General features: G+C 42.9%; 44 protein-coding genes (2 of these 44 cut by a window edge). 19 read left to right on the top strand and 25 right to left on the bottom strand.

Annotated elements, in window-relative coordinates; translation table 11 throughout:
* Positions 1–277, bottom strand: partial view of a phosphoenolpyruvate--protein phosphotransferase gene (ptsP, locus tag ABFW99_RS08980; RefSeq protein ID WP_349353686.1) — the 5' portion only. Its footprint begins 1433 nt before the window's first position; the window shows 277 of its 1710 coding nt (coding positions 1–277); the start codon lies at positions 275–277; its stop codon lies off the left edge, out of view.
* Positions 278–295: 18 nt separating this feature from the next.
* Complete coding sequence (locus ABFW99_RS08975) at positions 296–568, bottom strand: HPr family phosphocarrier protein (protein WP_349353685.1); 273 nt, start codon at positions 566–568, stop codon at positions 296–298.
* A gap of 171 nt (positions 569–739) precedes the next feature.
* Here ABFW99_RS08975 and gatC point away from each other — a divergent pair, with 171 nt between their 5' ends.
* Genes gatC through ABFW99_RS08960 form a run of 3 tightly spaced genes read left to right on the top strand, consistent with a single transcriptional unit; the run spans position 740 to position 4801 of the window.
* Positions 740–1027, top strand: a complete 288-nt coding sequence (gene gatC / locus ABFW99_RS08970; RefSeq protein WP_349353684.1) for an Asp-tRNA(Asn)/Glu-tRNA(Gln) amidotransferase subunit GatC — start codon at positions 740–742, stop codon at positions 1025–1027.
* Positions 1028–1038: 11 nt separating this feature from the next.
* Positions 1039–3510: a YfhO family protein gene (locus ABFW99_RS08965; protein WP_349353683.1), complete on the top strand. Its 2472-nt coding sequence runs from the start codon at positions 1039–1041 to the stop codon at positions 3508–3510.
* Complete coding sequence (locus ABFW99_RS08960; protein ID WP_349353682.1) at positions 3500–4801, top strand: hypothetical protein; 1302 nt, start codon at positions 3500–3502, stop codon at positions 4799–4801. Before ABFW99_RS08965 ends, ABFW99_RS08960 begins: the two co-directional genes overlap by 11 nt.
* A gap of 9 nt (positions 4802–4810) precedes the next feature.
* Here the strand turns inward: ABFW99_RS08960 and ABFW99_RS08955 are convergent, their stop codons facing one another.
* The 4 genes from ABFW99_RS08955 to ABFW99_RS08940 form a co-directional block, all read right to left on the bottom strand.
* Positions 4811–6265, bottom strand: a complete 1455-nt coding sequence (locus tag ABFW99_RS08955) for a class I adenylate-forming enzyme family protein (protein WP_349353681.1) — start codon at positions 6263–6265, stop codon at positions 4811–4813.
* Positions 6265–6498, bottom strand: coding sequence for an acyl carrier protein (locus ABFW99_RS08950; RefSeq protein WP_349353680.1), 234 nt, complete (start codon positions 6496–6498; stop codon positions 6265–6267). The genes ABFW99_RS08955 and ABFW99_RS08950 overlap by 1 nt, the downstream gene beginning before the upstream one ends.
* A 16-nt stretch (positions 6499–6514) precedes the next feature.
* Positions 6515–7417 carry a UDP-3-O-(3-hydroxymyristoyl)glucosamine N-acyltransferase gene (locus tag ABFW99_RS08945; protein ID WP_349353679.1) on the bottom strand — a complete coding sequence of 301 codons (903 nt, stop codon included), beginning with the start codon at positions 7415–7417 and terminating at the stop codon, positions 6515–6517.
* 124 nt (positions 7418–7541) lie between these two features.
* Positions 7542–8186 (bottom strand): PIG-L deacetylase family protein, encoded by a 645-nt coding sequence (locus ABFW99_RS08940; RefSeq protein ID WP_349353678.1) that lies wholly within the window; start codon positions 8184–8186, stop codon positions 7542–7544.
* Between the two features lie 146 nt (positions 8187–8332).
* On the opposite strand from ABFW99_RS08940, the gene ABFW99_RS08935 reads away from it, so the two are divergent.
* The 4 genes from ABFW99_RS08935 (at position 8333) to ABFW99_RS08920 (ending at position 12711) form a co-directional block, all read left to right on the top strand.
* The gene (locus tag ABFW99_RS08935; RefSeq protein ID WP_349353677.1) at positions 8333–9646 is read left to right on the top strand and encodes a DUF7033 domain-containing protein; all 1314 of its coding nucleotides are present in this window, start codon (positions 8333–8335) and stop codon (positions 9644–9646) included.
* Positions 9647–9689: 43 nt separating this feature from the next.
* Positions 9690–10616: a sulfotransferase gene (locus ABFW99_RS08930; RefSeq protein ID WP_349353676.1), complete on the top strand. Its 927-nt coding sequence runs from the start codon at positions 9690–9692 to the stop codon at positions 10614–10616.
* Between the two features lie 159 nt (positions 10617–10775).
* Positions 10776–11546, top strand: a complete 771-nt coding sequence (locus ABFW99_RS08925; RefSeq protein WP_349353675.1) for a GNAT family N-acetyltransferase — start codon at positions 10776–10778, stop codon at positions 11544–11546.
* Between the two features lie 55 nt (positions 11547–11601).
* Positions 11602–12711, top strand: a complete 1110-nt coding sequence (locus ABFW99_RS08920) for a TDP-N-acetylfucosamine:lipid II N-acetylfucosaminyltransferase (RefSeq protein ID WP_349353674.1) — start codon at positions 11602–11604, stop codon at positions 12709–12711.
* An 11-nt stretch (positions 12712–12722) separates the two neighbouring features.
* On the opposite strand, the gene ABFW99_RS08915 is transcribed toward ABFW99_RS08920, so the two are convergent.
* Genes ABFW99_RS08915 through ABFW99_RS08905 form a run of 3 tightly spaced genes read right to left on the bottom strand, consistent with a single transcriptional unit; the run spans position 12723 to position 16308 of the window.
* Entirely contained in the window at positions 12723–13787 is a 1065-nt protein-coding gene (locus ABFW99_RS08915; protein WP_349353673.1) for a hypothetical protein, read from the bottom strand.
* Positions 13784–14854: a DegT/DnrJ/EryC1/StrS family aminotransferase gene (locus ABFW99_RS08910; protein WP_349353672.1), complete on the bottom strand. Its 1071-nt coding sequence runs from the start codon at positions 14852–14854 to the stop codon at positions 13784–13786. Before ABFW99_RS08910 ends, ABFW99_RS08915 begins: the two co-directional genes overlap by 4 nt.
* Complete coding sequence (locus ABFW99_RS08905; RefSeq protein WP_349353671.1) at positions 14851–16308, bottom strand: lipopolysaccharide biosynthesis protein; 1458 nt, start codon at positions 16306–16308, stop codon at positions 14851–14853. Before ABFW99_RS08905 ends, ABFW99_RS08910 begins: the two co-directional genes overlap by 4 nt.
* Positions 16309–16467: 159 nt before the next feature.
* Between ABFW99_RS08905 and hisS the strand changes: the two genes are divergently transcribed.
* Positions 16468–17736 carry a histidine--tRNA ligase gene (hisS, locus tag ABFW99_RS08900; RefSeq protein ID WP_349353670.1) on the top strand — a complete coding sequence of 423 codons (1269 nt, stop codon included), beginning with the start codon at positions 16468–16470 and terminating at the stop codon, positions 17734–17736.
* A gap of 2 nt (positions 17737–17738) precedes the next feature.
* Here the strand turns inward: hisS and ABFW99_RS08895 are convergent, their stop codons facing one another.
* Complete coding sequence (locus ABFW99_RS08895; protein WP_349353669.1) at positions 17739–19850, bottom strand: amino acid permease; 2112 nt, start codon at positions 19848–19850, stop codon at positions 17739–17741.
* Between the two features lie 475 nt (positions 19851–20325).
* Here ABFW99_RS08895 and lysA point away from each other — a divergent pair, with 475 nt between their 5' ends.
* On the top strand, positions 20326–21492 hold the full coding sequence (lysA, locus tag ABFW99_RS08890; protein ID WP_349353668.1) for a diaminopimelate decarboxylase: 1167 nt from the start codon (positions 20326–20328) through the stop codon (positions 21490–21492).
* A 3-nt stretch (positions 21493–21495) separates the two neighbouring features.
* On the opposite strand, the gene ABFW99_RS08885 is transcribed toward lysA, so the two are convergent.
* The gene (locus tag ABFW99_RS08885) at positions 21496–22719 is read right to left on the bottom strand and encodes an NAD(P)/FAD-dependent oxidoreductase (RefSeq protein ID WP_349353667.1); all 1224 of its coding nucleotides are present in this window, start codon (positions 22717–22719) and stop codon (positions 21496–21498) included.
* A gap of 298 nt (positions 22720–23017) precedes the next feature.
* On the opposite strand from ABFW99_RS08885, the gene ABFW99_RS08880 reads away from it, so the two are divergent.
* Positions 23018–24379, top strand: a complete 1362-nt coding sequence (locus ABFW99_RS08880; protein ID WP_349353666.1) for an aspartate kinase — start codon at positions 23018–23020, stop codon at positions 24377–24379.
* Here ABFW99_RS08880 and ABFW99_RS08875 read toward each other — a convergent pair.
* From ABFW99_RS08875 to ABFW99_RS08865, 3 genes are read right to left on the bottom strand one after another with little or no spacing between them, the layout of a single operon-like run.
* A complete protein-coding gene (locus ABFW99_RS08875; RefSeq protein WP_440707480.1) occupies positions 24376–24861 on the bottom strand; it encodes a CBS domain-containing protein in 486 nt (161 codons plus the stop codon). The genes ABFW99_RS08880 and ABFW99_RS08875 overlap by 4 nt on opposite strands.
* Complete coding sequence (locus ABFW99_RS08870) at positions 24861–25451, bottom strand: CNNM domain-containing protein (protein ID WP_440707479.1); 591 nt, start codon at positions 25449–25451, stop codon at positions 24861–24863. The genes ABFW99_RS08875 and ABFW99_RS08870 overlap by 1 nt, the downstream gene beginning before the upstream one ends.
* 45 nt (positions 25452–25496) lie before the next feature.
* Positions 25497–26513: an RluA family pseudouridine synthase gene (locus tag ABFW99_RS08865; protein ID WP_349353664.1), complete on the bottom strand. Its 1017-nt coding sequence runs from the start codon at positions 26511–26513 to the stop codon at positions 25497–25499.
* Positions 26514–26637: 124 nt separating this feature from the next.
* Here ABFW99_RS08865 and ABFW99_RS08860 point away from each other — a divergent pair, with 124 nt between their 5' ends.
* Positions 26638–26988, top strand: coding sequence for a four helix bundle protein (locus ABFW99_RS08860; protein WP_349353663.1), 351 nt, complete (start codon positions 26638–26640; stop codon positions 26986–26988).
* Positions 26989–27060: 72 nt separating this feature from the next.
* Positions 27061–28767 (top strand): DNA repair protein RecN, encoded by a 1707-nt coding sequence (gene recN / locus ABFW99_RS08855; protein ID WP_349353662.1) that lies wholly within the window; start codon positions 27061–27063, stop codon positions 28765–28767.
* Positions 28768–28847: 80 nt separating this feature from the next.
* Here recN and ABFW99_RS08850 read toward each other — a convergent pair whose 3' ends face one another.
* From ABFW99_RS08850 to ABFW99_RS08810, 9 genes are all read right to left on the bottom strand, one after another.
* On the bottom strand, positions 28848–29516 hold the full coding sequence (locus tag ABFW99_RS08850; RefSeq protein WP_349353661.1) for a T9SS type A sorting domain-containing protein: 669 nt from the start codon (positions 29514–29516) through the stop codon (positions 28848–28850).
* Between the two features lie 119 nt (positions 29517–29635).
* Entirely contained in the window at positions 29636–32482 is a 2847-nt protein-coding gene (locus ABFW99_RS08845; RefSeq protein ID WP_349353660.1) for an FAD-binding and (Fe-S)-binding domain-containing protein, read from the bottom strand.
* A 63-nt stretch (positions 32483–32545) separates the two neighbouring features.
* Positions 32546–33145 (bottom strand): short chain dehydrogenase, encoded by a 600-nt coding sequence (locus ABFW99_RS08840; protein ID WP_349353659.1) that lies wholly within the window; start codon positions 33143–33145, stop codon positions 32546–32548.
* A gap of 160 nt (positions 33146–33305) precedes the next feature.
* Entirely contained in the window at positions 33306–34691 is a 1386-nt protein-coding gene (locus tag ABFW99_RS08835) for an alpha/beta hydrolase family protein (RefSeq protein ID WP_349353658.1), read from the bottom strand.
* The gene (locus ABFW99_RS08830; RefSeq protein ID WP_349353657.1) at positions 34688–35356 is read right to left on the bottom strand and encodes an SdpI family protein; all 669 of its coding nucleotides are present in this window, start codon (positions 35354–35356) and stop codon (positions 34688–34690) included. Before ABFW99_RS08830 ends, ABFW99_RS08835 begins: the two co-directional genes overlap by 4 nt.
* A 2-nt stretch (positions 35357–35358) precedes the next feature.
* Complete coding sequence (locus ABFW99_RS08825) at positions 35359–35625, bottom strand: autorepressor SdpR family transcription factor (RefSeq protein ID WP_349353656.1); 267 nt, start codon at positions 35623–35625, stop codon at positions 35359–35361.
* Positions 35626–35689: 64 nt separating this feature from the next.
* Positions 35690–36901: an L-2-hydroxyglutarate oxidase gene (lhgO, locus tag ABFW99_RS08820; protein WP_349353749.1), complete on the bottom strand. Its 1212-nt coding sequence runs from the start codon at positions 36899–36901 to the stop codon at positions 35690–35692.
* Positions 36902–36989: 88 nt separating this feature from the next.
* Positions 36990–38333, bottom strand: a complete 1344-nt coding sequence (locus ABFW99_RS08815) for a RagB/SusD family nutrient uptake outer membrane protein (protein ID WP_349353655.1) — start codon at positions 38331–38333, stop codon at positions 36990–36992.
* A gap of 18 nt (positions 38334–38351) precedes the next feature.
* Positions 38352–41345, bottom strand: coding sequence for a SusC/RagA family TonB-linked outer membrane protein (locus tag ABFW99_RS08810; RefSeq protein ID WP_349353654.1), 2994 nt, complete (start codon positions 41343–41345; stop codon positions 38352–38354).
* 383 nt (positions 41346–41728) lie between these two features.
* Here ABFW99_RS08810 and ABFW99_RS08805 point away from each other — a divergent pair, with 383 nt between their 5' ends.
* Both ABFW99_RS08805 and ahcY read left to right on the top strand, forming a co-directional pair.
* Positions 41729–42259, top strand: coding sequence for a TlpA family protein disulfide reductase (locus ABFW99_RS08805; RefSeq protein ID WP_349353653.1), 531 nt, complete (start codon positions 41729–41731; stop codon positions 42257–42259).
* A gap of 5 nt (positions 42260–42264) precedes the next feature.
* On the top strand, positions 42265–43581 hold the full coding sequence (ahcY, locus tag ABFW99_RS08800) for an adenosylhomocysteinase (RefSeq protein WP_349353652.1): 1317 nt from the start codon (positions 42265–42267) through the stop codon (positions 43579–43581).
* A gap of 67 nt (positions 43582–43648) precedes the next feature.
* On the opposite strand, the gene ABFW99_RS08795 is transcribed toward ahcY, so the two are convergent.
* Complete coding sequence (locus ABFW99_RS08795; RefSeq protein WP_349353651.1) at positions 43649–44005, bottom strand: STAS domain-containing protein; 357 nt, start codon at positions 44003–44005, stop codon at positions 43649–43651.
* 257 nt (positions 44006–44262) lie between these two features.
* Between ABFW99_RS08795 and ABFW99_RS08790 the strand changes: the two genes are divergently transcribed.
* From ABFW99_RS08790 to ABFW99_RS08770, 5 genes are read left to right on the top strand one after another with little or no spacing between them, the layout of a single operon-like run.
* Positions 44263–48255 (top strand): GAF domain-containing protein, encoded by a 3993-nt coding sequence (locus tag ABFW99_RS08790; RefSeq protein ID WP_349353650.1) that lies wholly within the window; start codon positions 44263–44265, stop codon positions 48253–48255.
* Between the two features lie 29 nt (positions 48256–48284).
* Positions 48285–50456, top strand: coding sequence for a sensor histidine kinase (locus ABFW99_RS08785; RefSeq protein WP_349353649.1), 2172 nt, complete (start codon positions 48285–48287; stop codon positions 50454–50456).
* A 3-nt stretch (positions 50457–50459) separates the two neighbouring features.
* Positions 50460–54443: a sensor histidine kinase gene (locus tag ABFW99_RS08780; RefSeq protein ID WP_349353648.1), complete on the top strand. Its 3984-nt coding sequence runs from the start codon at positions 50460–50462 to the stop codon at positions 54441–54443.
* 16 nt (positions 54444–54459) lie between these two features.
* Positions 54460–54837, top strand: coding sequence for a response regulator (locus tag ABFW99_RS08775; RefSeq protein WP_349353748.1), 378 nt, complete (start codon positions 54460–54462; stop codon positions 54835–54837).
* A 22-nt stretch (positions 54838–54859) separates the two neighbouring features.
* Positions 54860–56026: a PP2C family protein-serine/threonine phosphatase gene (locus tag ABFW99_RS08770; protein ID WP_349353647.1), complete on the top strand. Its 1167-nt coding sequence runs from the start codon at positions 54860–54862 to the stop codon at positions 56024–56026.
* 87 nt (positions 56027–56113) lie between these two features.
* Here ABFW99_RS08770 and ABFW99_RS08765 read toward each other — a convergent pair whose 3' ends face one another.
* On the bottom strand, positions 56114–57671 hold the 3' portion of the coding sequence (locus ABFW99_RS08765) for a zinc-dependent metalloprotease (protein WP_349353646.1). Its footprint extends 1043 nt past the window's final position; 1558 of the gene's 2601 nt are visible here — the last part of the coding sequence; its start codon lies off the right edge, out of view; the stop codon is at positions 56114–56116.

The raw sequence follows: 57671 nt of genomic DNA, 5'->3' as shown, positions 1-57671 counted from the left end.
TCTCAATTTCGGCATCCAGGATAATTTGCTTCTGAGTATCTATAATCTCTACCGAACCGGTATCATTCAGTTCATCGGCCATAAGTTGAAGCTCATCGATCAGGCTTTCTTTTGCTTTTAAAAACCGTTGTTTGTGCTTCTTTACAGTCGATTTCTTAATCGAGGTGGGGGCAACCGTCTTGGATTCAGAGCTCAGAATCACAGCCTTACCAATGGCCACACCGGTGCCGACACTTCGGCCCTTTATCGTAATTTCATCGGTGTTTGTGGCTTCCATAGTATATCTATCAGACTGTTATTCGTCTTCCATTCCGAATTTATTCTCTACCAGGTCAACAATAGCCTCCATGGCCTCACCCTCATCCGGCCCTTCAACCTCCAGCTCTAATTCAGCACCTGATTCAGCGGCCAGTGTCATTACCCCTAATATGCTTTTCCCATTAACCCGATATCCATAGCTATGTATGAAAAAATCGGACTTAAACTTACTGGCAAGCTTAACCAGCTGCGCCGAAGGACGTGCGTGTAAACCCGCTGAATTTATTATGGTTACTTTCTTTTTGATCATGTAGATAAAATAGTTTCTTAAAATGGAAATAAAATCTGCAAGATGCCAAGTTTGAACCTAAAATATAGAACCTTCATTCTCAAAACAGCTACTATTATTAACAAATTTAAAAACCGATTAATCTTTCACCCAATGTTTCTTAAATTCAGCCAAAACAAATAAACCCTATATATGTCTGTAACTGAAAAAGATGTTCGATACATGGCCGGCCTGGCCCGACTGCAGCTGTCCGGAGAAGAAGTAAAATCCTTTGCACAGGATATGAATAAAATTCTGGAATATATGGACCGCCTGGATGAACTGGACACCTCGGATGTGGAACCCCTGGAGCATGTAATTGACCTGGAAAGCCGTCTTCGTAAAGACAAAGCCGAAGCTCCCCTTTCGCATGATGACGCACTTAAAAATGCCCCTGATGCCGATAGCGACTACTTCCGTGTACCTAAAGTGATTGAATAAACCACTCTTATATGACAGACTCTAATAACGCTCCTCAGCAGGATTTCTTTGCCAATCTTTCCGATAGCCGCCAGCACATAATAGCACTGGTTATTCTGTTTCTGATCCCCTTTGTACTTTTTACAGCTACAACTATTGGCGGAAAAGAATTTCAACGACATGATATTACCCAGTGGAGAGCCGGAGCTGAGTCTGTAATTGAATACCGCGAAACCTATGATAAAGAACCGCTTTGGGTGAATAACATGTTTGGCGGTATGCCTTCTTTTGTGGTTTCCACCAAAGATGCCGTACCCTATTTAGATCGTATTGCAAGTTTATTTACGAATATCTACCCGGCTTTTCAGTACTGGGTGCTGCTATCAGGGACCTATTTTCTTTTAGTAATGATGGGCTTCAGGACTTTGACCTCCTTATTTGGGAGCCTGATGTATGGTTTAACAACTTATTTCCCGATTATTATTGTAGCCGGGCATACCTCTAAATTTTCAGCTCTTGCATTCGCTCCCTGGATGATTGCAGGCTATTGGCTGCTAACCCGAAAAGAAAAAAAGCTGGCCGGACTTTTACTTTTTTCAGTGGCTTTAACGCTGGAACTTCGTGCAGGCCACCCTCAAATAACCTATTACTTTTTCTACCTGCTTGGGTTTTTATGGGTGTTTGACAGCTGGAAAGCTTACAAAGAAAATCGAATTAAAGACTGGGGTTTTGTTACCCTGCTACTGGTTGCAGGTGGAGTATTAGGCATTTTAGGACATGCTCAAAAGCTCCTTGCCCTTCAAGAATACGCGGAATACAGTATTCGGGGAGGCTCGGCTCTTGATAATTCTACCGGCCTCACTTCCAGCTATGCTTTTGCCTGGTCGCAGGGGATTCGCGAAACCTGGACCCTGATTATACCCGATATTTTTGGTGGAGCCTCACCGGAATATTGGGGACCCAAGTCAGTTACTTCCGGCCCTCATTATCTCGGAGCGCTTAGTTTGCCATTCGTAATCCTTGCATTAATCAAGCGAAGAAGTAAAACCATGCTTGCCTTTTTTGCTGCCGGAACGCTTGGAATCCTATTCGCCTGGGGAGGCAATTTCAGACTGTTAAACGAGTTTGCCTTCGACTATATCCCCTATTTCGATAAGTTCAGAGCACCCGAAACTTGGTTAACTTTGACTGCATTTTGTTATTCAGTAGTGGCAGTATACGGGCTTGACTGGTTTGCTGATTTTGTGAGCTCCAAGAGCAATGAATTCAAAAAGCTATATGTGCCGCTCGGTTTAACGGGAGGGGTTTTGGTTGTACTTTTCATTATGGTAAGTTCCATGGATTTCACTCGCCCGGGTGAAGTTTCAAACATAGCCAATCAAATTGCACGTCAAAATCAGGTTAGCGTGGACAACCCCCAGGTACAGCGGCGAGCACAAAGTTATGTGAATACGCAGCTTGTTCCCGAACGGGAAGAAAAAGCCAATAGCGACTTATTGCGACTGGCTATTATTTTGGTTTTAGCAACCGGACTAATGTACCTGACAACCTCCGGCAAAATACCGGTAAGCGTCAGCCTGATGGGATTCACCCTCATCCTTGCCATCGACATGATGAGTGTAGATAAACGCTACATTCCCGAAAATGCCATTGTCGCCGGAAATGTCAATCCTGAGAAAACTCTGGAATCCCAACGTCGGGATATTGATACATTTATTGAAGAGCGGATATCAGAAAATACCGAATACCCATATCGGGTTTTACCTATTCTGGATAATCCATACAGTAATGCCACCCCGGCTTATTTCTACCCTATGATAGGTGGGTACACCGGGGCCAAGTTGAGTGTGATCCAGGATGTGATGTATGGCCAGGGGCCGCTGAATCTCCAGAATCAGAACTTTAACCCTCAGCTACTGGATCTTTTCAATGTGAAGTACGTCACTTATGTTCAGGGACTTCCTTTTGACGGTTATCAGCCGGTTTTTGAAAGTCAGAACGGTGTGGTTTATGAAAATCAAAACGTACTGCCCAAAGCATTTTTTGTGGATTCGGTACTAACTGTTCAGGATCCAAATAGCGCCTTCAATTACCTGATGCCGGGACAAACAGATCTCTCTGAAACAGCCATTGTAGAAACTTCGGAAACACTAAATTCTTCACAAGACACAACATCTACGGTAGAAATCACAGACTATACAGGCCCGGAAATGACGCTTGAGATTTCAAGATCACAACCCGGCTTCCTGGTGCTTAGTGAAGTTTACTATCCGGCCGGCTGGACGGCTATGTTAAATGGAGAAGAAATCCCGATTTATAAAACCAATTACTTTCTTCGTGGAATGGATATTCCGGCAGGAAATCACACGCTGGAATTAAACTTCATGCCCCGCTCCTATGAAATCGGAGTAATGCTTGCCTGGATTTCTGTGATCCTCCAGGCACTGATAGCAGCCTTCTGGATATTCACATGGTTCAAAGCCCGCAACTCAAGTGGCTCGTAAAAAAATCCTTATCGTTTCCTACTACTGGTATCCATTTGCCGATGTAGGTACCTACCGGATTTCCCGTTTTGCTAAATATTTGGCAAAATCAGGTTGGGATATTGTTGTTCTAACCGCTAAAGAAGCCGCTGCGGGAATGAAGGGAAAGCCTGATGACCCCGTACTTGAAAATATTAAGGTATATCGGGCTAATATTATAGAACCCGTGAGTCTTCTGAAAAAGAAAGAAAACGGAGGAGCTAAAACCAGCAACCCTTCCATTTTCTACCAAAAGGATGCTAACCTCATTTCCAGATTAGCTGTTTGGGCCCGATTGAACCTGATGATTCCCGATGCCAAGTTCACCTGGAAGTGGTTTGCTGTACCTTTGGGCAAGAAAGTAATTGAACAAGAAAAACCGGATATAATATTATCCACATCTCCCCCTCCTACAACCAGCCTTATTGCCAAGAAACTGGCCGGGTGGAGCGGACTTCCCTGGCATGCCGACTTCCGCGACCCATGGACCAATATCTATTATTACGATGACAACCCACAAAGTAAATGGGCCGGAGAGAGGAATAAAAAGCTGGAAGGCTCTGTACTGGAAAGTGCCGATCGTTTATCGGTGGTAAATCATGGGTTTTTCCCGAGCTACCAGCTTGATGATAAGCTGGAAAAGATTCCGAATGGTTTTGACCCGGATCATATCATTCAGGACGATGATTCTTCAACAAATAAGAAGTTTACGATTCGATATTTTGGCAGCCTGAAGGTTAATCAATATCCCGAAGCCTTCATCAGTGCATTGAAGACACTGACAAAAGAGAACCCGGAAGTAGCAGATAATGTCGCCTTTCAATTTTACGGAAACATCAATGAAGACATAAAGCGAGACATTGAAACAGTCTCTTCACGTATTGAGTGTAACTTTAACGGTTATATTTCTCACGACCGCATGATGGAGCTGGTCAACACTTCAGACCTTTTACTATTGGTAATCGGACGAACCAAAAACAGTAAATTTGCTTTGTCCACTAAAGTGTTTGAATATATGATATCGGGGAACCCGGTATTGGGAATTGGGCCGGTGGATGGCGCAGCCGCTGAACTTGTTGGGGATACAAATATAGGTAAGTTTTTTGCACATGATGACACCTCTGGAGTTCATAATTTTATCCTTCAGGCCTTTAAAGCATACAAAGAAAAGCGCGTATTAGCTGAACCTGACAAAGAGGCCATTGAAGAATATAGCTTCAAGAATCTTACCCAAAAACTTGAGAGCAGCCTGAAATCACTAACAGAAAGCTGAACTGCTGATTTACTTAAGCTGGTCTCTCTTTTTCTTGCCTGAAGATGTATAAGGGATAGCTGCTACGAACTCAAAGTCCTGTGGAATCTTGTAGGGTTCTACTTTTTCCCTGAGGTACTTTGTCAGTTCTTTTGAATCTATTTTCTCGCCTCTTTTAAAGACTACAAAGGCTTTTATTTTTTCACCTGTAAGTTCCTGATCGCCTTTTACAGAAATACATGCTGAATCTTTGACAGCCGGGTGTTCCTCAAGTGCCTGTTCAATTTCAGAAGGTAATACCTTCTTGCCTCCCACATTAATGACATCATCTTTACGACCACTCAAAAATACATACCCTTCCTTATCCTTGTATCCCAGATCTCCCGTTCGGAACCAGCCATCTGTAAATGACTTTTGGGTGAGCTCCTTATTCTCCCAATAACCGGGTGTTTGTATGGTGCCCTTCACTGCAATTTCTCCTACTTCTGTGGCAGCAAGTTCTTTATTATTCTCTCCTAAAATGCTTACCTGTACATTAGGGCTTGGCTGACCTACAGAGCTCAGCTTGTTAATATCTTTGTGAAATTCGGTGAAGATGTTTGCCGCAACTTCGGTAAGTCCGTAGTGCATGCATATTCGAGTAGAGGGCAGGTTCTCGGCCAGTTCTTTTTTCTGTTCAGGGCTCATTGGAGAACTTCCAAACTCTATATACTTCAGCTTTTTGAAATAGTCTATGTAATGACTTTTCATCAGCTTTTTTAGCACGGCAAACCCGGCAGGAACCATACAAATTCCTGTTGCCCCCTTTTCTTCTATGGCATCGAAAAAGAGTTTCGGGAACATAAATCCATCTATCAAAATCACTGTCGCTCCCAAGAACAGGTTAGTGCGCAGTCTCCTTAGCCCAAAGGCATGATGCATGGGAAGCGGGATGATCTCTGTATCGGATTCATCATTCCCAATAAAGATATTTGAGTTTACGGCTCCGGCCAGGATATTTCTATGGGTTAACCGAACCCCTTTTGCTCTTCCTGTAGTACCCGTAGTAAACAAAATATCTGCCAGTTGATCGCCTTCAGGAAAGTCATATTCAGAAATTGCTGACCCCTCCAGGAGTTTCTCATCAAAAGGTAATTGCTGAAACTGATGATCAGCGTTAGTGGGGTGTATAAGAAGTTTTGGGTTTGTAAGATCGAGCAGCCCCAGCATTTTATCCTCAGGAAGCTTTACGTCAAGCGGTACAGCCACTGCTTTTATCAAATGAGTGGCAAGATAGATATAAGCAAAAAGAGGACTCTTATCACCATAAAAAGCAACACGATCTCCCTCGGTAACCCCTTCCCTCTGCAGCAAACCGGCCACTTTTCGAACATTTTCTGATACCTGAGCGAATGAAATCTGCTCGTCTTTCCAAATGATGGCTGTCTTATCCGGATTTGACTCTGCCTGAGCAAAAAATCCTTCAACTATAGAGTTTGACTCCATTACTCTGTACTTATTCCCTTGCGTTGTAATAATTTCTTGATATCCCCGATGCTACTGATCTCTGTAATCTCTTCCGGAGTAATTTCAACGTCATATTCATCCTCAACAGCCGTGATAATATTGACGTGACCGAGAGAGTCCCAGGCATCAATATCATCAGGGCCGGTCACATCCGTAAGCTCGGTTTCTTCTTCAATAAATAGCACTTCTCTGAAAAGGGTCTCTACGTTCATTACTGTCTTTTAAATTTCATGACCTGGGTAATACCTTTCTCCCTAAAGCCTGATAACCGTCTTTAATATCTTGCGTTACAGTGGCACCGACTGAGATAAACACATCATTCCCGATTGTTAGTTTGTTGAGCAAAGTAGCATTCGGACTTATCCAAACGTTATCGCCAATTGTGGTAGAACCCGAGATGGCTACACATCCGGTAATGATACAATTTTTCCCGATTCTCACATTATGGGAAACATGAGCAGACTTAGATATTTTAGTACCTGCACCAATAACGGTATTATCCATTGTGCCACGATCTATGGTAGTTCCTGCTCCGATTTCCACCCGGTCGTGAATTTCCAACCCGCCAATATGAGGCATTCGCTCCCAGCTTCCATCTTCATCTTTAGCCAGACCAAAGCCTTCGGCACCTAAAATGGCGCCGGCTTCAATCACTACATCATTCCCAATTACCGTCCCATCGTAAACAAAGTTATTACCGTGCAAAATGGTGTTATCCCCAATTGTACATTTCCCGATATATGTGTTTGGGCCAATATACACGGAATCAGAAATCTGAGCTTCCTCATGCACAACAGCTGTCTCATGAATACCCGGAGAAAAGTCAGCATAAACAACAGCCCGAAGTAATCTGCTATACACTAATTTTGGGTTATTGACGATAATAAAACACTTGTGGTTCAACAATTCCTGAGTAAGATGAATTGATTTGTCACAGATAACAACACGCGCAGAAGTTTCTTTTACTAATTGCTGTTTATTATCTCCTGAGGGGCTGCACCAAACAATTGAATGCTCATCAGCATCTGTAATGCTTTTGAAATTATCAATATAATCTACTTCTGAATTACCATGAATTTCGTAATCGACAGAAAGTATATCAGTAAGTTCGTTGAAAGTAATTCTATCCATCAGCGCTGACATTAAAGCCGTAAAATTGTCGTTGTGATCATTTTGTTCTTCAAGTGAATTTCAGCCTGCCAAAGATATCGTTTTTTTAAGTCAATAATGTCACAAACCGGAACCGAGAGGCTTATCAAATTTTCAAACGAACCACTTCAAACGATTCAGCAAAGTCTTCTTTTACCTGAACACCCCTGACTCTGGCTAGTCCTTCAATGAAATCTCTTGTGAAGTAATTTCGGTTTTTTATGAGCTGCGATTCATACACCGACATCATCTCCCATTTTTTATCCATCTGCTGCCTGCTTAACGTAACAAAAGCTTGCGTGGAGAAGTCAACGTGATTCCATGGCAGCTCATATCCCCAAATACTGCATTCCTTAAACGCCCGAAGCCCTTCATTAAATACCACCTGATGATCCTGATGCACATCATTGCCAGATGGCAACAACACCAAATCGGGTTGAATATCATTTCTGAGCCGTACCATTTCTTCCAATACTTCCTGCCGGAAATAGGAAAGTTTTCTTACCTCGTATTCGTAAATAAAATACCGATCTTCAGGTACTCCCAGGATATCCATGGAGGCTATAAACTCTTTTCTGAGAATATCAGGATCAGAGCCTTCCGGTACAGAAGCACGGGCTGTCGAAAAAGCGGCTACATAAATTTCAATTCCTTCTTCATGAAATCTGGCAAGCGTACCCCCGCATCCCAGCTCGGCATCATCGGTATGAGGGGCCAAAACCAATACTTTTTTAATTCCGGTAAATGACATTATAAGGTATGAAGTTAAATTTTGAGCAAGTTAATAAAGGGATCAACTAAAAAGAAAAGATTCCACCGGCTTACTCTACATGGGTTATTAATAATCAATTATTTGGTTAACTTAATAATGTTTTAAAATCTACTTTTTTCGATTCGATGAAACAGCCTGATGTAATCAAAGAGTATATTCTTGATGTTTTCTTTTCTATATATAAATGTAAAGATTGTCCTAAAATCTCTTATGGCAATGATGATGGTGACATCATTATATTGACCGGTAAAATAAATTTTTTTGACGGTAAAGACCCAATCCCACAAAAATTTACCTGGAAGCTTTGGCGAGACAAAGAACTACCCTTTTTGTTTGATAATGAAGACTCAAGTGAGCTAATAGAAAACAAAAACGGCAGGATTTACATCAATTATGATATAATAGCTTCCTCATTTTTCTTTTTAAGTTCGTGGCAGGAAATTCATCAATCGGAAAAAGACCTTCACGGCCGGTTTGAATACCGGAACAGTATTCAATACCAGCATGATTTTCCACTTATCCCCGTAGTTAATTATTATTTCGATATTCTTAAAACTGCAATCCGGCAAGCTGAGAAAAATATTTCTAACAGGTTAAAAGAGAAATCAAACTTGAGTGTCTTTCTTTCTCACGATATAGACAGCATTAATCGGGGCTGGGTAAAAGATGCTTTTTCGGAAATTAAGGAAGGCCGCTTTTTAAGTGCTTCCCGAATCATGGTTCAAAGACTAAGAGCAAAAGATGACTGGAATAACATTGAAGAAATTGTGGCCCTTGAAAAAGAACTTGGTGTTTCTTCTACTTTTTTCTTTTTAACCGAATATGGGAATAACAATGCTGACTACAAACTGAAAGATGTGCAAACAGCTTTCAATACAATCCGAAATGCTGGTTCTGAAATAGGTATTCATGGTAGCTTAGGATCCGGATTGATAGAAGGTCAACTTGAGAATGAACTCCAAAAATTTGACATAGATATTACCGGTAATCGGTTCCATTTTCTTAAAATTGATTCCTCTGTAACACCCGCTATTATCGAAAAAGCAGGGTTATCATATAGTTGCTCTAATGGATTTGCAGAACAAATTGGTTTTAGAAATGGTTTTTGCTTTCCCTTCAGACCTTTCAATTTCAAAACCGGCAGAGCATATCAACATTACCAAATACCTCTCACATTGATGGATACGACCTTACGTGATAAAAATTATATGGGGCGCATACCTGGTAATGAGTTGGAACGGCAAATAAATATACTTATAGATGAAACTGAGCGTTTTGGCGGAGTTTTAAGCATTCTGTGGCATAACAGCTATTTTACTGATTACAAATTTAAAGGTTGGCGCGAAAAATATATTCACCTTATAGAATTACTCAAGAAGAGAACGGCTGATTTCAGAACTGGCAGGAAAACGATTCAATTGCTTAAGAATGCAGACTAAATAAATTCCTTCCAGTTCAGTAAGCATGTTAGATTAATAGAAAATGAACCTAAGAAAACTACCTTATAAAGCTTATTTATTCTTTAACAGAAGCTTAAAGTTTCTTGAAAAATTACAAGTAAGAAGCCCCGAGGAAATGTTACCCAGCCGTCCGGTTTTTATCCTTGGAGCTCCAAGATGTGGTTCAACTCTTATTTATCAAAACTTAGTAAGCACGCTCGATTTGGCTTACTTATCTAACCTACACTGCTTTTTATTTGGTGCTCCCTGGCTAATTGAACGTATTACCAACGCACCTGACAAATTCAGAAGTAATCCTGTCTATAATTCACAACTGGGTTTTACCAAAGGCCGATATGCCCCCAGTGAATGTGGTGAATTTTGGTACAGGTTTTTTCGGCGAATGCCTCAATACGTTGACTCGGTCGGAACATCAAAAAAGAAAGAATTACGTATTGCTTTACATGCTTTCCTAAAAGCTTCAGGCAAACCCGTACTCTTTAAAAACCTTGTTTCGGTTTTACGACTAAAACCCTTAATTGAAACTATTCCTGAAGCGGTTTTCATTGTCATTCACCGCGAAGAAAAAGACATGGCGCACTCAATCCTTGAGGCCAGAAAAAAAATGACGGGAAACTACACTTCCTGGTTTTCATTACGGCCGCCAAACATTGAAGAGTTACTGCCGCTTTCACCCGAAAAGCAAGTTGTACACCAAATAAGAAGCACTTATGAACTGATTAGTGACGCTGAAAAGCAATACCCGGACACACCTTTTTTTCATATTCAATATGAGGACTTCTGTAATTCTCCTGAAAAGATCATTGTTGATGTAAAGAACTTTCTACATCAACAACATGTCCAAGTAAGAAAAGTGAGTGCCCCTCAATCCCGGTTTGAAAAAAGATCCGAGATAAAAATAGATAAAGCCTTATACAACTCCCTAATTAACTATATCAAAAAGAATTAATTTATAATGTCGTCAAACTCCATGTCAGAGAATACTTGCATTTTCCATCAACCTTGGTGGTTAGAGGCTGTTGCCCCGGGGCACTGGAATATCGTTAAAGTTGAAAAAGGCGGGCAGGTCTTTGCTTCAATGCCGTATATAATTAAAAAGAAATTCGGCATGAATCTAATAACAATGCCGCCGTTAACTCAAACTCTGGGGCCTTGGATCAAGCCTTTGCCTGGCAAGTATTCAACACAACTATCAAAAGAAAAAGAACTTTTAAATGAGCTCATAGATAAGCTTCCCAAGTTTCATTTCTTTCGGCAACGATTTCACTACTCCCAAAAAAACTGGCTGCCATTTTATTGGAACGGTTTCAAACAAACTACCAGGTACACATATGTACTTGAAGATATCAGCAACCCTGATAAGATTTGGGATAATATGCAGGGTAACATACGGAGAGAGATTAAGAAAGCCAGCGATGTTGTACATTTAGAGGTGACGGATGATCCCAATGTAATGTGGGATCTTTGGAATTTAAACTTTGAACATAAAGGCCAGGAAGTACAGACCAATTACGAAGACTTTATTCGTATCGATAATGCATGTGCAGAACATAATGCCAGGAAAATTTTCCTGGCCAAGGATAAGCATGGCAATTTACATTCAGCAATGTACCTGATTTGGGATGAACAATCTGCATATTATCTGATAGGCGGAGCTAATCCCGAGTACCGAACAAGCGGAGCCGCCAGTTTTTTAATGTATGAGGCCATTAAATTTGCCTCTGATAAAACAAAGAGGTTTGATTTTGAAGGGTCAATGATTGAATCAGTTGAACGATTTTTTCGGGGTTTTGGAGGAGTTCAAACACCTTACTTTGAAATAACAAAATCCAATTTCTTAACACAGTCTCTTATTTCGGCAAAAGAACTAGTAGGTTAAGTCAACCCTTTTCTATTTTATCGTCAATTCGACTCCTTAATTTTTCTAACTGGTTATGCCTCAAAAATGCGTCCATCTTATTATCGACTCTTATGTCAGGTTTTCTCTGCAAAATCTAATTGGCAGCAACACCGGTCATAAAATATTTATAGTCAAAGAGAAACAATACTATGACATTCAAAAGAATGAAGTTTCTGATGAAATTTTGTGGAAACACATTAACGAGGCTGAAGTCATATTTGCCCATTTTTTGAATGAACATATAGCATCCTTTATAAACAATCTGGATGAACCTAAAAAAATTGTTTGGTTTTGCTGGGGGCAGGATTTATATGACCTTGGAAGATTCCGGAACGATTTCCTTCTGCAAAAAACAAGAAAGGCATACTATAAAACAGGGCTAACTAACTTAAATCAGCTTAAGAATATTCTGCAGAAAGCTTTAGGTAGGTTTAACGATTTTCTACCCCCTAATAGAAGCGTGTTAAAGGCCATACAAAAAGCACACGTTATAGTTCCTGTGGTTCAGGGAGATTACGACAACTTGAAAGCCAAGTATCCGATTGATGCTGAAGTTTTTAATGTTAATTACGTTAATAACGTTTTTTTTAAACAACCTGAGGTTGATTCAACCCAGCCTCGAAAAAATATCTTGGTAGGGAACTCAGCTTCATTCACTAATAACCATATTGAAGCTATTGATCTGTTATCAAATTTCAGCTTAAACGACCTTTCCGTTTATATTCCTCTGACTTATGGGAAGGAAAAATATGCTCAACTCATAAAGGAATACGCATTCAAAAAGCTTCATGATCAAGCTCAAATAATAGAAAACCGGCTACCACTTGATGACTATATGAGCATTTTTTCGAATTGCCGGTCTGTTATAATGAATCATTGCAGGCAACAGGCAATGGGAAATATTCTTTTAGCCTTTTGGTTTGAAACCACTCTATTTCTGAACCCGAAAGCAGATCACTACAAAGACCTAAGCCAAAAAGGATTTAAAATCCTGAATGTCTCGGACTTCAATCCTGAGCTTGAACTAAGTAACCAAGAAAAAAAACAAAACAAAGACCTGCTTATTAAATGGTTTGGCCCAAATTACTTACAGAGCCAATTTAATAAGCTACTTCAAAAAATTAAGGATATAGATCCTAACTAAGCCCTGTTGCGTTATAGGCTATGTCCTATATCCGGAATAGTGTAATCATCAACCCAAATCGGGTTGCCATCAATATCTCGTAGAATTTGGTTATTAGCCGGCCAGCGTTTTTCTTTTTCACTTTCAAACCCTTGAAAATCAGGATCCATTAAATCCAGTTGGTACTCTGTTAGATTAAACCCACCTAAAGCAAAAGATGATGTAGCTGCTACATGTCTCAAATTTATTTCAGTAACCAACGGCCTGTTATCTTTAGAGCCTTTTAAGTCTACAGCTACAAGTCCATTCATAGCCTCACCGGTATGCCGGCATATCTCTTCAATAGCTTTTTTTGCTACCTCAACCGCCGTCTCATCGTTTATCAGTTTCCCTTTACAAATATTGCCTGTTATGCCGCTTAATGAAACATCCTTTTTAAAATACTCAAGCCTTTCATAGCATCCCACCTTATGAAGCACTCCTTGTTTATACAGAAGATGAACTGCAATATTTCTTCCCGGTAAATATTCTGCTGCCATTGCTTTATCAGCTTCTTGATTAATGGTTTTCCAGGCTTTCAGATAATCAGGGTTTTCGATAAGCATTGACCCTTTGCCACTGGTTGAACCTTCTGACACTGACCGCATCCAAAAAGGGTAATCTAAGTTCGGTAAATATCTATCGGATTTAATTTCTTCTGCAGTAACAATCTGTGACATTGGGATCAGATTTGTCTCCCCCAACACCTTGTACAGTTTCTCCTTACTTATTGCAATTTCAGAAAACTTCGGCGGTGTTTTCAATAGCTTAGCCGGCAGCTCATTATTTGACCAATAAAGCACTTCCAATTCAGGAATCAGTATTACGCGGTCAATTTTTTCTTCCTCCAAAATCTTTATAAAAGTATCTGAATACTTCGCATCCCGCACATGTGGTACTCTCCAAATTCTTTCATACAACCCTTCATAAAGACCATATGTATTCTCACAAATATCAGTACCTATTATGGTTGCCTCTCTATATTTTTCACTTACTTTAATAGATCTGGCAATAGCTCTCGAAGTTACTCCGCAAGCACCGCTTATTAATATTCTCATATGCTGGTTAAAATTTGACCTATGTGTAGTTGATGTTCCTCTTTTAGTTCATGAAAAAGTGGTAAACACAAAATTCGCTCTGAAATATCATTCGAGATCTTCATTTTCACGGTTTCAACATAATCCAGGTTCTCCAAACTTGGATAAAAATACCTTCTTGGATAAATCTCATTTTCCTCAAGTTTTTTCTTCGCTTCTAATGCTTTTTCCCGAGTATTAAAAATTACCGGATAATAGGAGTAGTTCCATAGAGCATCATTTTCGATAGAAATCCTTTTCAATGGTATGTTCTGCAATAAATCATCGTATCTAAGGCATTGATGTTTACGTTTTTCCAAAACTTCATTCATAAAATTTAAATTACATAGACCCATCGCTGCATGAAATTCTGAATTCTTTCCATTTATACCAATGCCGTTAAACTTTCCAAAACCTGCATGTCCAAAATTCCTCATGTACTCCATTTTCTGAATAAGTTCATCATCGTCAGAAAAGATCCCGCCTCCTTCTACAGTGTGAAATAGTTTAGTTGCATGGAAGCTGGCAGTGCTAATATCACCATATTCAAACACTGATTTGTCCTTGTATAAACTCCCAAAACAATGTGCCGCATCATAGATCACCTTCAAATTATATTTGTCGGCAATACTTTTGATTGAATCAATATCACAAGGATTACCGAATACATGAGTTGCAAGTATGCCAGAAGTTTTTTCTGTTATAGATGCCTCAATTAGCGCAGGATTTATATTAAGAGTGTTCGGCTCGATATCTACAAAAACAGGTGTACACCCTTCCCAAACAATACTGGAGGTTGTGGCTACATAAGAAAATGGAGTTGTTATAATTTCCCCCTTCAGGTCAAGTGCCTTTATGGCAATTTGTAAAGCTATGGTTCCATTGGAAGTAAACAGTACGTTTTTCGTGTTCAAATACTCCTTTAGCTTCGCTTCCAGCTGCCTTACCAATGGGCCATTATTGGTTATGTATTCCCTCTCCCAAATCCCTTTCAGATAGTCTTCATACTCCTTTTTCGGAGGCATGAATGGTTTTGTAACCGGTATCATACTTTAATTTTTTTAAAAATTGGAAATTTGGGCCGTAGTATGTAAATCATTTCCCTAAAAGGCTTTGGCTTTAACAATAAAGAGGTTCCCAGATAAATAATTATTCCGCTGCTCACAAGAACTGCCAGCCGGATAAATTCAAACCGGAAATCAATAAAGTCTAAGAATCCAACCGTGAGAGCCATGGGCACACTGTACATAATTATTGGCAATACATCCATTACCTGTTCCATTTTCTTGTATTCAATAAGTTTTGATGTATAAATCATATTCACAAATAACGACAAATATGAACTAACGACCTGGGCTACTACCAACCCCCAAAATCCAAATTTTAACCCAATGATGATTGCAATCGTTACACCTGTCTTTTTTATGATTTCCAGTCTCAGAATTAAATCAGAACGGCCAAGCACTTTCAGAATATTTAGGTTAATCACATGCATATGATGGATTAGCCCAAGCAATGCCAGCACCTGCAAAATCGGAACGCTTCTTAACCATTTTTCTCCGATGAAAGTAATTATCATTGGCTCTGCCACAAGGATTAATCCTATCATGGTCGGAAAAATAAGGTACGATATTACCTGAAGTACTTTTTTGTACCCATCCTTAAGCCTGTTCAGATCTTCCTTAATCTTAGACAATACCGGGTATGTAACATTCACCATCACGTTGATTAAGTTCTTGGAAACTACATCTTTGATATTCTCGGCCTGAGAATAAAATCCTAATAGTGCTGGGTTGTAAATTCGACCTATAATTACTTTATAAATTTCATTATAAACTGCTGAAATCAATCCTGAAAACATCAGACTAGATCCGAATTTAAATAGTTTTTTAAAGGACTCAGGCTTTATGAACCCTTTTGGCATCCATGGATTAACCCCCCAAAACAAAAATGAAGTAACAAATGCTGAAGCAACCTGCTGCGCAGCAATTGCCCAAACGCCAAAACCATAAATAGCTAAAGCTATTGCTGAGAAACTACTTAAGACTGAGGCAGTCAGGTTTATTTTAGCCTGCGTTTTAAAGTTAATCTTATGGGAATAATATGCTCTTTGTATCAAGGTGAGGGAAAAAAAGATTGGCATAAAAGCCATAAAACGAGTCAGATTAATCAAAACCGGTTCATTAAAAAACCTGCTAATTAAAGGTGCCGTGAACCAAAGCCCGGTAAATAAAGCTACAGCAATTATCAGGTTTATATAAAAAGTAGTTGTTTTGTCCTCTTCAGAAATAAAGTCTTCTCTAATCAGCGCCTGACTAAATCCACTGTCTATCAGAATACGTGAAATAGCAAAGAAAATGGAAATCATGGCAACGATGCCAAAATCTTCAGGTAGTAAAATTCTGGCTAGCACCAATGTGGTGACAAAATGAATAAACTTCCCACCAAATTTTTCAACCGAGGCCCAAAGCACCCCACCTAAAGCTTTTTGAGATAGAGACATCTACTTGTGCAATGATCTATAATTCATAATAGCTGTTCTTGAGATTGATTCTTTATCACATGTTAATTTTTTCAAGGTACTTATTGTACAGAAATTCATCCACATGAACCTTATCTTTAGGTTCAATTATTTGTAAGTAATTACCAATTAATTTCAGCAATGCCCAAACCCAAATACACTACCCACCTCGGAATGGTGGATATCCTTCCTGATGAATCCCCTAAATGGAGAGCACTTGAACAGATTATACATGAAGAAGCCGCCCGGTTTAACTTCGAAGAAATTCGCACTCCCATTATGGAGCAAACGGAGCTGATTGTCAGGGGCGTGGGGCAACTCACGGATATTGTATCCAAAGAGATTTTTGCTTTTGAGAAAGGAGACAGCCACTATGTATTACGGCCTGAACTTACAGCGCCGGTAGTGCGTGCTTTTGTAGAACATCACATGCAGCAGCGTGGCGGCTCTCAGAAGCTGTATTACATCGGGCCCATGTTCCGGGCCGAAAAACCCCAGAAAGGACGGCAACGGCAGTTTCATCAGTTTGGGCTGGAGATCCTGGGCAGTGATGATCCTATTGCCGATGTGGAATGCATCGCCTTTATGATGCGAATCTATCAGCGCATTGGTATTAAGAATTTCGACCTGAAGCTTAACTCCGTTGGCGACCCGGAAAGCCGGGAAGCATATAAAGAAGCTTTGCGTGATTATCTGAAGCCAAATCTTGATCAGATGAGTGAGCTCTCTCAAAAGCGATTTGAGAAAAACCCGATGCGTATTTTGGATTCTAAAGAAGAGGAAGATCAGCCCTTCATCGAAAAAGCGCCGGTGATTCAGGATTATCTGAATGACGAATCCAAAGAGCATTTTGAAAAGGTGAAAACTTACCTGGGCGACCTTGGCATTAGCTACACGATGGATCCACATCTGGTTCGGGGCATGGATTACTATACCCGAACTGCTTTTGAGCTCACCAGTCCTGATTTGGGTTCCCAGGATGCACTCGCCGGCGGTGGCCGTTACGACCTGCTGGTTGAAGAAGTGGGTGGACCTTCCACTCCCGCTGTAGGGTTTGCGGCCGGTATGGAACGACTGATGATTGCCTGTGAAGAATTGGGCATCGAGCTTGCAGAGGAAAAGAAAGTTGACGTGTATTTTGTAACCCTGGGTGATGCAGCCCGGAAGTGGGCACTAACTCATCTTCCCAAAACCAGAGAAGCCGGACTTTCAGCTACTATGGACTACATGAGCCGTTCCATGAAAGCGCAGATGAAAGATGCGAATCGTGAAAATGCCCTTTATACCCTTATCGTTGGCGATAATGAGTTGAATGAAGGCAAATTCACCCTTCGCAATATGAAGGAAAGCGAGGAAATGTCTCTCAGTTTTGAAGAGATCATTGAAAAGCTGAACAAGAAACTGCTCTAAGCTTAGTTTTCCTTAAGCAGTTTTTTCAGCTCTTTGATATCCTCAATCTCTCCGATGATAGATAGTTCATCCCCTTCCTGAAGTACGGTGATACCATGAGGTATCTTGATTTGATCTTTTCTGCGGATGATCGTGATGAGACTTTGCCCCGGCAATGACACATCCTTAATCATTTTCCCGATAAACTCATCGGTCTTATCATCCGGATTTAGAATGAGTCGGATAAAGCGTTCATCGCGAAGCAGTATTTCTTTCAACTCCGCTTCATTTTCAGCATTCACCCATCGGCTGAGGAAGTTCTTTGTACCTACCATTTCAGCTACATGAGCCAGAATCCTCAAATGCTGGCCGGTGTTTTCGTCAGAGCTTATAAAGAATAACAGGCAGTTTAATTTTTCCGATCCGGCTTTTTTGGAATCCAGATTTTTAAGTTTATCAACTTCCAACCCGTCTTTTACCCGTACCAATACCATCTCGGGTTCCACCTTTTCTTTCATCCGCGCATGGTTTAACGCCACACCTTTTGCGATCGGAATGATCCGGTCTTCTTCCAATTGTGAAAGCATATCGTAAAGCTCATTTGGATTTTTACCCAGCTGTTCGGCAAAATCTTCACTTACCGCTTTTAGTATTTCATCATAGCTTGTGGAAGAAGAAAACTCCAGAACACGAGCCCGGGAAATCATTTCTTCGTAAGGATCTTCCTGGCGAAGGCCTTTTTCTCTTAAAATGGTTCTCATTTCGTGCTCCAGCCCCTGATCTTTATTCTCTCCTAAACGGGCATGGACATGAAAAATAGCTCCCTGGCGATCTACTTTATCGGCCGCATAGTATTTGAACCATATGATACCAAACACACTCACAACCAGTGTAAAGAGGATGGAAAGTCCACCCATTTCAAAAATTAGTATAATCGACAATATAATCCCAATGATCTGAATCCAGGGATAAAACGGTGAATTGAAGCCCGGATCGTATTCCTCAATTTTACTTTCCCGCATCACAATTACAGCAAGGTTCAGTAAACCGAATAACAACAATTGAAATGCACTGGCTAACTTGGCCACTTCTGCCACATTAAAAGCAACGAGGAAGAAAATCATCAGCAGCACAGTTGCAACTACCGACCATAGAGGGGTTCCAAGCTTGCTCAGTTTGGCGAAACGCTCATTGATCAGCTTATCGCGGGCCATCGCCATGGGATACCGGGAAGCTGACATAATGCCTGCATTACCCGTGGAGGCAAAAGCAGCAACCGCAGCAATCACCACTAAAATCAAACCTGTAGGTTCGGGCAGCCAATCCAGGAACACTTCACCGGCGGTGGCAACAGGTGTTAAGTCTTCCCGGAATGCTGCCGGCTCAAGCAACGCCACCATGATATAAACTCCGATTACATATACAACCACGGCAGTTGCAATAGCCAGAAACATACCCAACGGAATATTTCGATCCGGGTTCTTTACCTCCTCGGCTATACTGGCAACTTTGGTAAGCCCTGCATAGGAAACAAACACCATACCCACAGTTGCAAAGAAACCATAATACCCGTCAATAAAGAACGGAGTGAATTGCTCTTTGGTAATCTTCACAATATCCATATTTAAAACAGCGAACACACCCTGAATAATATAGAACGCCATAATAGTTACCAGGGCAGCAACCAAAACCTTCTGTAAAAATGTTGTCTCTTTAGCCCCAACCACATTTAGAATCCCAAATACAATAGTCAGAATTATCGCCACAGGAATAATGGGAACTTCAAAGAAAATGGAGATGTAGGCTCCCATCCCTATTAACGCAAACGCGCTTTTCAGTACCAAAGCCAGCCAGGAACCATATCCTCCAATCGTTCCTATCATCGGGCCAAGACTACGGTCTATGATATAATAAGTACCCCCTGCTCTTGGCATGGCTGTAGCCAATTCAGCTACGCTAAACATAGTAGGTAACACAATGAGCCCGGAAACAAAATAAGCGAGAAATACGGATGGTCCTGTTTCGGCAGCTGCCAGGCCGGGCAAAAGAAAAAACCCTGAACTGAACATAGCTCCTGTGGCAATAGCGTATACGTCCGAGAGGCCTAATTCTTTTGCTAATTTTTCGTGCTTCATACTCGTTTGGTTAAATATATTTTTTGGAAGAGTTCAACTTGAAGATGCGATTAGATAAAGATCAATTTCGGCTTAACCAAAGCATCCGGGCTGAGGATTTTGGTTATTATTTATAAGATATGATTTCCATACCAGCCTTTTTACATGGATATGGAGATTTCCGATTTTTCTTTCAGTCATGTTTTCTATCAAAGCACTAATCTTTTTCTTGTGCTTGTTCACCACTAATATTATTGATCTTCATTATAACATAACCTTATTAGAATTCCATGGAGTTCCGCTAAATTCTCTTTTCCCATAGGTTTTCATAATTAGTCCGATCAATTATAAGTTCTTCAACTTAAAAAGAGTTTCTTTATCTTCGCAATCGCAGATATAGTAAAATTTTGGCCGTATTGACAGATACGGTTTTTTTATATCTGTTGATTTTAGAATATCGGACAAATACACATTTAAGTTCCAATAACATCAGAACATGTTTCCTGACAAAGTGATCTCTGCACTGCAGAAATTTAAAACCCCTTACTTTTTCTACGACCTGGATGTGCTTCGTAATACCCTTGAGCAGGTTAAAGAACATGCCATTTCAAAGGGATTTCAAGTCCATTTTGCGTTGAAGGCAAATAACCAAACACGCATTCTAAAGATAATCAGGGAAGCAGGCCTGGGTGCCGACTGTGTGAGCGGAGGGGAAGTACAAAGAGCGATTGATTCAGGGTTTTCTCCGGATGAAATTGCCTTTGCCGGAGTTGGAAAGAGTGATGAAGAAATCGAGCTTGGTTTAAATCACGATATTTTTTGCTTTAACTGTGAATCTACTCAGGAACTTGATGTACTGAATGAACTGGCCGAAAAGCATGGAAAGAAAGCGCGGGTGGCCTTGCGACTAAACCCGAATGTGGAAGCTGATACTCATAAATACATCACCACCGGGCTAAATGAGAATAAGTTTGGGATTAATGAATCGGACCTGGATGCCGTTCTGGAAAAATTTCCTGATCTGAATAACCTGGAGTTAGTTGGTATTCACTTTCACATCGGTTCACAAATAGAAAAATTCACGCCTTTTGAAGAACTGTGTTCCAAAGCCAATGCACTTAATAATTACATTGAAGACAAAGGGTTCAAACTCACTGTAATTAATGTGGGCGGCGGGTTTGGCATCAATTATGATCATCCAAACGATCACTCTGTTCCTGACTTTGAGCGTTTCTTCGGTTTGTTTGAAGAAAACATTAAGCTTAAAGATCATCAGAGCCTGCACTTCGAATTGGGACGCTCGGTTGTTGGACAGTGCGGAAGCCTCATCACCCGTGTTCTGTACACAAAAGAAGGTCAGGCTAAGAACTTTTCTATCGTTGATGCCGGGATGACAGAACTTATTCGACCGGCTCTGTATCAAGCCAAACATCGCGTCGATGTGCTTACCAGCAAGAAAGGTGAAAAAACCTATGATGTTGTTGGGCCTATTTGCGAAAGCTCCGATACTTTTCGTAAGGACATTTCTATCCCGGAAGTGCAACGAGGCGATTTAATTGCCATTCGCAGCGCCGGAGCTTATGGAGAAGTAATGCGAAGTGCTTACAACCTTCGGGAGGCAAACCCATCCGTTTATTCGGATGATTTAGGTGAATCGAACTAGTACTTACCCCAACTTCCCGGCTATAAAACCGGTAGTCCATGCAGCCTGAAAGTTAAATCCGCCTGTCACCCCATCGATGTCTAAAACTTCCCCTGCAAAATAAAGATCCGGTGATTTTCGGCTCTCCATGGTTTTCATATCCACGTCCTGCAAACTGACCCCTCCACAGGTTACAAACTCTTCCTTAAACGTAGTTTTCCCTTTAACCTGATATACATCATTGGTGAGCATGTGTACCAGCCGATTGATGTTTTTCTTACCCATATTTTGCCAGATCATATCATCCCCGAGAGTGAGTTTCCCCAGCAGGAATTCCCAAAGTCTTCCGGGCAGCTCAAATGGATTCACATTGGCAATTTTCTTTTTGGGATGATGGTCTTCCACCTCTTTCAAAATACGCCGCACTTCCTGCTCCGGTCTTTCCCCTGTCCAGTTTACCAATATCTTAAATTCATAATCCATGTCATGAAAGTCCCGTGCCCCAAAAGCCGATAATTTCAGAATAGCCGGCCCGCTCATTCCCCAGTGTGTGATAAGTAGAGGCCCGCTGCTGCTCAGGTTCGAACCCATGATCTTAACCGAAACCGGTTCTGCTACTACTCCCATTAACTCCTTTATCGATTCATCCGGCATGTTGAATGTAAACAGAGAAGGCACGGGTTCTTCGATGTCATGACCAAGCTCCCGAAGCCAGTCAAAGCCTTTGGAGCGGGGACTGCCACCGGTTGCTACAATGACTTTATCAGCAGATATACGCCCGCCTCTATGGAATCCTAACTCATATCCATCTTCACTTTTTCCAATGCTTTTGATATTCGACTTGGTTTTGATGGCTATTCCCAATTTTTGAGTTTCCTCCATCAGGCATCTAATGATGGTCTCTGAAACATCCGTAGTTGGGAACATACGACCGTCCGATTCGGTCTTCAGCTCAACTCCACGGCTTTCAAACCACTCTACGGTGTTGGTTGGCGACCATACCCCGAAGGCTTTTTTAAGCGGACGTTCTCCTCTCGGATAAAATTTCACCAGTTCTCTTATATCAAAACAATGGTGAGTTACATTACATCTTCCGCCTCCTGAAATGCGGACTTTGGAAAGCAACTTATCCGTTTTTTCGTAGATAGTAACTTTAGCTTCAGGATGATGACGTTTGGCGGAAATGGCACTAAAAAAACCGGCCGCTCCCCCGCCTATAACCGCAACTTGTAGATTTTCTTTACTCATATCACAAAGATACCGTTTCTTCAGACGAGTATCTTATCTAGCCACAAAACTCAATGCCCCAGAAAATAAATAGCACCTTACGAATAGAACGCGGATGAGGAAGATCTTGCGGATAGTCGCAGAGATAGTATTAATTCTCTTTTCCGTGATCATCAGCCCAATCCGTGTTATCCGTGTTCAATTAAATTGTGCTTTAGAGATTCTGTGGAAAAAGAATACGGAACTTATTCCCGGATTTGGCATGGAATAGGCTGGGAATCCTCTTATTTTTACCCCTTCATTTACAACAAGCCTTTTTATGCAGATCAACGTACTCAAATTCGGCGGCACATCAATGGCCGACCACAAAACCTGGAAACAGGTATTAGAGATCATCAACAATTATGAATTTCCGGTTGTGGTTGTTTCCGCAACGGCACAAACCACCCGACAATTGGTGGAAGCCGGTGAACTTGCCGGACAGGGTAAACTAAAAGAAGCCCTGGAAATTTCTGATAACATCAAGGAACGACATAACAAGATTGTTGACGATTTCCTGAATGAGAATCCGCACGAAAAGAATAAGCTGATCAAAGACAGCTGCCGGAAAAACACAGAAGCTAAAATCAGCAAGCTTAACAAATTACTTAGCTATGCTGAACGGCAGGGCACGCTTACTCCCCAGATGAAAGATGCCATCTCCGGTATGGGCGAACAGATTTCTTCATACCTGCTGGCGCAGTGCGGACTTTCCCTCAGTATGATGACGCAACACATCGAGGCTCGTAAAATCATTAAAACAGATGCCGAGTATGGGAAGGCAAATCCCAACCTTTTAGAAATTAATCAGCGTTGTGGTTCCCTGGAAACCGTTCTTGAAAATGGGTTTATTCCTATCATTGGCGGTTTTTATGGGGAATCGCCACAGAAAACCATTACCACCTTAGGTTTTGAAGGATCGGATTACACCGCCAGCCTGATTGGCGGAGCGGTGAACGCTGAAACCATAGAAATCTGGACCGACGTAAGCGGTATTTATACCAGTGATCCCCGGTTCATACCGGAAGCAAAACCACTGGATGAAATGAGCTATTTTGATGCAACAGAAATGGCTTATTTCGGAGCTAAAGTGCTCCACCCCTCTACCTTAAAACCTGCTCAGGAACGCAATATTCCTGTTTATGTGAAGAATATGTTTGAACCGGAAGCACCCGGAACTAAAATCATTCGGGAGTCGCATCACGACCTGGATGTGCTGGCTATGTCGTTCAAACAGAACATGGCCACACTCACGATCAGTGCCTATGAAACGGTGATGGGTTACTCTTTTCTAACCAAGGTATTTGCCGTGTTGGAAAAGCACCGGTTGGCTGTAGATGCTGTAAACACTACTGAAGCTTCCGTTACCATCACGCTGTCTGATCTTAACATCCTTGATAGCCTTTCCAAAGAATTTATTGAAATCGGAAATGTGAGTCTCGAAAGAGGTAAAGGGCTACTTACCCTGATTGGTTGCTCAATAAATTCAGCCCAAAAGCTAAATAAGCTAATCTTTGATATAGTAGGAGATATGCCTCTGGATTTAATTTCGTTCAGTAAAGAAAAACGAATTCTTAATCTGGTGTTGAATAACGATGAGCTGATTGAAGTTGCTCAGCGAATACACAAAAAGCTCTTTTAAACTTTTTTGCCTTGTTGCTTTAATTTATCGGGGAGAACGATACCCAGACGTTTAGCCCGTTCTCTCCACTTTTGGCGGGCCAGCTTCTGCATGTCTTCGATGGCATCAATTTCATCCACTATCTCCATACCCAGCAGGGTTTCTACTACGTCTTCCATCGTTACAACACCCGACAAACCGCCGTACTCGTCAACCACCACAGCAATATGTTCCTGCTTCTCCAGAAGGCGTTCAAAAAGTGTTTTAAGTGAAATGGTTTCCGGTACTATCAAAACCTCCCGCTTTATTTCTTTTAGTTTCTTATCCCCGTTATCTTCGGATAGGTTGTAGTACAAGTCGTTCTTCAATACATATCCGGTCACATCTTCCTCATCATCCCCAAAAACAGGCATCCGGGAGACTCGCAATTCGTCTTTATTATCAAGGATTTCCTGTATGGTTTGGTCTTCCTGAAATTTCACCACTACAATTCGAGGAGTCATTATATCTTTGACCCGGAGCGATCTAAACCGAATGAGGTTCTTAAAAATATTGGACTCTCCTTCTTCAAAACCCCCTCTTCAAATCCCACATCCGCCATGGCACTGAATTCCTCCCGGCTTACCGTAGGCTGTTTGTCTTCACTGGAAAGAACTTTGGTGATTCCTTGTGATAAAAGTACCAGCGGATAGGTGATGTAGATGAGCACGTTCGTTACACGAGCTGCGAATCCGGACAATTTTTTCCAGTAGGTAGCCCCAAGGGTTTTAGGGATGATTTCGGAGAACACTAAAATCAACAGCGTGAGTATAGCTGAAGTTATGCTCACATAAGCATTCCCAAATACAACCTGGGCCTGTGCTCCCACACCCGCAGCTCCTACTGTATGCGCTATGGTGTTGAGACTCAGTATCGCAGAAAGCGGTCGGTCGATGTCCTGCTTTAAGTCCCGTAGTATCTTTCCGCTTTTAGCATCTTCCCGCTCCAGCACCGCCACAAATGATGGGGTTATGGAAAGTAGTACGGCTTCCAGGATAGAGCATAAAAACGAAACTCCAATAGCCAGTATTAAATAAAAAATCAGTAATCCCATGCGTAAAGTATAATTAAATCAGGCTTTTATTAAGAAGTGTAGCCATTAGTATTCTTGCTTACAGTTTTCTCTAAGCATTGTTAGTACATGCTGGAAGTCTTTAGGTAACTCTGAGTCAAAACTAACCATTTCGCCTGTTGCAGGATGCTCAAAACCTAATGTTTTGGCGTGAAGAGCCTGGCGGCCTAATCCTGTAATCAGATTATGAAACATGGATTTTCGGGAACCGGTATTCGGGCCGTACCGAACTGAGGTTCCACCATAGGTGGGATCACCAAATACATGATGGCCAATATGAGCAAAATGAACCCTGATTTGGTGTGTACGTCCGGTTTCCAGTTTCACTTCTACCAGGCTCAGGTAGTCAAAATATTCAATTACTTTGTAATGTGTGACGGCTGATTTGCCCTGCCCTTCCGGCTTCACGGTCATCAGCTTCCGGTCTCGTTTGGATCGGCCAATATCACCTTCGATGGTGCCTTCTTCTTCCGGAGTTCCCCAAACGATAGCCCAGTAGGTTCGCTCCACATCCTTTTCCTGAAACAAACCACTGAGTTTAGCCAGCGTTTCATCGTTTTTGGCAACAACTAACAAACCACTGGTGTCTTTATCGAGGCGATGAACAATACCCGGACGCAGATTTTCGTCTTCGTCATCACCTGCCAGCTCATCCACATGGTACATTAAACCATTTACCATGGTCCCCGTCCAGTTTCCATACGCAGGATGTACTACCATTCCGGCTTCTTTGTTCACCATGATAATCTCATCATCTTCATACACAATATTCAGATCCATCTTTTCCGGCTTGGCTTCCGGGGGGGGTGGTTGTGGCAGCTCGATGAATATTTCATCCCCGGGTTGCATGATATAGGACGGCTTTTCCTTCTCACCGTTCACCTTAACATATCCGTCTTTGATGGCTTCCTGAACTTTTGTGCGTGAAGCATTTTCTACAAAGGACGTTATATATTTATCCAGCCGAATATCAGTATGCTGCCCGTCCGGGACGGTGTGTTCGTAAATTGTACTCTGTCGGTCTTTGCCTGCTTTCTTTTCCATAACTAAAAGGTAAGCACTTTTAAGCTTTGTTTTATCAGCGAAGAATTTTTGTAAGGAATTGAGTTTTACCTGCTCTTACTTGGTAATTCTAAATTTTAAATGTTGAATTTTAAATTCATTCATTATGGTTAAAAGGAATCTCGTACAGGATAAAAGCTTTGAGTTTGCTCTTTCTATTATTCAGCTTTATAAAATACTAGTTGCTCAAAGAGAATATGTAATTTCAAAGCAATTGCTCCGATCGGCTACTAGCATTGGAGCGAATATTGAAGAAGCCTCCGCCGCGTCCACAAAAAAAGACTTTGCTTATAAAATGTCTATATCTTCAAAAGAGGCCAGAGAAACAAGATATTGCCTCAAATTACTCGACAGAAGCCAAATTATAGAATTAGATTATTCAGAATATCTGGCTAACGTTACTGAGATAATTAGAATACTCACGGCAATAGTTAAAACTTCACAAAAGCATCTGTGAGTACATTTATCACTTAGCATTTAACACTTAAAATTCTAACCTTTAGCATCCATTTTACATTTTGAATTCCATATGATTAAATCACTCTACATAAAAGATTTTGCGCTCATTGATGAATTGGAAGTCGATTTTGAGGAAGGACTGAATATTTTGACCGGGCAAACAGGTGCCGGAAAGTCGATTATTATTGGAGCTCTGAATATGATTTTAGGTGAACGGGCCGATACTGATGTTATTCGTCAGGGAAAAGATAAGGCTATATCAGAAGCGACTATTCGGGTCGGTGAAGATGCTGATTTAAGAGCCCTGCTTGAAGAAAACGAAGTAGAATTCAACGAATATCTTATACTGCGCCGGGAAATTCGAAATACGGGTAGCCGCGCTTTTATTAATGATACACCCGTCAACATAAGTGTACTGAAAGCTGCCGGGGATTTGCTGGTAGATCTGCACGGCCAGCATGATCATCAGCTTCTGCTAAAAGAAGAAAACCACCAGGGTGTGATTGATGGTTTTGGAGAGGTGGAGCCTATTCTTAAAGAGTACAAAACCGAATACATGAAAATGACCGAGCTTCAAAAAGAGCTGCGATCACTTCAAAAAAGAGAAAACGAGCTTCAGGAGAAAACCGAATTATATCGCTTTCAGGTTCAGGAACTGGAAGAAGCTCGACTTGGAGAAATAGACCTGGAACAGCTGGAATCTGAGATGAATCTGCTGGATAATGCAGAAGTACTGGATCAAAAAGCAGCTGCTATATCCGAAATGGCAGATTCAGATGACGCTAACATCGTACAGCTATTAAACTTTTTAAAGCTGAACCTGGAAGACCTTGCCCGCATAGAACCTGAGTTCGAAAATTACCTGAAAGAAATTAATGCGGCCCGGGTAAGCGTGAATGAAGCGATTGCTTTTGCTGAACGATACCGGAACAGCATTGAGTTCAATCCCAAAAGGCTGGAAGAACTTCGCCAGCGACAATCCGAACTTAACCGGCTTCAGAAAAAATACCAGCGGGATCTGCCGGAGCTCATCAGCTACCTCCACGAAATTCAGCGCGAACTTTCTATAGCAGATAACTTTGACCTTGAAATCGAGAAGCTGGAAAATCAAATTCTGCAGCAGGCGAAGAACCTGAAAGAGAAAGCAATACAGCTACACCAAACCCGGGTAAAGATAGGAGAAGAGCTCTCCGTACAAATTCAGCAGGAACTGGCCAAAGTTGGGATTCCACATTCTAAGCTGGATGTTCGGGTAGATTGGCTGTTATCCGACAATGGTTGGGTTGAGGTTGAAAGCAAAAAAATTGAATGTACCGAAACAGGCTGTGACGATGTTCGCATGTTCATATCCACGAACAAAGGGGAGGAGCCAAAACCATTGGCTAAAATTGCTTCCGGCGGTGAAATCAGTCGGGTAATGCTTGCGTTGAAATCCATTCTTGCTAAAGAACAAAGCCTGCCGGTGATGATATTTGATGAAATTGATACCGGCATCAGTGGGGAGATATCTGAAAAAGTGGGAACTTCCATGCGGAAATTATCCGAGCACTGTCAGATTATTGCCATAACGCACCAGCCTCAGATTGCCAGTCAGGCTCACAAACATTACAAAGTGGCCAAAGCAGAGGAAGGCGACCGAACGGTTTCAAAAATCATTCCGCTTTCCGACGAAGAGCACATCCATGAAATAGCCAGCCTGATGAGTGGCTCCCAAATTTCGGAATCTGCCCTTACCAGCGCCCGTGAACTTATTGAGAAGAATACCTTTAAAAACTGATAATAGGTGTTAGTGGCAAGGTTTTAGGTGTTAGGTTTTAGTGTGATCAGAACTAAAACCTAACACCTATCCCCTAACACCTACTTCACAAGCGTCATTTTCTCAGAACCCAGCAGATACCGTTCGCTGGCCGTTATAGCGATAAGCTGATAAAAGTAGATTCCGGATGGCTGATTGGTAAAACTCACCGGTATTGAGGACTCCCCTGCAGAAGCATTACCGGCTATTTCTTCAACCAGAGCACCATGGGCCGTATAGATTTTCAGCTGATAGGAAACCGCTTCAGGTACCTGGAACCTAATGCTCGTGCTCGGATTAAATGGGTTGGGATAATTTCCTTTCAATTCAAATCCTTCGGGCAACCCGGCAATTACTTCATTTGAAGTTGGAACTTCGTTGGCTCCTTCTGCTATCCACTGCCGTATAAGGCTGATTTGCTCTTCACTCAGAGCACCCCCCTGAGGCATGCGTGAACCAAACTGAGGATTGGGTTCTATTTTATCCACTAATGGACTCCCATCCGGATTTCCTGGTATAACATGTTTGCTGTCATAGCGACTAGCCGGACTTGTACTGGCCATTACCGCCTCGTATGAGCTGGAATTAAAACTGTTTTGCCCGGCACTATGGCAACTGTTACAACTGGCATTGAAAATCGGTTGTATCTCCTCTTCATAATCAACCTGTGCAAAAACTTCCATGCTTGAAATTCCTAAACATAGAAAAACAGATAGTATTAATCGTTTCATAAGCACCTCTTGTATTGAATTTGTGAAATAAGGTTATAAAAATTCGTTTAATATCAAACTATTAATTTGACAAGGCTAATTTTTTAATTAGCCTTTTAAAGAACCACCTTAATATCTCTTTAAGACAAGCTACGATGGATAAGTTCCGCCGGATGGTAAGATTTAATATTCACTCCGTCTTCAATTTGATGGCGGCAGGAAAACCCGGGGGCACATACTAATGGATCTTCTCTCTTTTGGAGCTCAGGAAAAAGAACAAGCTGCCCGATCTCCTGAGATACCTCATAATGTTCTTTTTCATAACCAAAGCTTCCCGCCATTCCACAGCATCCTGTTTCCAACACATCTACTGTATAGCCAGCTGCTGATAGTGCTTCAACGGTTGGATCGTTGCCAACAAGAGCTTTGGCATGGCAATGCCCATGGAGGGTAACGGTTTCACTCTGATCGTTTGAAGTTAACCGAGACTTATTCCGGGCTACAAACTCTTCGAAGAGGTGTGATTGGCCGGCAAGCTTTTCGGCCAAAGGTAGTTGTTCATCTGAACAAAGCTCCAGGAATTCATCCCGAACAGTCAATATTTCAGAAGGCTCCAGCCCTACCACCGGTATGCCGGCTTCTACATATTCTGTAAATTCTTCCAGTACTTTATCGCAAATATTCTTAGCCTCATCAAGAAATCCTTTGGATAGCTGTGGGCGGCCTGTTTCCATCGCTTTGGGGATGAGTACCTCATATCCCATATGCTCTAATACGCTCACCGCTGACTTACCAATTTCCGGGCCATTATAATTAGTGAACACATCCACAAACAGCACTACTTTCTCATCGCTTTTTAACGCTCCATTCCTGCTATGTTTTCTAAACCAACTTCGGAAAGTCTGATCGGCGAATTGTGGAAGATCACGGCGGGCATCAATTCCGAACACTCCTTCTAATACTTTTTTTCCAATCGCTGAGCCTGCCACTTTATTGGCAGTTTTCGGTGTGATGGAAGCCAGTGGAAATACCTTTGCTGCATCTGCAAAGAAACGTTCTTTTAAGGTTGATCCCTTCTTCTGATGCCAGCCGTTCATAAACTCCGCTTTCATCTTAGCCATATCCACATTGGCAGGGCACTCACTTTTGCACGCTTTACAGCTCAGGCATAAATCCAGAGCTTCCTTTAGTTCCCCGGATTCATAGCCCGCAGGGTTCTCCCCGGCAAAAACCTGACGAAATACATTTGCCCTTCCACGAGTTGAGTCTTTCTCGTCTTTTGTGGCCTGATAGGAAGGGCACATCGTACCGCCGCTTTCAGCCAGTTTCCTACACACTCCGGCCCCGTTACAAAGCTCCATGGCACTACCAAAATCACCTTCTTTACGCCAGGCAAGTACCGTTTCCGGTTCAGGCTTTTCATATGAAGGCGAGAACCGTAAGTCCTGATCAATGGGCTTGGGCTTCACAATTTTACCGGGATTAAATATATATTCGGGATCCCAAATTTCTTTTACCTGTCTGAGAACCGGCAGCATTTCCTTACCTAAAATCTTTTCGATATACGGAGCTCTCACCCTGCCGTCACCATGTTCCCCCGATAAGGAGCCATTGTACTTTTTCACCAGATCGGCTATTTCATCAGCCATGGTTTTCATGGTGTTCAGCCCGGTTTCGGTGGTAATATCTATTTGGGGGCGTAAATGTAGCTCTCCAACCGATGCATGTGCATAGAACACACAGTCTGTATCGTGTTTATTCAGAATAGCACGAAACTCCTTCACATATTCCGGCAAATCCTGAACGCGAACGGCGGTATCTTCACAGAATGAAGGTGAACGGCCATCTGACCCAAGGCCCATCAGCAAACCGAGGCCGGCCCTTCTCAACTCCCATACTCTTTTCATTTTATCTTCTTCCGGGATGATTGGATAGGCATATCCCAAAGACTTTTCACTCAGCTTTGCCGAAACTTGCTCAGCCCGCCGTTGAAGCTCTTCCGGATCATCCCCTTCGAATTGAGTGATCAGTATATAATTTGGCTCACCATCTAAAAAGAATCGGTTCTTACGCTGCTCAATATTCCCTTTGGTAGCATTCAATATTATGTGATCAACCAGCTCTACCGCTGCCGGTTCAAATCCTACAATCTCAACTGCTGCAAGCATAGCCTCTTCCAGCGTTTCGAACTGAGGCACAACCACAATTTTGTGCTTATCTAAGGTGCTGAGGTCTAACTTGGCGGAGACCGTCATGGCGAGAGTTCCCTCACTTCCGCAAAGCAGCTCACAGAGATTAAACTTTCGTCCATTCGGATTAAATGGCTGCATTTCACAAAGCTTATCCAAAGCGTAACCGGTGTTTCGGCGAATGATATCCGGATGGGGGTAACTGCTTTGAATCAGGTCCCGATTTCGCTCTATCAGCTTAAGCATGGAACGGTAAATGTGCCCCTCCAAGTTATCCAGCCTCTTTTTCTGCTCAAGTTCTTCCAAAGAAAGCGGTTTGAATATAGCGGTGGAACCGTCACTCAGTACAGCCTCAATTTCAAGAGTGTGCTCACGGGTGGTTTTGTATTTAATGGAATAGGATCCCGAGGAGTTATTTCCAATCATCCCTCCAATCATACAGCGGTTGGTTGTAGCTGTATCTGGCCCGAAGAGCAATTGGTGTTTGGCCGCTTCCCGGTTCAGCGTATCGCGGATTACACCCGGCTGTACATGAGCTATTTTTTGCTCGCCATCAAGCGTAAGAATTTGATTCATATAGCGAGATACATCCATAATGACGCCGCCACCGGTAGTCTGTCCGGCAAGGCTGGTCCCTGCACTTCGGGCTGTAATGGTGAATTTATCTTCGTTGGCTTTTTTTACCAGTCGTTGGATATCCTCCCCTGACTTCGGAAAGGAAACTCCTTCAGGAAATTCTTCATACATGGAAGCATCCTGGGCATACAGCTGGCGGGTAAGAGTGTCGCGTTGAATCAAAAAAACTCCTGCTTTGTTAGGGCAGAAGTTTGAGGTTAATTCAGGATAATATCAATACTAACTTCAGTAAACTTTAATGATTTCTCCTGTCCGGATTCCTTCCACACTTTTCACATACGCATTAACTACTTTATCCATAGCAACCGGATTATGCCCCGGGAAATAACTCCCTAATTCCGCTGCCGAATCTTCCACTAAGCCAGGGCTCACAACGTTGAGTCTTACTCCCCTTTTTAGTTCGGCTGCCGCTGATAGTCCAAATGAGTTAACCGCTCCATTTACCATCCCCAAGGCAACAGACCCTTTGATAGGATCTTCTGAAAGAATTCCTGTGGTAAGTGTAAAAGAGCCATTGTCATTTATATACTCTCTTCCGGCTAACACCACGTTAATCTGTCCCATCATTTTACTTTTGATGCCTACATAAAAATCCTCTTCCTCCAGTTCAGAAAACGGTTTCATGGCAGCACTTCCTGCAGCAACAATTACGGCGTCAACTTTGCCAGCCCTCTTATACATTTTCTCAATCGACTCATGGGAAGTCATATCCATCTGAATATCTCCAGAGCTTGAACCCACTTTTATAATTTCATGCCTCTTTTCTAATTCTGCCGTCACCTTAGCTCCAATGGTTCCGGTTGCTCCAACTATTACAATCTTCATATGTATTCCTTTTTTTTAATTCACACAAAACTACTCCCGTTCTGGGCAAACCTCTAATTGATAGGGTTTATGAATCCCATAGGATTCTAATCAGCGCATAGAGGCTTTAACTATTCTTTAAAAATCAGTGGTAATCTCTTAGGGAGCCTTTCAATTACCCCTAATTTTTAGTTATCCAGCTTGAGATTGTTTTCAGGAAACTGTCAGTGAATCGTTTATCCAGCATTGGATATTCTGAAACCTGCCCGGTGTTTGCTTTCTGAAAAAGATGATTGCCACCCGCAAGCACGCTCACTTTGTATTTTACTCCGGCATCATCGAGGGCATTGGTGATAGGAACCCTGTTCATCTGCTCTGTAACCTGTGTGTCTTTTTCACCAAATAATACCAGAACCGGAATTTCTAATTCAGACAGATCTTCCGCCGGGTCATAAAACAAGAGAGACTGTAATTGAGGTGTACTGTAGTAAGCAACAAGCTGCTGCACCTGTTGTTGGGCAAAGGTATTGATATCCGGAATTCGAGACTTTTGCTGTTCGGAAAGATTCTCCAGCATCGATTTGTAATGGTTCACATACTCGTTTTTAACAGAATCCAATTCTTTGCCATCTCTTATGGCTGCCATCATTTCTTCCCGGAGAGCTATTTCTTTATCTACATCCTGCTCATCATGAATTCCTTCTCCAAAGCCCTGTTTTACCTGAAAACGAAGAATTTCTTTCAGAGGGACACCGGTTGACGCCATCAGAATAAGCTGGTCAACGTCTTTATTTTCAGAGGCAACTTTCCCGGCCACAACCCCACCCTGACTGTGCCCTAACAAAATGACTTCACCAAAACTTTTACCCTCCATGGCTGTCAGGTAATCAATAATAGATACCACGTCACCAGCCAGCATATCCAGCGTGGTATTCATGAAATTCCCGGTAGATTCCCCAACCTGTCTGTCATCAAACCGAAAGCTGGCAATCCCCTGCGCTTTAAGATGCTCAGCGATTTCTGCAAAAATCTTAAACTCGAATATATTGGAATCTCTGTTCTGAGCACTGCTTCCGGAAATCAAAATAACCAAAGGAGCATTATTCACTCCTTCCGGGTACACCAGCGTACCCCCGATTTCAACTTCATCACCCTGAATGATCAGATCTTCTCCCTCACCGGGTACAATCTTAACTTCACCGGAAGATGATTGTTTTTTAATTTCAAAAGGAAAAGATGCCGGGCCCTGGGAATAGGTTCCGGCAATCAGGCTATCTGAGCTGAATGTTCCTTTAAATTCGCCATTGGCCTGACCTGCAAAGAAAGTAAAAAATGCGGAGTCGGCTTTCTGTTCAACCCGGGTTAATGGAAGGCCCATTGCTCCCTGCATCGGGATATCCAGTGTTCCGGAATAATCTCCGGGTTCTCCATCAATGTTGAAAATTACACCCAGCTGCTGCCCCTGGATGATGATTGCTCCTTTCCACTCACCGGCTATGGTTTGTTGAGCCTGTGCTGTCAAAGCCCCCATCACAAAGGATATTATCAATACGACTAATTTTTTCATGCGTTCTCTCCCGTTGATTCTATTTTTTTAAATTCGAAATAGGAATACAGCAGTGGCACCATCACCATAAAGCCTAAGGTTACACCAAATACAATGGCATTAACGGATTCAGAGAGCAACAGGTCTGATATAATGACCAGCACTCCTCCCGCCATCCAGATTTTACTACCCAGTCGGTGAGTCTTCTTCCACACCATTGGATTTTCAAGGGTCCACGGAGTTCGGATTCCTATAAAATAATTGGGCTTCACCGTATTTATATAATTTCCCAGCCCCACAAACAGAATACCTACAGCAATAAATACATAGGAATTCATACTTACATCCGAACCGGTTACCACCAGCATCATCATCGCATATAAACCAACCATGAAGAGGGAAGTGATCAGTCGAATGGCCGCAATCGGCTTTTGTGCTTCTTCAATTCTTTTCTTGGGGTCTATGCGGGGAAGAAATAACAGTGCCACATACAAGATTATGCCAATTGCCGGTAACAGATACAGGATTATCCATTTAGGGCCGTAATCATCAGCTTCACCCTGCAGGTTAAAATGGGTGGGAACTGTTTCGGGCACCTGGCCTGAAAGTAATAGTGATGCAATAAATGGGGCCATGAGCAGTACTATCACGGGCCACTCTTTCTTCAGTATGTTGTTCGTATTCATGATTATGATGTATTGTTATTCATGAGTTTAAACAACCATTGCGTGGCATCTTCAAGCCCGGTGGTGTTCAGTGAGTAGTAAATGAACTGACCCTTTCGCTCCGTATCAACCAGTCCCGCCTGCTTCAACAGTTCGAGGTGATGCGAAATGCTGGGCCTTGAAATATCAAACGCCTCAGCAATTTCCCCGGCTGAAAGATCTTTCTCTTTCAGCATATCCAGAATTTGCCGACGGGTAGAATCATTAAGTGCCTTGAAGAACGTATTCATTTAGATATTTAGATAACTATCGAAATATTAATTAAAATTTCCAAGATTTCAAATTCATTCAAAATTAGGCTGATTGCTGAAAAGTGAAGTTAGCTTCCACCCTTTTCACAATCTCATCGCCTATGGCAAGTCCGGCTGTGGCGGCCGGGCTCGGAGCATTAAGAACATGGATTTGGCGATCTACCACTTCAAAGTAGAAGTCGTCCAGAATTTCTCCGTTGGGTTGCAGTGCCATCGCGCGAATTCCGGCAGGGGATACTTTCAGGTGTTCTTCCCGCACGTCGGGAATCAATTTTTGCAGTCCTTTAACAAAGGCTTTTTTGGAGAAGGAGCGTTTATATTCATCCAGTCCCATTCGCCAGTGTTCTTTAGCCATTTTCCAGAATCCCGGAAAGTTGAAGGTTTCGGTAGTCTCCTTCAGATTGAACGAAAGCTTTTTATACCCTTCCCTCTTGAAGGCAAATACCGCATTGGGCCCGCATTCAATTCCGCCCAAAGCCATGCGGGTAAAATGCACTCCCAGAAATGGAAACTCAGGATTGGGCAAAGGGTAAATCAAATCATTTACCAGGTATTCAGCTTCGGGTTTAAGCTCGTAATATTCTCCCTTGAATGGTACAATCTTTACCGGAGAGTGAACGCCCGCAAAACGAGCCACATGGTCAGAATACAGCCCTGCACAGTTAATTAAGAATCTGGTGCTGATTTTATCACCACCCGCTTCAACAATTACCTCATTCCCTTTATTCGAAATATTCGAAACGGCACTATTGAATCGGACATTGCCATTTCCTTCTTCCAAAAGCGCCATCAATTTTCGGCACATACCTGCGTAATCCACAATACCGGAGCACGGCACATGAATAGCTGCTACTCCTTGTACATAAGGTTCCAGCTCATTCAGCCGGGCAGCATCAATAAGCTCGATACCTTCGATTTCATTTTGAAGTCCACGCTTGTAAATTTCCTTTAGCTTAGGCACTTCACTTTCATCAGCAGCAACAATCACCTTACCGCAGATATCGATGGAAACACCGTGTTTTTTACAAAAATCCACCAGTTGGTGACGACCATCCACACAATTTTTTGCCTTATAGCTACCGGGTTTGTAGTAGATACCCGAATGGATAACCCCGGAATTTTTTCCTGTTTGGTGAGCCGCCACTTTATTCTCTTTCTCTAAAACGAGAATGCGTGCTTCAGGATATTTAAGGGATAATTTATATGCCGTGGAGAGCCCTACAATTCCGGCTCCAACAATAGTAAAATCGTACATCATAGAGCCAAAGATAAAGTTTATACATAAAAAAAGAGCCCTCAAATTTTTGAGGGCTCTTTCAGACTTAAATCAACCACATTTGAACTTATAGTTCAGATTGTGGCCGTGCTATGTATTCATAAATCTGACCACCATCCAGTGGAAGGTCGCCCAGACGGTCGTATCTTCTGGCATCTATCCAGCGGTGGCCGCCTTCAAACCAGAGTGAGTAACGTCGCTCAAACAGAATTTGATCGATGATATCAGACTGGCTGAGACTAGCATAGTCACCCAATCCCCAGGTGTTTCGAACTACGTTGATAGCATCAACTGCATCAACCAAGTCGGTTCCCTGGTTACGCTGTGCGAGTGCTTCAGCGTAAATCAGAACTAACTCCTCGTTTCTGAAGAACGGAAATGAATCTCCGGTTCCTGAAAAACGATTATCCTGATAAGGTGATCCCAAACCCTGAAGGGTTAAGGTGTCACTCCTGACAAAGATTTTGTTGTCAATACGCATGTCACCTGCTTCGGCATCATCAACCAGTGAAGGATGTGCCATTGGCAACTGAACAGACGTTGTGTTTGGCACGTAATAGAATGGATTGAAAATATCCGGTGGATCACCATACACATGGTACCCGCCTTTATTCATTACATCTGCACCTGTTGCTAACTCAAAGAATGGAGCAGCATCTTCCACGGCTGTTACTGCTGCATCCCAGTCTTCAGCATAAATTGCTGCTCTGGCTGCAATAGCCCGGTTCAGGTTTACAAAATCAGCCGGTGTGCTGAATTCATCAAAACCGTCAGTAAGCACAAAGGAAAAGCTTGAGCCTGCTGCATTCAGATCGGTTTGAGCTTCATCCAGAAGATTTCTGATTTCCTGCAGAGCTGCGTCATAATCCAGAAACGGACCTAAGTCACCCACATTATCTACATCAATGCGAATACCATTGGTATACTGAACATTGAGTGGAATCAGATAACTGTAAGCCTGCAGTGTTTTTGCCACACCTAAATACCCGTTGCGTTCCTGATCGGTAATCGCATTGGAATTATTGGCAGACTGGATCAGAACATTACCCTGTCTTATGGCCTGGTACGGTGTTGTGTATGTACCACCGGAGCCAAAGAACGTCGGGTCTTCTTCTGCATTAGCATCAGCACCTACACCTACCCACTGATTTACAAATCGAGGGTCGGAGGCAAAGAGCGGATAGATTTCACGCCCAAAAGTACTCATGATGTTATTCGCCCCGGTAGTTGCACGGTGGCGTTCTGTTAATCCGGTTACAAGGTTTTGAAGCTGTGCTTTGGAAGCATCAGACAAAACCCCTTCGATTGACGGATTATTGGGATCGCTTATTTCATTCGGGTCCAGGAAGTCACAGGCCGAAATCCCTGCTGAAAGCAGTACAATTAGCAATAGTTTGTTTAAATATTTCATTGTGTTCATTCCTATAAATTAAAAGTCAATATTTACGTGGAACAATACCTGTCTGGAAGTAGGGAAAGGTGTTACTTCCACAGAGTTGTTGATAGCCTGAGTACCAAATACGGAGGTTTCCGGATCATAACTTGGGTAATCAGTAAACAGCAATACATTATTTGCTGAAGCACCAATCTTAATATTGCTCACGCTATTGCCGAAAATATTAGTAAGCGTTTCGGTAGGCACCGTGTAGTACAACCCGATCTCTCGCAGTTTCACGTAAGATGCATCATATACATATGCTCCGGATCCGCCATTAATAACACGGTCAGCTCCTTTAGGAAGGGTTGAACCCTCTACGCTGTCGTTCCAGTCAGGTGAAGTACCGCCGGCATCGGTAAGCAGCTGAGAAAGGTTGATGTTATCTCCACCTTTCTTCCAGTGCCACAGGAAGCTGAAGTCAAAGTTCTTATAAATATTGAATTCATTAGAAAATGACATTTCGAAATCAGGCTGTCCGTCACCGTAAATAGTGTATAACGAAGGATCACTTACTGCAGGAAGACCCACAATAGTAGATGGTGAAAATCCTTCCTGAATCAGGTAGTTACTCAAACTGGTACCAAAACCACCGGTTGTATATCCGTCAATAGACAGATCTGTGATTTCAGACTCATTCTTCCAGAAAAGGACGGTTGAGAACCAGTTCAGGTTTGGATTGCGAACCGGGTTAAGGTTCAGCGTAAATTCCATTCCTTTATTAACAAGATCAGCTGCATTCGTAGCAATAACGGTAATACCGGACGATGTCGGTACCTGCTCATCCAAAATTAAGTCTGCTACTTTCTTATTGTAGTAAGTTGCTTCCAAAGCAATTCGGTTATCAAGCAACGCTACATCAAGACCAAACTCAAGTTCCTGAGCACTTTCAGGCTTAAGATCCGGGTCAATACTACGGCCCCCAACAGAAGTGGCCAACAACCCGCCGATGTTTCCTGAGTTTAAAGAACTGTAGGTAACACCAAAGTTTGGAAGTCCACCCGTTTCACCATAAGCGATACGAGGCTTCAACTGGTTGAGGAGATCTCCTTCAATGATGTCGAAGTTCAACAGGTTCACCGCCAGCGATGCTTTAGGATAGAAATAGTATTCATCCTGATCGGCGTTTAGTGAAGAACGGTCAAAACGACCACCAACTGTCGCAATGATTTTGTCATCCCAGTTAATCTCTTCCTGTCCAAACCAACTCAGGTCAACAACCTCAACTTCTGTTTGATTGATAACTGACTGGATGGTCGCATTTGCGATACCGGTTTGCCCGGCAACAAGTCCTTGTCCACGAACAACGTTACGCTCCTGAAACTGATCGAAACGTGAGAAACCAAACTGAGTGTTCAGCTGAATATTCGAAGAAACCGTTGTTGCAAAGCTTAATACGGCCTGCAGGTTTGAGTTGAAGTTATCTTCGATAGTATGAACTACATCTCCCGGGTTCGCATTACTCTGCTGATTCTGCAGGTAAGTAGGCATCCATACCATACTCTTAAAGGTGAGGTAGTCAACACCACCATCAACAGATAGAGATAAGATATTTGAACCACTCTTATACAGGTCTGCATTTAACTGAAGTCCCTGAATTAAGCGCTGAACCGTTTGATCATTCACAGCATTGTTCACGATCGACAACATATTGTCACTGAAATATGGGTTGTTCGGATAATCGCCCTGATCGTTAGGGAATAACTGCGCATAGGTCGGAGTGTATGAAAGTGCGTACCCTATAGAACCACCGGTACCATTCTGGTTTCCTGTAAAACCACGTTGGTTTTCAGTAAAGGTATAACTGGTTCTGCTGGCTACTCTCAGGTTTTCACTGATTCGGTGATCAAGATTCAATCGAATAGAGTTTCTATCGAAACCGGTATTCTCGATGATCCCATCTTCACTTCGGGTAGTTCCCGCAATGTAAAAACTGGTAGCACTGTTACCGCCTGATACACCCACATTTGTTTGAGTAATCAAGCCTGTATTTCCGTATAACTCTTCTTCATAGTCATAAATACGACCGGCATTAGCAGCGGCATTATACGCTGCAATTTCAGCAGCAGCATTACCACCAAAAATTGAGGTATAGGTCGTAATTTTGTCAGGATTCCATTCAGCAACACCTACAAGGTTGAGAGCGCTGTTGAATCCAACATCCTGAGAAACAGAAACCTGTGTATCTCCGGCCTGACCTTTTTTAGTAGTGATAATAATCACACCGGCATTCGCCCGCTGGCCATAAATAGCCGCAGCAGAAGGCCCTTTAAGCACTTCGATACTTTCCACATCTTCCGGGTTAATATCAGAAAGGCGGTTGGCAGAGTTATCTTCAGCCGTACTGTTTGCACCTGTTGTTAAGTAACGGGAGTTTGATATGGCATCGTTATTCACATATACCCCATCAATAATATAAAGTGGCTGGGATGAACCGGCACCCAATGTACTTACACCACGCATCTGAACGTTAACACCACCACCCGGCGCACCACTTTGCGAGCGAATGGAAACACCCGGAATCTTACCTTTAAAGGCTCCGTCAAGTGTTTGGGGTTGTGTTCGTTCCACTAAATCTTCCGCATCCACCTTAGTAATGGCATTAGCGAGATTCTCTCTTTTGATGGAACTTGCTAAACCCGTAACAACCAGTTCTTCCAGATTCGCAACATCCGAGCGCATCTCAACATCAAGTGAAACTTCCCCTCCATTGGAGCCTGAAACTTCAATATTCTGGGTTACATACCCAATAGATGAGAACCGCAAGCTTGTTGTGCCTGCCGGTAACTCGAGGGAATACCGACCATTAATATTGGTTGAAGTACCTGTATTGGTGTTGGCATCAAAAATAGTAACACCGACCAATACTTCTCCGGTTGAGGCATCTGTTACCGTACCGGATACTGTATACTGTGCTATTGCAACCTGTGCACAAAAAAATGTGACAGCAAGAACAGCCAGAAATCTTACATAGTAGCTATTTCTCATAGTGTTCTGGTTTTATTTATGTTTTAATTAATGACCGTTTTCAGGAAACGATAAGACCCTTCCCTCAGGTCATGACCTTTGGATTATTTATTAATAATAATTGAAGCTGGTTAAACCTCACTGCAAAAAATCAAAATAACATTTTTAAAATTAATTGCACCTTCATTCCGCTTTTTGTCCAACAAAAAAATAGGTTATGCATACTCGGTAAACTTTTAATCACATTGCCAGCTTCAGTTTTTGAAAAGAAGCTTCACCCGGGATTATATAACTCATGACTGTCATTAATAATATGTGCTTGTTTCAAAGTGCTGCTTCCGTTCAATATTTAAAGAACTAAATCGTATCTTATGTTGTTGATCCCAAAAATCAAAAACACATTTATGAAGTCTACCTTTTTACCGGCTCTGCTTATTGTAACTCTTACGATTTTATCCTGTGCCGATTCAACCCGCCAAAATCCCCGCGACTTATCAGAAGCAAATCAGAAAATTGACGAAGCTATCTGGAATGCCAGCTTTCAGGATCTTGAGGGCAACGAAGTAACCGTAGCAGACCTTAAAGGAAAAGTGGTTCTTATTGATTTTTGGGAGACCTGGTGTGGCCCCTGCCTGCAGGTTTTTCCGGCAATGGATTCCCTTCAGAATGAATACCCCGACGACTTTGTTGTGGTTGCCGTAAACCTGAACGACTCAGATACTCTTGAAGACGTCCAGAATTTCAAAGAGAGTAATGATTATGATTTTCAATATGTGCTGGACACCAATAATGTTGGAGATGAGGTTATAACTTTAGGTATCCCTTTTAAAGTTTTTGTAGACCCACAGGGGTATTTAATTAAAGCCGAGCTTGGATTAAGCGGCAACGACTATCAGGATACAAAAGAAATTATAGAACAGAACAAAACATCATAAATAACATGCCACAAGTTAAAGAAGAAGAAAAGTTAGCCTATAAAGTAAAAGATATTTCTCAGGCTCGTTATGGCCGGCAGGAAATTGAACTGGCTGAAGCGGAGATGCCGGGACTGATGGCCATCCGCGAGGAATACAAAGATGAGCAGCCACTAAAAGGAGCCCGTATTGCAGGTTGCCTTCACATGACCATTCAAACTGCCGTGCTGATTGAAACACTGATTGAGCTTGGTGCAGATGTAACCTGGTCATCTTGTAACATCTATTCCACTCAAGACCATGCAGCCGCTGCTATTGCCGATGCAGGAATCCCGGTTTATGCCTGGAAAGGAATGACCGAGGAAGAATTTGACTGGTGTATTGAACAAACCATCTTTTTCCCGGACGGCCAGCCATTGAATATGATATTAGATGATGGAGGCGATCTCACCAATATGGTACTCGACAAGTACCCCGAACTGGTGGACGGTATTAACGGAATTTCTGAAGAAACAACAACCGGTGTGCTTCGCCTGATTGAGCGCGAACGCAACGGTACCCTTCCTATCCCGGCCATTAACGTAAACGATTCGGTTACCAAGAGTAAGTTTGACAACAAGTACGGCTGCCGCGAATCGGCCGCAGATGCCATTCGTCGGGCCACGGATGTTATGATGGCCGGAAAAGTAGCTGTTGTTGCCGGCTACGGTGACGTTGGCAAAGGAACCGCTGCTTCCCTGCAAGGCGCCGGAGCCCGGGTTATCGTAACAGAAATTGACCCCATTTGTGCACTTCAGGCAGCCATGGACGGATTCGAAGTGAAGAAGATGGACGATGCTGTCGAAGAAGGCGACATTTTTGTGACGGCAACCGGTAATAAAGACATCATCAAAGACCGCCACTTCCTGAACATGAAAGACAAAGCCATTGTAGGAAATATCGGTCACTTTGATAATGAGATTGATGTAGCCTGGCTGAAGAAAAATGCCGTGGAAGAAAACATCAAACCTCAGGTAGATGTGTTTACGGTAAATGAAACCGGCCGGCAGGTAATTCTGCTATCACAAGGACGTTTAATGAACCTCGGGAATGCAACCGGTCACCCTTCCTTTGTGATGAGTAACAGTTTCACCAACCAAACACTGGCGCAGATTGCTCTCTGGAATCGTCCGGAAGAGTTTGAGGTTGGCGTTCACGTATTGCCAAAATCACTGGATGAGAAAGTAGCCCGATTGCACTTATCCAAGATTGGCGTGGAGCTGGAAACGCTGACGGAAGAGCAAGCCGAATATATTGGCGTTCCTATTAAAGGACCTTACAAGTCTGATCAGTATCGTTATTAATAACGACTCAAATTGACAGAAAATAAAAGCCTGCGTTATTCAGTTAATGCAGGCTTTTTTATTTTATTTAATCTTCTTTTCCTTTTTCGTGGAAGTAATCTGCTGCTTCATCGAGTGTACGGAAGTGATTGAATACTTTTACCAACTGAGTAACCATTAAGAGGCTCTCAATTTTCTTATCGGCCTGACAGATTACCAATTCCCCGCCGGCATTTTTCATAGTTGTCAGTCCGCCAATCAAAATCCCCAGACCTGATGAGTTTATAAACTTCACCTTCCCTAAATCTACTATAATTTCTTTCTTATCCTTCTCAATCAGTTCATGAAGCTCTTCCCGAAATTCTTCGGCATCGGGTCCGCCCATCAAATTCCCCTTAAAAGTAATTACCACACAATTGTACCGTTCCGAAATATCGTATTTCATAATCTTGATGCTTGGTTTGAAATGAAACTAAACAAAGCAAAAAGTGGCATAAAAATCCACTGAAAACATATTCACATTCATTTTGATATCAGAAAATTTCTATTAGCTTTATCAAGCTACTGTTTTGGGTACAAATAATCGGAAGTGTTTGTTCGTGGTTATAACCAATATCGTTCTTTAGCAATGGGTATTTTTTGGGGGCCATGAAGGTGTTATCGCCCCTGTAACCATCAGCGGTGATTATAATCGGAGGCAATATGGGGAAAGAGGTTACGTCAGAGCTTTTACAGCAACGCGAAGCTGAATTAGCTGTAATCAACAATGTTCAAAAAGCCCTTCTTGAACAAAAAGATATGCAGCACATCTATGAGATGGTTGGGGAGCATATCAGAGATTTGTTTGATGCACAGGTTGCCGTTATCTCAACTTTTAATTTGGAGACCGGCACCGAACATTTTCATTATGCTTTTGAAGATGGAAAACGCCATGAGCTCAAACCCCGTCCTATCGATAAACTCCGCCAGCGGCTAATAGATACTCAGGAGTTGATTTGCATCAACGAAAATGCAGATGAGGTTTGGACTGAGTTGACGGGTGAAGAACCTTCAGTAGCTCCCGGAACAAAACTGACTAAATCTGCTCTGTGGGTACCCATGGTTTCCGGCAAAACCACCTTTGGGTATTTAAGCCTTCAAAATGTTGACCGTGAGCATGCCTTCAGTGATGATGACACCCAATTATTAAGTACTCTTGCAAACAGCCTGGGAATTGCCCTGGAAAGTGCCCGACTTTTTAACGAGACCGAGCAACGAAATGCTGAGCTGGCGGTAATCAACAGTGTGCAGCAGGGACTTGTAGCTGAAATGGATCTGCAAGGAATTTACGACTTGGTTGGAGATAAAATTCGAGACCTTTTCGATTCTCAGGTTACCGTAATCGCAGAATTTGATGTAGATAGTAAACTGGAGCACTTTCATTATGTATTCGAAGATGGAAAGCGGTTCTACCCTGACTCCCGGAAATATGATGGTGTAAGAGAGTCCCTCATTTCTACAAAAGAATTGATCCACATCAACGAAAATGCCCCTGTACGCATCAAAGAATACGGGGCCAGCGGCAAAGCGGCACCCGGCACTAAGTTCCCTAAATCTATGGTGTATGTACCTTTGATTTTAGGTGACACCGTCCGTGGCTATGTGAGTTTGCAAAATCTGGATCGGGAGTTTGCCTTCAGCGATTCGGATGTCCGACTGCTAAGCACGCTGGCCAACAGCATGAGTGTAGCCCTGGAAAACGCCCGGCTCTTCAACGAAACCGAGCAACGCAATGCAGAATTAGCTGTAATTAACAGCGTGCAGCAGGGGCTTGTAGCCGAAATGGACATGCAGGGCATTTATGATTTGGTGGGTGAAAAAGTTCGGGTGTTGTTTGATGCCCAGGGTGTAATTATAGGCACCTTCAACCATGAAACCGAACAAGAGCATTTCCAATATGCCTTCGAAAATGGAGAACGTGTTGAGCCGGCCTCCCGACCCTATGATAAGATTCGCAGACGACTGATTAGCACTCAGAAATTGATCCATATTGCTGAAAATGCCCGGGAAGCGTATACCACTATTACCGGGGAAGCCCCCAAAGCCGTTCCGGGCACAACATTCCCTAAGTCTATGCTGTATGTACCGCTTAAAGTCGGTAATAGTGTCCGGGGCTATGTTAGCCTTCAAAATATTGACAAGGAACATGCATTCAGTGAATCGGATGTACGGCTGCTAAGCACTCTTGCCAACAGTATGAGTGTAGCCCTGGAAAACGCCCGGCTCTTCAACGAAACCGAGCAGCGAAATGCAGAATTAGCTGTAATTAACAGCGTTCAGCAGGGGCTAGTAGCCGAAATGGACATGCAGGGCATTTATGATTTGGTGGGCGACCGAATCCGGGACCTTTTTGATGCACAGGTTATGGGCATTGTCACCTTTAATCATGACGATAAAACAGAACATTTTAAGTATTTATTTGAAGACGGCCAGCGATTTCACCCCGGATCTCGACCTTACGATAAAGTCAGAGAAAAAATTATTTATGATAAGTCAACTCTGCTTATCAATGAAAAAGCCGCAGAGGCCTTATCAAAAATTTTAGGGGAAAAACACGAACCGGTACCGGGAACACAGGTAGCAAAATCAGCCTTGTATGTTCCTATGATGGTAGGTGATACCGTTCGCGGGTATGTAACTCTGCAAAACCTGGATCGGGAGCATGCATTTACTGAGTCGGATGTGAGCCTGCTTACCACCCTGGTGAATAGCATGACGGTGGCTCTCGAAAATGCCCGCCTTTTCAATGAAACCAACCGCCTGCTGGCTGAGACCGAACAGCGCAATGCTGAGCTGGCCGTAATCAACAGTGTACAGGAAGGGCTTGTACGGGAAATGGACATGAATGCCATTTACAAACTGGTCGGAAATCGTATATGTGAAGTTTTGAATACCCAAACCATGCTCATACGCACTTTTGATTACGAAGAAGAGCTGGAAACCTGGGAGTATGCCATTGAAAATGGCGAACAGCTGTATGTTGAGCCGAGACCTTTTATATGGGCGAATAAACACCTCATTAAAACAAAAGAAGCCCTTCTTATAAATGATGACTATATAGAAACAGCAAAAAAATACGGGGATACCGAGCAGGGCGTAAGCAAGGGATTGCCACCAAAATCAGCCATATTCGTGCCTATGGTGGTGGGGGATAAAGTGATGGGGTCCATCAGCCTTCAGAATGTAGAAAAAGAGCATGCCTTTACCGAATCAGATGTGCGACTGTTAACTACGCTTACCAATAGTATGAGTGTGGCTCTCGAAAACGCCCGGCTTTTTAATGAAACCACCCGGCTATTGGGGGAAACCGAGCAACGAGCCGCAGAACTTCAAACCGTGAACAGTATCAGTAAGGCGATAGTATCTCAACTGGAAGTAGATGCCCTGTTTAAGCTTGTCGGTGAAAAAATGCGGGATACCTTTAAGGCGGATATTGTGTATCTGGCTATCTATGATCGCAAATCAGATTTACTTCATTTCCCCTACTATTATGGAGACAAAGCAGAAACCCGCCCATTCGGAAATGGAATCACCGAGAAAATCATCATCAGCAAAGAGCCGCTGCTTGTGAACCACGACCTCGATGAAACCTACGATAAAATTAAAGCGGAAAAGAAAGGCGAAATGGTGGAGTCTTACCTTGGAGTTCCCATCCTGGCCGGAAAAAAATCACTGGGGGTAATCAGCGTTCAAAGTAAGGAACAGGAAAACCGGTTTAGCGAATCTGACCTTCGCCTCCTTTCCACTATTGCAGCAAATGTGGGTATTGCCGTACAAAATGCCGAAGCCTACCAAAAACTGCAGTCTGCATTAAATGAACTGCAAGCGGCCCAGGAGCAATTGGTTCAGCAGGAAAAACTGGCTTCCCTTGGACAACTCACCGCCGGTATCGCCCACGAGATTAAGAATCCGCTGAATTTTGTGAATAATTTTTCGGAGTTGAGTGTGGAGTTAATAGACGAGACAAAGGAAGAGCTGTCAGCTCTCAGCGATCAGCTTTCAGTAGGTGATAAAGAGCGGGTGGATGAAGCTTTAGAGATTCTGAAGGACATCGACACTAATCTCCAAAAAATTCATGAACATGGTACGAGGGCCGATTCCATTGTTAAGTCGATGCTGGAACACAGCCGAGGTGGTTCCGGAAAGATGGAGCCTACGGATTTGAATGCGTTAGTCAAAGAATTTGTAAACCTCTCCTTCCACGGTATGCGGGCAAGCAAGAATCCCATCATTGTAGACATGGAATTTGAGCTGGATGATTCGATTGGCGAAGTACCGCTGATTGCCGAAGATTTCAGCCGGGTGATCGTGAACCTGTGCAACAATGCCTTTGATGCGATGAGGGAGAAATTAAAGTCCAATGACCAAGCACCAAATTCCAAAGTTTACAGGGCAAAACTTACCGTAAGAACTTCTTTGGAGAATGGAAAAATTTTGCTTCAGATTGAAGACAATGGGCCGGGAATTCCAGAAGGGATGAGAAGTAAGATATTGCAACCATTTTTTACAACCAAGAAAGGTACTGAGGGAACCGGGCTGGGGCTGAGTATCACCAATGATGTTATCAAAGCACATGGCGGAGAGCTGGCTTTGGAAAGCAAAATACCCAAAGGAACCCGATTTACGATCCAACTCCCAAAAAATAATCTGGGGTAAATTCAGAAGAAACAGTAACTAAAAGTCTAATGAATACCCTTTTTCTATCTTTTATTTGTCTTTTACTGGCTACACCAGTCCAAAAAGCTACGGTGGTGGAGTTGTCACGTAGTATGTTCGAGTCTCATCAACGAATTAACCTTGCTACTTTCGATGGATGGATATTTAAAGAGGGTCATGACTTAAACAGAGCCAACCCGGAACGTGATGTTTCAGATTGGAAGGCCTTTAAGCCGGTGGAATTGACAGCAGAGATGGCCGATGAGAACGGGCGAATTGAAGGCTGGTTTAGAATCACCATAAAATTAGACAGCACTTTGGCAGATACACCACTCTCATTTAGCAGAAGCCATTGGGCTGCAACCGATATTTATATCAACGGGGAATTACTTCATTCATTTGGTGATACCGGTAATCCTTACCAGGCCTATAATCCAACCCTTAAATATCCAATTCCGGTAGATTTGGAAGTCGGAAAAGAATATATCATTGCTATACATTTTGTTGACTATGAAACCACTTTCACCCAAAGGGAACTGCGCCTTAAACCCAGATATCTAAAGAATCTAATCAACCTTACCGGACCTGAATATTCAATCTTTGTGACCGATAGTATTAGGTCTGCATATATTTTTGGCACACTAAGTATATCCATCACTTTTCTACTCTTTTTCCTCTACTGGCTTCTGGTATTCCTGAATCTTGACCAAAAGATTTTCCAATGGGTTGCATGGATGACCACCTTTACATTATTAGCTGCGGTGGGAAGTTTTTTTCCCTACTTCTTTGACCTAAGCTACATGGAAGAGAAGCTGCGATTCTTTTTTACCATATCCCTCCAGCCTCTTTCAACTATGTTTGGACTGTTGATACTTGAATGGATTCTCACAAAGTCTATTTCTCAATTTTTAAAAATACTGGTTGCCACCCTATTAATTACCAATTTAGCTGCCCACCTGTTTTCTATTTCACTCCCCTTCGGGATCGCCTTTACTATCATGTTAGGTTATTATGGTAAACTTATATATGAACACAAGAAAGTGATTTCAGGGGCTCAATGGGCTATTGTCGCAGCTGTTTTGTTTTCCATTCTGACAGCTACTTTTTACATAATCATCCATAAATATTCGCTGGATCTATTTAATGAGTATGATAACCTGTTCACCTCCATGCTGCTACTCGGGGCTCCTTTATTTTTATTGGCATACGTTTCTATTCGGTTTAGAGAAACACTGGATAGCGTTACCCGGGAGGCAAAAAAGGTCTTACAGGTTACCAAGGAAAAGAAAGAGCTTTTACAGAATCAGAATATCATACTTGAAAAACAGGTAAGTGAAAGAACGAAAGAGCTAAAAGATTCTCTCGCTGAACTCCAGGCTACTCAAGCCCAACTCATTCAACAGGAAAAGCTGGCTTCACTGGGACAGCTCACCGCCGGCATTGCCCACGAGATAAAGAATCCACTCAATTTTGTGAATAATTTTTCGGAGCTGAGTGTGGAGTTAATAGACGAGACGAAAGAGGAGCTGTCAGCTTTCAGCGATCAGCTGTCAACCGGTGATAAAGTGCGGGTGGATAAAGCTTTAGAGATTCTGCAAGACATCGACACTAATCTCCGAAAAATTCATGAGCATGGTTCGAGGGCCGACTCCATTGTTAAGTCGATGCTGGAACATAGTCGTGGTGGTTCGGGAAAAATGGAGCTTACCGATTTGAATAGTTTGGTGAAGGAATTCGTGAACCTGAGTTTCCACGGCATGCGAGCTGGAAAAGATCCTATCAATGTGGATATTGAGTTTGAGCTGGATAAATCCATTGGTGAAGTACCTCTTATAGCTGAAGATTTTAGCCGGGTGATCATAAATTTGTGTAATAATGCCTTTGATGCGATGAGGGAAAAATTAAATTCCAATGATCAAGCAACAAATTCCAAAGAATATAAGCCAAAGCTTACGGTGAGGACTTACAAGAAGAATCAAGCAACTTTGGTAGAAATTGAAGATAATGGTCCGGGAATCTCACCAGATATAAAGGAAAAGATTCTGCAGCCTTTTTTCACAACAAAGAAAGGCACCGAAGGTACGGGATTGGGGTTAAGCATCACCAACGACATTATAAAGGCACACGGTGGTTTTTTAGAAGTTTCCACTAACCCTCATGAGGGTACATGTCTCACCATTAAATTATCCCAGGGTGGATAAACGATGACCAGAAAAAACATACTATCTTTTCGGACCGGCCTAATTTGTCTTGCTGTTTCTGCAGGCCTGGTAACTTCTGTTCGTGCCCAAACCGAACAGGAAGTAAAACCCACGCTTTTGCAAAGTGAGGCTCCTTCCCTTCGCTTTGAGCATACCGGACTCAGTGAAGGAATGAATCAGGCCAGTGCAAATACCATTATACAGGACAGCAAAGGCTTTCTATGGATTGCTACGCAGGGTGGTCTCCACCGATACGATGGCTATGAATTCAAAGTGTACAAACAAACTCCTTTTGATACTACTTCCCTTTCGGAAAACTGGGTTTGGGGGATGGCTGAATCTTCAACCGGCGATATTTGGGTTACTACCGAAGGGGGTGGACTCAACCGCCTGGATCAGGCAACAGGAAAATTTACGAAGTATGTTCACGATCCGAATGACTCTACCAGTATTTCAAGCGACCGGGCTTTTATGCCATTCGAAGACAGCAAGGGCAACCTGTGGGTAGGCACCTTTGGAAGTGGGTTAAATAGAATGTCGCCCGGGCAAGATGGAAAGTTTATTCGGTATGAGCATGACCACGATGACCCAACAACCATTACAAGCCACGCCGTTTATTGGATGAAAGAGGATTCTGAGGGTTTTTTGTGGGCTGGAGGCAATAACGGCATTTCAAGAATAAATTTGGATACCTATGAAATCACCCGCTTTTTGTTTGAAGAAGATGCTCGTGAGTTTTATGGAGCTCCACAGAATGTTCTGGATCAATATCTCTCACCCGATATACCCGGTGCTTTGTGGCTGGCAACCGGTAATGGGCTGGTATTTCTGGATAGTAAAACCGGTGATTTTGAGCGATACCTGATTGAGCCCAATAATGAGGATAACGTCAACCCGCTTAACTTTCTTCATCAGGTTGTGCCAGACCCTGAGAACCCGAATGTATTGTGGGTGGCCGGCCCGGGTACAGGTGTTGCCCGATTTGATATAGTAGATCGTGAATTCACTTCTTATCGTAATAACCAACGAGACCCCAACAGCCTCAGTGATAAGTTTGTTACTTCCTTATATGCGGATCGCTCCGGCACTATATGGGCAGGTACGGCAACCCGTGGTCTCTCTGCATTTAATCCCGGTGCGGTAAATTTCACTCACCTGAAGCATAACCCCGATGATGACCAAACGATCTCTCCGGGTATTGTATGGGGCGTTTATGAAGACCGGGAAGGCACTTTGTGGGTAGGAACAGATATCGGGTCAGCGGGTGATATCCTGACAGAATTCGACATCAACACCGGGCAAGTCTCTCATTATACTTCTAACCCTGATGACACCACTTCGTTAATTTTTGGATCTGTTCGGGTATTCCATGAAGATGCTAACGGTCGTTTTTGGATAGGCACCAGCGGCGGACTGAGTTTATTCGACCGCACAACTAAAAAATCTACTTATTTCCGCCACCCGCGGATTGATGGGAACCAGGGGCGAAACAGCCTTTTTGCCATCGTTCCCACCGCAACTGATAAGGACGTATTCTGGATAGGAAGCATTGGCGGGCTCGATCGATTTAATTCAATCACCGGAGAGTATGAGCATATCCCCCTTCCTCAGGAAGAATTAAAAACCGATTTCGGACCTCCCGTTTTGAGTTTGCATATGGCTGAAGACGGCATGCTATGGGCAGGTACCACCTTCGGGCTACTCAAAATAACCCCCGATGGAATTGCAACTGTAGCATCTACCTATAACTCTGCAGACTCAACAACCATCAATAACAATCAAATACAAAGCATAACCCAGCTGAATAATGACTCAGGTGTACTTTGGCTGGCTACCTCAAACGGTGGGTTGAACCGCTTTGATATACAAACCGGCAAGGCTGCGCATTTTACCGAAGAAGACGGTCTTTCTAATAATTCACTATATGGCTTGTTAGTGGATAATAACAACACCCTTTGGATGAGTTCCAATAAAGGCATCTCCAATTTTGACCCTGTCACTGTGACATTTAGAAATTACGGCCTCGATGACGGGCTTATGGCTCTTGAGTATTCTCAGAATGGGTATTTCAAGGGAAATAATGGGGTTATGTATTTTGGCAGTGGTGAAGGGGTTACTGCTTTTGTTCCGGAACAGCTTCATGTAAATGAAATCCCACCTCAGGTAGTGCTGTCGGATTTTAAGGTGTTCAACAAGCCCGTAATGCCCGGACCTGATTCCCCGCTCAAGGATGCACTCAGTAAAACTCAAAAGATCATCCTTCCCTATCATCAAAATGAAGTAACCTTTGATTATGTAGGTCTTCATTTTGCCAACCCAAAAATGAATACATACTCCTATCAGCTGGAAGGATTTGACCCGGATTGGATTGATGCCGGCAACAAACGTTCGGCAACCTACACCAATCTCCCCGAGGGGGAATTCACTTTTAAAGTGAAAGCAGCAAATGCGGATGGCGTCTGGAATCATGAAGGAGCTTCCATTGGATTAACCATTTTACCTCCATGGTACAGAACCTGGTGGGCCTACTCTTTAGGACTTGGAATGCTGGGCTTCATGGTTTTTGGAGTGGATCGCTTTCAACGCAGCCGCCTTTCTAAAAAAGAACAGGAAAGGCAGGCACTTCGTGAGGCTGAGCTCCGGGCCGAGGCTGAAAACAAGCGCCGGTCGGATACCGAACAGCTGAGCCAGATCGGGCGCGCTATCACCTCCACCCTTTCGGTAAACAAAATCATTGATACCGTTTACGAGAATGTGAATGCCCTGATGGATGCCTCTATTTTTGGCGTTGGAATTTATAATGAAGAAAGAAACCGCCTCGAGTTCCCCGCCACTAAGGAAAAGGGCAAGATGCTCTCTCCTTTTGTAAACAACCTGGATGAAGAAGACCGGCTGGCTGTTTACTGCTTCAAGAACAAAGAGGAAATAATTGTCGGAGATTACGCCAAAGAGCATACCAAATATGTTAAAACCTATCAGGCTCCTATTGAAGGGGAAGAATCCAAATCCATACTCTACCTGCCACTGGTTCAGCAAGACCGGGTGATCGGTGTTATCACTACTCAAAGCTTCAAAAAAGATGCGTACACCGCTTATCATGTAAACCTGTTGAGGAACCTGGCTACCTATGCAGCCATCGCACTCGACAATGCCTCGGCATACAGAAAACTGAATGCAACTTTGAGCGAACTTAAAGACATGCAACAACAGCTCATCCAACAAGAAAAACTGGCTTCCCTCGGGCAACTTACTGCCGGTATTGCCCATGAGATTAAGAATCCGCTGAATTTCGTGAATAACTTTTCTGACTTGAATGTGGAACTGCTGGAGGAAGCTCGTGAGCTGGCCGGTGATAATACTGACTTAAAAGATCTGTTAGCCGACATTGAAGCAAACCTGAATAAAATTCATGAGCACGGACAAAGGGCCGACTCTATCGTGAAATCGATGTTGCAGCACTCCCGCGGTGGCAGTGGCAGGAAAGAACCCACACAAATAAATACAGTGGTAAAAGAGTACGTAAACCTGACCTTCCACGGTATGCGAGCCGGCAAAGAGCCTATCAATACGGACATTATATTTGAACTGGATGAACATTTAGACCAGGTTCCATTAATCGCCGAGGACTTTAGCCGGGTAATCGTGAACCTTTGTAATAATGCTTTTGATGCGATGAGGGAAAAGCTGTCGGTTGACAGCCGACAGCTTTCAGAAAGTCAGAGTAAAGAATATAAGCCAAAGCTTACAGTTCGGACATACAAAAAGAATCAAGCAACTTTCATAGAAATAGAAGATAACGGGCCGGGTATTCCGAAAGAAATGAAGGATAAGATTATGCAGCCTTTCTTCACCACCAAAAAAGGAACAGAAGGTACCGGACTCGGACTCAGCATTACCAATGATATCATCAAAGCACATGGTGGTAGTATTCAGGTAGAATCTGAAAAAGGTAAGGGCACCATATTTACCATCACCTTAAACAAATAGAACAATGAGCGAACCCATGAAATTTTTAGTGGTTGATGATGAAAAAGATGTTGAAATGCTTTTTCGTCAGAAGTTTAGAAAAGAAATACGGACTAATGCTTTGGAACTGGAGTTTGCATTCTCCGGAGATGAGGCCATTGCCATTCTCGAAAGTAATGACCCACCCGAAGTTGTGTACATATTTTCTGATATAAACATGCCGGGCATGTCGGGGCTGGAGCTCCTTGAAAAAGTAAAAACCGACTTCCCACAGATAAAAGTAAGCATGATATCAGCCTATGGAGACCAGCACAATTATGACAAAGCTATGGAGTCGGGGGCAAAGGCATTTTTTACCAAGCCCATCAATTTTGAAGAACTCAGAGAAGAAATCAACCAATTGATTGAGCAATAGAAGTTTAATTTAACCGAGGGTTATGGAAAAGCATAGAATATTAGTGGTTGATGATGAACCGGATCTGCAAATGCTGATCCTGCAGCGGTTCCGCAAACAAATAAAAGAAGATGAATACGAATTTTTCTTTGCAGAAAACGGAGAAGAAGCCCTCGATATGCTTAGCGATTCGCTTAATATCTCACTGGTTCTATCAGATATAAATATGCCACGCATGGATGGGCTTACTTTTCTGACGGAGACGCAGAAACTCGAAAACCCGATGTTCAAAACCGTGATTGTTTCCGCCTATGGAGACATGGATAACATCCGTACCGCAATGAACCGGGGTGCTTTCGATTTTGTAACCAAACCCATTGACTTCACCGACCTGAACGCCACCATCGAGAAAACGCTGAAGGAAATACAACTTATTCAGGATGGTATTCAACACAAGAAAACCCTGGAGGCCGTTCAAACCGATCTGGAAACAGCAGCACGTATTCAGCAGAAAATGCTCCCCCGGGAGTTCCCACCTTTTCCTGACCGTTCGGAATTTAGCATATATGCCGAAATGCATACCGCCAAACAGGTAGGCGGGGATTTTTATGATTTCTTTATGGTGGACGAACATCACCTCGGCTTTGTAATAGCTGATGTTTCCGGTAAAGGTGTTCCGGCATCCCTGTATATGGCTGTCTCCCGAACTACCATTAAAGCCATTGCCTCACAGATTGAGGATCCTGCTCTTTGTCTTTCAACCGTTAATACCATGCTGATTCCCGAAAGTGATCTCACTACTTTTGTAACGGCTTTTTATGGGGTGATGGATGCTCGAACCGGTAAGGTGAAATATTGCAACGGCGGCCATAATTTACCTTACATCATGCGAAATGACGGAACGGTTGAAGAAGTAGAAACTACAGAAGGAATTCTGCTGGGCAAAATCGAGCCCTTCAACTTCGAGACCAAAGAGTTTACTCTGAACCCCGGAGAAAAAATCCTCCTCTTCACCGATGGCGTTACCGAAGCTACAGATGCAGATGGTGCGATGTATGAAGAACCCCGCCTGGAGGCATTTCTGAAAAAGCATAGCAAAGATGACATCAACAAGCTGGTGCGCAGCCTGATTGTAGATGTGTTGAAATTTATGGGCAAAGCCGATCAATCAGACGATATAACCGTTCTTTCAGTTGGGTATAATGGGTAGAGGTATTTTTGTTTCTACATAAAAAAGGCTCCGATGCTAAGCATCGGAGCCGGATTTAGATGCACTAAGTTGTTGCTTATCTAACTATCAGTTCTCCAGACTTAACCCTGCATCCAGTGCTTTTTCAACCCGTGCATTCACTTCACGTAAATGTGCTTCGGTGTATGCATCAAAGTTGAATGGAGGAGTTAGGCGACGAGTGATTCGGTTGTTAAGATCCGACAGTTGCGCCCTGGCTACCGAACGAGCATCAGCCGGCATATCGGATGGAGCATCCGTTACGATCTCAATCATCAGGTCAAGGTATGCACGTTGCACATCACGGCGGTTACTGCTGATGTTTGACCCCGGGGCTGACCACACTTCACTCCAAACGGCATTGGTGATGGTTCCCATCAACTCAGGGATAGTGATGGTGTTTTCTTCCCCAAACTTAACTTCGGTATCCCGAATTCGGGCAAGGCGTGTTCCATCAAGCAGAGCTTCCATTAAGCTCGATTGTACACCTAACAGATACTGATGCAGTGGATAGTCGATACGACCGCCATACGTATTTGAGTTACCCCAATGACTCCATCGGTCGGCACCAAACTGCTGATATACCTCCTGAGGAAGTTCGAACGCATCTTCCGCCAGTGCATATTCAATGATCATATCCAATGCTTCCTGCTGCTTTTCTCGAGGAATTTGTACAAACGGCATCCGGGCATCAGGGTCTCCCACATGGTCTCTGTACTGGTACTGACCTCCAATATATTTCACCGTTGGCCCCAGTGCTCTCACATACTGGAAGAAATAAGTGTTGAATAAGTCGGTTGCTTCGTAATAAGGCATGTTATCTGCCAGCGCGATCTCCGGGACTTCCGGAATAAGGTCTTTCAGAATGGCTGCTCGTCCTTTACCCCAGGCCAGTGGGTCGGCACCCAGGTCATAAACATTTACCAGCGGGTCGATCGCTCCTGATCCCCGGGCATCTTCATCCGTTCCGTAAGCATGACCCGGCTGAGCTGCCATGCGGGCAATCTCCTCAGCTTTTTCATCATCCGGCGTGTATCCGTAACTGATAACCCAGCGATCATAGGAACCAACACTGGTATTATAGTAATGACCGTCATTATCTTCTCCTTGCGGGGATAAGTTCACCGTCGGGTAGTCCATCGTTGAACTGAAAACTCCATTTTCCTCAGTCCATTCGGTGTCATAAAGTTTGTCAAGCGGAGTATCTACCGAAGAGCGGAAATTGTGGCGAAGGCCGAGAGTATGACCCACTTCGTGCATGGTTACCCATCGCAGCGCCTGATCTGTGAATTCTTTGGGAACCGGATCGTTAGATCCAATTCGTCCATTTGCAACCAGAAGTCCGCGTACCATATCGAGCTGCATGGCCATTTCTGTGTAAAATGACTTCATTTCTGAGTGACTCGACATCTCCACCTCTTCAGCACTTACATTGTAAATTTCATCAATGGCTGCTCTCGGCTCTACCATTTCGCGGTATTCTTCTTTGTCGCCTAAAATCATACCAGCTTCAAATAAGATATCAGCATCCAGGATTTCTCCCGTTCTTGGGTCAACCACTGAAGGACCAATAGCTCCATACCCCCGCTGATCCGACACGTTCCATCTCAATGTCGCGTAGCGAATA

The organism is Gracilimonas sp. BCB1 (genome assembly GCF_040117685.2).
Taxonomy (GTDB): Bacteria; Bacteroidota; Rhodothermia; order Balneolales; family Balneolaceae; genus Gracilimonas.
Note: the sequence above shows the minus strand (reverse complement) of the source record. Positions and strands in the feature narration are given on the sequence as shown.

Coding starts and splice junctions, on each gene's coding strand:
- ABFW99_RS08805 (WP_349353653.1), top strand. CDS start 41,729: ATGAAGTCTACCTTTTTACCGGCTCTGCTTATTGTAACTCTTACGATT.
- ABFW99_RS08830 (WP_349353657.1), bottom strand. CDS start 35,356: ATGAATACGAACAACATACTGAAGAAAGAGTGGCCCGTGATAGTACTG.
- ABFW99_RS08965 (WP_349353683.1), top strand. CDS start 1,039: ATGACAGACTCTAATAACGCTCCTCAGCAGGATTTCTTTGCCAATCTT.
- ABFW99_RS08780 (WP_349353648.1), top strand. CDS start 50,460: ATGACCAGAAAAAACATACTATCTTTTCGGACCGGCCTAATTTGTCTT.
- ABFW99_RS08775 (WP_349353748.1), top strand. CDS start 54,460: ATGAAATTTTTAGTGGTTGATGATGAAAAAGATGTTGAAATGCTTTTT.
- ABFW99_RS08920 (WP_349353674.1), top strand. CDS start 11,602: ATGCCTCAAAAATGCGTCCATCTTATTATCGACTCTTATGTCAGGTTT.
- ABFW99_RS08925 (WP_349353675.1), top strand. CDS start 10,776: ATGAATCTAATAACAATGCCGCCGTTAACTCAAACTCTGGGGCCTTGG.
- ABFW99_RS08930 (WP_349353676.1), top strand. CDS start 9,690: ATGAACCTAAGAAAACTACCTTATAAAGCTTATTTATTCTTTAACAGA.
- ABFW99_RS08905 (WP_349353671.1), bottom strand. CDS start 16,308: ATGTCTCTATCTCAAAAAGCTTTAGGTGGGGTGCTTTGGGCCTCGGTT.
- ABFW99_RS08915 (WP_349353673.1), bottom strand. CDS start 13,787: ATGAGAATATTAATAAGCGGTGCTTGCGGAGTAACTTCGAGAGCTATT.
- ABFW99_RS08840 (WP_349353659.1), bottom strand. CDS start 33,145: ATGAAGATTGTAATAGTTGGAGCAACCGGAACCATTGGAGCTAAGGTG.
- ABFW99_RS08910 (WP_349353672.1), bottom strand. CDS start 14,854: ATGATACCGGTTACAAAACCATTCATGCCTCCGAAAAAGGAGTATGAA.
- ABFW99_RS08875 (WP_440707480.1), bottom strand. CDS start 24,861: ATGACTCCTCGAATTGTAGTGGTGAAATTTCAGGAAGACCAAACCATA.
- ABFW99_RS08975 (WP_349353685.1), bottom strand. CDS start 568: ATGATCAAAAAGAAAGTAACCATAATAAATTCAGCGGGTTTACACGCA.
- ABFW99_RS08815 (WP_349353655.1), bottom strand. CDS start 38,333: ATGAAATATTTAAACAAACTATTGCTAATTGTACTGCTTTCAGCAGGG.
- recN (WP_349353662.1), top strand. CDS start 27,061: ATGATTAAATCACTCTACATAAAAGATTTTGCGCTCATTGATGAATTG.
- ahcY (WP_349353652.1), top strand. CDS start 42,265: ATGCCACAAGTTAAAGAAGAAGAAAAGTTAGCCTATAAAGTAAAAGAT.
- hisS (WP_349353670.1), top strand. CDS start 16,468: ATGCCCAAACCCAAATACACTACCCACCTCGGAATGGTGGATATCCTT.
- ABFW99_RS08860 (WP_349353663.1), top strand. CDS start 26,638: ATGGTTAAAAGGAATCTCGTACAGGATAAAAGCTTTGAGTTTGCTCTT.
- ABFW99_RS08810 (WP_349353654.1), bottom strand. CDS start 41,345: ATGAGAAATAGCTACTATGTAAGATTTCTGGCTGTTCTTGCTGTCACA.
- ABFW99_RS08895 (WP_349353669.1), bottom strand. CDS start 19,850: ATGAAGCACGAAAAATTAGCAAAAGAATTAGGCCTCTCGGACGTATAC.
- ABFW99_RS08835 (WP_349353658.1), bottom strand. CDS start 34,691: ATGAAAAAATTAGTCGTATTGATAATATCCTTTGTGATGGGGGCTTTG.
- ABFW99_RS08945 (WP_349353679.1), bottom strand. CDS start 7,417: ATGGATAGAATTACTTTCAACGAACTTACTGATATACTTTCTGTCGAT.
- ABFW99_RS08790 (WP_349353650.1), top strand. CDS start 44,263: ATGGGGAAAGAGGTTACGTCAGAGCTTTTACAGCAACGCGAAGCTGAA.
- ABFW99_RS08770 (WP_349353647.1), top strand. CDS start 54,860: ATGGAAAAGCATAGAATATTAGTGGTTGATGATGAACCGGATCTGCAA.
- ABFW99_RS08880 (WP_349353666.1), top strand. CDS start 23,018: ATGCAGATCAACGTACTCAAATTCGGCGGCACATCAATGGCCGACCAC.
- ABFW99_RS08870 (WP_440707479.1), bottom strand. CDS start 25,451: ATGGGATTACTGATTTTTTATTTAATACTGGCTATTGGAGTTTCGTTT.
- lhgO (WP_349353749.1), bottom strand. CDS start 36,901: ATGTACGATTTTACTATTGTTGGAGCCGGAATTGTAGGGCTCTCCACG.
- lysA (WP_349353668.1), top strand. CDS start 20,326: ATGTTTCCTGACAAAGTGATCTCTGCACTGCAGAAATTTAAAACCCCT.
- ABFW99_RS08940 (WP_349353678.1), bottom strand. CDS start 8,186: ATGTCATTTACCGGAATTAAAAAAGTATTGGTTTTGGCCCCTCATACC.
- ABFW99_RS08785 (WP_349353649.1), top strand. CDS start 48,285: ATGAATACCCTTTTTCTATCTTTTATTTGTCTTTTACTGGCTACACCA.
- ABFW99_RS08950 (WP_349353680.1), bottom strand. CDS start 6,498: ATGAACGTAGAGACCCTTTTCAGAGAAGTGCTATTTATTGAAGAAGAA.
- ABFW99_RS08865 (WP_349353664.1), bottom strand. CDS start 26,513: ATGGAAAAGAAAGCAGGCAAAGACCGACAGAGTACAATTTACGAACAC.
- ABFW99_RS08850 (WP_349353661.1), bottom strand. CDS start 29,516: ATGAAACGATTAATACTATCTGTTTTTCTATGTTTAGGAATTTCAAGC.
- ABFW99_RS08795 (WP_349353651.1), bottom strand. CDS start 44,005: ATGAAATACGATATTTCGGAACGGTACAATTGTGTGGTAATTACTTTT.
- gatC (WP_349353684.1), top strand. CDS start 740: ATGTCTGTAACTGAAAAAGATGTTCGATACATGGCCGGCCTGGCCCGA.
- ABFW99_RS08955 (WP_349353681.1), bottom strand. CDS start 6,265: ATGGAGTCAAACTCTATAGTTGAAGGATTTTTTGCTCAGGCAGAGTCA.
- ABFW99_RS08885 (WP_349353667.1), bottom strand. CDS start 22,719: ATGAGTAAAGAAAATCTACAAGTTGCGGTTATAGGCGGGGGAGCGGCC.
- ABFW99_RS08935 (WP_349353677.1), top strand. CDS start 8,333: ATGAAACAGCCTGATGTAATCAAAGAGTATATTCTTGATGTTTTCTTT.
- ABFW99_RS08825 (WP_349353656.1), bottom strand. CDS start 35,625: ATGAATACGTTCTTCAAGGCACTTAATGATTCTACCCGTCGGCAAATT.